The sequence below is a fragment of the Maribacter chungangensis genome, from assembly GCF_042676845.1.
GTDB lineage: Bacteria > Bacteroidota > Bacteroidia > Flavobacteriales > Flavobacteriaceae > Maribacter > Maribacter chungangensis.
This window is the reverse complement of sequence record NZ_JBHTHY010000003.1, coordinates 173,015-230,685: the sequence shown is the minus strand read 5'-3', so window position 1 is coordinate 230,685 and position 57,671 is coordinate 173,015. Positions and strand designations below refer to the sequence as shown.

41 protein-coding genes (2 of these 41 running past the window's edge) are annotated in these 57,671 nt (G+C 40.8%); 25 read left to right on the top strand and 16 right to left on the bottom strand.

The window, feature by feature from the left end; all coding sequences use genetic code 11:
• The 3 genes from ACFQZJ_RS01010 to ACFQZJ_RS01000 all read right to left on the bottom strand — a co-directional run.
• Positions 1–486 carry the beginning of a WD40/YVTN/BNR-like repeat-containing protein gene (locus ACFQZJ_RS01010; protein WP_379931694.1) on the bottom strand. Its footprint begins 2,640 nt before the window's first position, so the window shows 486 of its 3,126 coding nt (coding positions 1–486); its start codon is at positions 484–486; its stop codon lies off the left edge, out of view.
• Positions 487–709: 223 nt separating this feature from the next.
• A complete protein-coding gene (locus ACFQZJ_RS01005) occupies positions 710–1,156 on the bottom strand; it encodes an endonuclease domain-containing protein (RefSeq protein WP_379931693.1) in 447 nt (148 codons plus the stop codon).
• Between the two features lie 111 nt (positions 1,157–1,267).
• Positions 1,268–4,402, bottom strand: a complete 3,135-nt coding sequence (locus ACFQZJ_RS01000; RefSeq protein ID WP_379931692.1) for a VPS10 domain-containing protein — start codon at positions 4,400–4,402, stop codon at positions 1,268–1,270.
• Positions 4,403–4,640: 238 nt separating this feature from the next.
• On the opposite strand from ACFQZJ_RS01000, the gene ACFQZJ_RS00995 reads away from it, so the two are divergent.
• The 9 genes from ACFQZJ_RS00995 (at position 4,641) to ACFQZJ_RS00955 (ending at position 20,305) form a co-directional block, all read left to right on the top strand.
• A complete protein-coding gene (locus tag ACFQZJ_RS00995; RefSeq protein WP_379931691.1) occupies positions 4,641–5,375 on the top strand; it encodes a hypothetical protein in 735 nt (244 codons plus the stop codon).
• 20 nt (positions 5,376–5,395) lie between these two features.
• Positions 5,396–7,225: a sensor histidine kinase gene (locus tag ACFQZJ_RS00990; protein ID WP_379931690.1), complete on the top strand. Its 1,830-nt coding sequence runs from the start codon at positions 5,396–5,398 to the stop codon at positions 7,223–7,225.
• Entirely contained in the window at positions 7,222–7,845 is a 624-nt protein-coding gene (locus tag ACFQZJ_RS00985; protein ID WP_379931689.1) for a response regulator transcription factor, read from the top strand. The genes ACFQZJ_RS00990 and ACFQZJ_RS00985 overlap by 4 nt, the downstream gene beginning before the upstream one ends.
• 34 nt (positions 7,846–7,879) lie before the next feature.
• On the top strand, positions 7,880–8,677 hold the full coding sequence (locus ACFQZJ_RS00980) for a hypothetical protein (RefSeq protein ID WP_379931688.1): 798 nt from the start codon (positions 7,880–7,882) through the stop codon (positions 8,675–8,677).
• Positions 8,678–8,855: 178 nt separating this feature from the next.
• On the top strand, positions 8,856–10,256 hold the full coding sequence (locus ACFQZJ_RS00975) for a hypothetical protein (RefSeq protein WP_379931687.1): 1,401 nt from the start codon (positions 8,856–8,858) through the stop codon (positions 10,254–10,256).
• Positions 10,257–10,540: 284 nt separating this feature from the next.
• A complete protein-coding gene (locus ACFQZJ_RS00970; protein WP_379931686.1) occupies positions 10,541–11,950 on the top strand; it encodes a DUF5723 family protein in 1,410 nt (469 codons plus the stop codon).
• Positions 11,951–11,974: 24 nt separating this feature from the next.
• On the top strand, positions 11,975–18,424 hold the full coding sequence (locus ACFQZJ_RS00965) for a T9SS type A sorting domain-containing protein (RefSeq protein ID WP_379931685.1): 6,450 nt from the start codon (positions 11,975–11,977) through the stop codon (positions 18,422–18,424).
• Positions 18,421–19,161, top strand: a complete 741-nt coding sequence (locus ACFQZJ_RS00960; RefSeq protein ID WP_379931684.1) for a hypothetical protein — start codon at positions 18,421–18,423, stop codon at positions 19,159–19,161. The genes ACFQZJ_RS00965 and ACFQZJ_RS00960 overlap by 4 nt, the downstream gene beginning before the upstream one ends.
• A gap of 10 nt (positions 19,162–19,171) precedes the next feature.
• Entirely contained in the window at positions 19,172–20,305 is a 1,134-nt protein-coding gene (locus tag ACFQZJ_RS00955) for a hypothetical protein (RefSeq protein WP_379931683.1), read from the top strand.
• 6 nt (positions 20,306–20,311) lie between these two features.
• Here ACFQZJ_RS00955 and ACFQZJ_RS00950 read toward each other — a convergent pair whose 3' ends face one another.
• The 6 genes from ACFQZJ_RS00950 to ACFQZJ_RS00925 all read right to left on the bottom strand — a co-directional run bounded on the left by ACFQZJ_RS00950 (position 20,312) and on the right by ACFQZJ_RS00925 (position 26,142).
• Complete coding sequence (locus tag ACFQZJ_RS00950) at positions 20,312–21,502, bottom strand: CHASE2 domain-containing protein (RefSeq protein WP_379931682.1); 1,191 nt, start codon at positions 21,500–21,502, stop codon at positions 20,312–20,314.
• A 106-nt stretch (positions 21,503–21,608) separates the two neighbouring features.
• Positions 21,609–22,058: a hypothetical protein gene (locus ACFQZJ_RS00945; RefSeq protein ID WP_379931681.1), complete on the bottom strand. Its 450-nt coding sequence runs from the start codon at positions 22,056–22,058 to the stop codon at positions 21,609–21,611.
• Between the two features lie 97 nt (positions 22,059–22,155).
• Positions 22,156–22,950, bottom strand: coding sequence for a hypothetical protein (locus ACFQZJ_RS00940; protein WP_379931680.1), 795 nt, complete (start codon positions 22,948–22,950; stop codon positions 22,156–22,158).
• Positions 22,923–24,113 (bottom strand): CHASE2 domain-containing protein, encoded by a 1,191-nt coding sequence (locus tag ACFQZJ_RS00935; protein WP_379931679.1) that lies wholly within the window; start codon positions 24,111–24,113, stop codon positions 22,923–22,925. The genes ACFQZJ_RS00940 and ACFQZJ_RS00935 overlap by 28 nt, the downstream gene beginning before the upstream one ends.
• A gap of 104 nt (positions 24,114–24,217) precedes the next feature.
• The gene (locus tag ACFQZJ_RS00930; protein WP_379931678.1) at positions 24,218–24,661 is read right to left on the bottom strand and encodes a hypothetical protein; all 444 of its coding nucleotides are present in this window, start codon (positions 24,659–24,661) and stop codon (positions 24,218–24,220) included.
• Between the two features lie 38 nt (positions 24,662–24,699).
• Complete coding sequence (locus tag ACFQZJ_RS00925) at positions 24,700–26,142, bottom strand: C1 family peptidase (RefSeq protein WP_379931677.1); 1,443 nt, start codon at positions 26,140–26,142, stop codon at positions 24,700–24,702.
• A 925-nt stretch (positions 26,143–27,067) separates the two neighbouring features.
• Between ACFQZJ_RS00925 and ACFQZJ_RS00920 the strand changes: the two genes are divergently transcribed.
• Positions 27,068–28,402, top strand: coding sequence for a DUF5723 family protein (locus ACFQZJ_RS00920; RefSeq protein ID WP_379931676.1), 1,335 nt, complete (start codon positions 27,068–27,070; stop codon positions 28,400–28,402).
• Positions 28,403–28,599: 197 nt separating this feature from the next.
• On the opposite strand, the gene ACFQZJ_RS00915 is transcribed toward ACFQZJ_RS00920, so the two are convergent.
• Positions 28,600–29,976 (bottom strand): MATE family efflux transporter, encoded by a 1,377-nt coding sequence (locus ACFQZJ_RS00915; RefSeq protein ID WP_379931675.1) that lies wholly within the window; start codon positions 29,974–29,976, stop codon positions 28,600–28,602.
• Between the two features lie 190 nt (positions 29,977–30,166).
• Entirely contained in the window at positions 30,167–31,210 is a 1,044-nt protein-coding gene (hemH, locus tag ACFQZJ_RS00910; protein WP_379931674.1) for a ferrochelatase, read from the bottom strand.
• A 136-nt stretch (positions 31,211–31,346) separates the two neighbouring features.
• On the opposite strand from hemH, the gene ACFQZJ_RS00905 reads away from it, so the two are divergent.
• A complete protein-coding gene (locus tag ACFQZJ_RS00905) occupies positions 31,347–32,189 on the top strand; it encodes an N-acetylmuramoyl-L-alanine amidase-like domain-containing protein (RefSeq protein ID WP_379931673.1) in 843 nt (280 codons plus the stop codon).
• 19 nt (positions 32,190–32,208) lie between these two features.
• Here the strand turns inward: ACFQZJ_RS00905 and ACFQZJ_RS00900 are convergent, their stop codons facing one another.
• Positions 32,209–33,093 (bottom strand): AraC family transcriptional regulator, encoded by an 885-nt coding sequence (locus ACFQZJ_RS00900; RefSeq protein ID WP_379931672.1) that lies wholly within the window; start codon positions 33,091–33,093, stop codon positions 32,209–32,211.
• Positions 33,094–33,285: 192 nt separating this feature from the next.
• On the opposite strand from ACFQZJ_RS00900, the gene hemA reads away from it, so the two are divergent.
• The 11 genes from hemA (at position 33,286) to ACFQZJ_RS00845 (ending at position 45,282) form a co-directional block, all read left to right on the top strand.
• Positions 33,286–34,542, top strand: coding sequence for a glutamyl-tRNA reductase (gene hemA, locus ACFQZJ_RS00895; RefSeq protein WP_379931671.1), 1,257 nt, complete (start codon positions 33,286–33,288; stop codon positions 34,540–34,542).
• The gene (gene hemC / locus ACFQZJ_RS00890) at positions 34,539–36,122 is read left to right on the top strand and encodes a hydroxymethylbilane synthase (RefSeq protein ID WP_379931670.1); all 1,584 of its coding nucleotides are present in this window, start codon (positions 34,539–34,541) and stop codon (positions 36,120–36,122) included. The genes hemA and hemC overlap by 4 nt, the downstream gene beginning before the upstream one ends.
• A gap of 472 nt (positions 36,123–36,594) precedes the next feature.
• Complete coding sequence (gene hemE, locus ACFQZJ_RS00885; RefSeq protein WP_379931669.1) at positions 36,595–37,623, top strand: uroporphyrinogen decarboxylase; 1,029 nt, start codon at positions 36,595–36,597, stop codon at positions 37,621–37,623.
• Positions 37,624–37,941: 318 nt separating this feature from the next.
• Positions 37,942–38,481 carry a GNAT family N-acetyltransferase gene (locus ACFQZJ_RS00880; protein WP_379931668.1) on the top strand — a complete coding sequence of 180 codons (540 nt, stop codon included), beginning with the start codon at positions 37,942–37,944 and terminating at the stop codon, positions 38,479–38,481.
• The gene (locus ACFQZJ_RS00875) at positions 38,481–38,987 is read left to right on the top strand and encodes a DUF6973 domain-containing protein (RefSeq protein WP_379931667.1); all 507 of its coding nucleotides are present in this window, start codon (positions 38,481–38,483) and stop codon (positions 38,985–38,987) included. The genes ACFQZJ_RS00880 and ACFQZJ_RS00875 overlap by 1 nt, the downstream gene beginning before the upstream one ends.
• Before the next feature lie 82 nt (positions 38,988–39,069).
• The gene (locus tag ACFQZJ_RS00870; protein WP_379931666.1) at positions 39,070–41,781 is read left to right on the top strand and encodes a M16 family metallopeptidase; all 2,712 of its coding nucleotides are present in this window, start codon (positions 39,070–39,072) and stop codon (positions 41,779–41,781) included.
• Positions 41,782–42,040: 259 nt separating this feature from the next.
• Positions 42,041–42,610: a transposase gene (locus ACFQZJ_RS00865; RefSeq protein ID WP_379931665.1), complete on the top strand. Its 570-nt coding sequence runs from the start codon at positions 42,041–42,043 to the stop codon at positions 42,608–42,610.
• Between the two features lie 91 nt (positions 42,611–42,701).
• Positions 42,702–43,604, top strand: a complete 903-nt coding sequence (gene hemF / locus ACFQZJ_RS00860; protein WP_379931664.1) for an oxygen-dependent coproporphyrinogen oxidase — start codon at positions 42,702–42,704, stop codon at positions 43,602–43,604.
• Between the two features lie 11 nt (positions 43,605–43,615).
• Positions 43,616–43,762 carry a hypothetical protein gene (locus ACFQZJ_RS00855; protein ID WP_379931663.1) on the top strand — a complete coding sequence of 49 codons (147 nt, stop codon included), beginning with the start codon at positions 43,616–43,618 and terminating at the stop codon, positions 43,760–43,762.
• Positions 43,763–43,857: 95 nt separating this feature from the next.
• Positions 43,858–44,487, top strand: coding sequence for a hypothetical protein (locus ACFQZJ_RS00850; RefSeq protein WP_379931662.1), 630 nt, complete (start codon positions 43,858–43,860; stop codon positions 44,485–44,487).
• Positions 44,488–44,493: 6 nt separating this feature from the next.
• Positions 44,494–45,282: a PhzF family phenazine biosynthesis protein gene (locus ACFQZJ_RS00845; RefSeq protein ID WP_379931661.1), complete on the top strand. Its 789-nt coding sequence runs from the start codon at positions 44,494–44,496 to the stop codon at positions 45,280–45,282.
• Positions 45,283–45,525: 243 nt separating this feature from the next.
• On the opposite strand, the gene ACFQZJ_RS00840 is transcribed toward ACFQZJ_RS00845, so the two are convergent.
• The 4 genes from ACFQZJ_RS00840 to ACFQZJ_RS00825 all read right to left on the bottom strand — a co-directional run bounded on the left by ACFQZJ_RS00840 (position 45,526) and on the right by ACFQZJ_RS00825 (position 55,407).
• On the bottom strand, positions 45,526–48,168 hold the full coding sequence (locus ACFQZJ_RS00840) for a DEAD/DEAH box helicase family protein (RefSeq protein WP_379931660.1): 2,643 nt from the start codon (positions 48,166–48,168) through the stop codon (positions 45,526–45,528).
• 1,072 nt (positions 48,169–49,240) lie between these two features.
• Positions 49,241–52,843, bottom strand: a complete 3,603-nt coding sequence (locus ACFQZJ_RS00835; RefSeq protein ID WP_379931659.1) for an ABC transporter permease/M1 family aminopeptidase — start codon at positions 52,841–52,843, stop codon at positions 49,241–49,243.
• A gap of 2 nt (positions 52,844–52,845) precedes the next feature.
• Positions 52,846–53,721: an ABC transporter ATP-binding protein gene (locus ACFQZJ_RS00830; protein WP_379931658.1), complete on the bottom strand. Its 876-nt coding sequence runs from the start codon at positions 53,719–53,721 to the stop codon at positions 52,846–52,848.
• A 222-nt stretch (positions 53,722–53,943) separates the two neighbouring features.
• The gene (locus ACFQZJ_RS00825; RefSeq protein ID WP_379931657.1) at positions 53,944–55,407 is read right to left on the bottom strand and encodes a hypothetical protein; all 1,464 of its coding nucleotides are present in this window, start codon (positions 55,405–55,407) and stop codon (positions 53,944–53,946) included.
• Positions 55,408–55,563: 156 nt separating this feature from the next.
• Here ACFQZJ_RS00825 and yiaA point away from each other — a divergent pair, with 156 nt between their 5' ends.
• The 3 genes from yiaA to ACFQZJ_RS00810 form a co-directional block, all read left to right on the top strand.
• On the top strand, positions 55,564–56,019 hold the full coding sequence (gene yiaA / locus ACFQZJ_RS00820; protein ID WP_379931656.1) for an inner membrane protein YiaA: 456 nt from the start codon (positions 55,564–55,566) through the stop codon (positions 56,017–56,019).
• A gap of 200 nt (positions 56,020–56,219) precedes the next feature.
• A complete protein-coding gene (gene hemB, locus ACFQZJ_RS00815) occupies positions 56,220–57,209 on the top strand; it encodes a porphobilinogen synthase (protein WP_379931655.1) in 990 nt (329 codons plus the stop codon).
• A gap of 364 nt (positions 57,210–57,573) precedes the next feature.
• Positions 57,574–57,671: the beginning of a sensor histidine kinase gene (locus ACFQZJ_RS00810; protein WP_379931654.1), read on the top strand. Its footprint extends 1,318 nt past the window's final position; 98 of the gene's 1,416 nt are visible here — the first part of the coding sequence; it begins with the start codon at positions 57,574–57,576; its stop codon lies off the right edge, out of view.

Genomic DNA, 57,671 nt, shown 5'->3' with positions numbered 1-57,671 from the left:
CAAAGCACCTTGTGCGGCTACATACACAATTTCCGGATCAGTGGGATGAATGATGATGCGGGAGATGTGTTGGGTCTTTTCCAGTCCCAAGTGGGTCCAGGTCTTCCCTGCGTCGGTAGATTTGTAAACACCGTCCCCGTAGGAGGTCATGACGCCCCTTGGGGCATGCTCGCCCATCCCCACAAAAACAATATTGGGATTTGATTTGGATACGGCCACGGCCCCTACGGAGCCAAGCTCAAAATAACCATCGGAAATATTGTTCCATTGCTGACCTGCAGTTTCCGTTTTCCAGAGTCCGCCACCCGTGGTACCCATATAATAGGTCATTGGGTCGCCTATAACACCGGATGCGGATACGGAACGGCCACCTCGGTAAGGGCCGATATTCCGATATTTGACCGCGCTAAAATAATCGTTTACCGTTTGCGCGAAAGTAACGACAGTGGCAAAGACAAACAGTAGGGTGAAGATTGGTTTTTTCATTTTTTTGGATTGAATTTAGTTGCTGATTTTTGAAACGCGCTTACAAGTGATGCGTTAACTTTTGTTTGTTTTGTTGTAAGTCACTGTTTACAAAGTGTTTAAAACGTTCTTCGATTTTTGGGTTTGCTTACACCATCCATTTAGCATTATAGACGTGATACAAAGCTTAATTCAATACAAAGTACTTGCAATACTTAACTTAAAGCTCAAAATAGTACCTTAATTAAACCATTAAGGTTACTTCACCGTTACCCCTCCGCCCTGCGGGCACCTCCCCTTGAAAAAGGGGAGGACTTTTTTGTCCACTTCTTTCTTTAAACTCGGCTTTTATGGTTTCTAACACCATATCCAATTGATCAAAGACGAGGTAATTTTGGAAACGTAAAATTTTAAAGCCTAAACTTTGTAAATACTTCGTTCGATTTAGGTCATATTCTTTATTAACCGGATTGGCATGATATTCACCATCAAGCTCCACGATTAATCTTTCTCTTGTACAGTAAAAATCTACATTGTAATTTCCAATGCTGTGTTGTCTTCGAAACTTTCGCCCTTTTAAATGACTTCTTTGAAGTGCTTTCCATAACTGTGACTCTGCCTTCGTTGGATTATTTCGCAATTGCTTTCTAAAGCCCTCTAAATACTTATGGTTGTGTAACTTTTTTGGCACTAATAAATTGATATTAAGGTCGATTCCTTAGGGTCCTCCCCTTTTTTCAAGGGGAGGTGGCGACAGCCGGAGGGGTTGGGACCAAAATACGAGCATCAAACCTCAACCTATCTACTCCACAAACAAATAGTTCAATCCCCTCTTATTGAATTCGGCATTAAACTCCTTGAGTTCGCTGGACATTACAGCGTTAAAGGTCTTTAACTGAGCATCGATTTTGGCGGTGAGTTCGTTCTTCAGGGCCACATCTTGGTCCGTGGGGGGGAAATCGTCCAAGGCCACCAGACTGTTCAAGTGCCCCAGTTTGTTCGTTAACCGAATGGGGAAGTTCAAGGGATCTTGCCTACTTCTGTTCTTGGTCTGGTACAAGGCTTTTTCTACCTCGCCCAAACGCTCTTTCATGTTCTTGGCCTTGTCCAGCAAATCCTTAAGGCTAGCATCATCCTTGTACTGCGCGCTAAAGGCATCCAGTTGCTCGGTGACTTCCCTTATTTTTTTAATGGACTGATGGGCCTTGTCCACCGTGGTGTTCACATCCGTGATAAAATCGAACTGCTTTTGCATATCGGCCACGCTGGCCTCTGCCCTTGGATCGGGCAGGATGGTAAAGGTTTCGGAACGGCTATCGCCATTTACGTTCAAATGTACCTTGTAGTCTCCCGGAACGGCCTTTGCACCGCTCAAATTGGCCCACCACAAGATCATGCCGTCCAATTTTTCGGCTCCCTTGCCCCGGGTGTCCCAGACAAAGGTGTTACCCCCTTTTTTCACCTCCAGCTTATTCTTTTTGTCTTTGGCAACATTGCTATAGGTAGCCAAGGTATCGCCCGCCATGCTGGTAAAGCTTAAGTGCACACTGTCCTTCTCGGCAAGGTTTTTAAGATAAAAATGGGTGACCACGCCATTGGGGTGGTTCTGCCCTTCCAACAATGAAGGTGTTGTTCTGGCACCGCCCTTGGTCCTGTAGGAATCCTTTGGTTTGTACAGGATATTGCTACTGGCTTTTTTAGCGTCATCCAGTTGATGGAGTACGGTAAGGTCATCGATCATCCAGATGCTTCGGCCTTGGGTGGCCACCACCAGATTGTTGTCCTTGATCGTTAAATCTGTAATAGGAACAATGGGCAAATTGAGTTGAAAAGGCGACCAGTTGGCACCATCATCAAAGGAAATGTACATTCCGGTTTCCGTTCCGGCGTATAACAAACCTTTTCTTTTTGGGTCTTCGCGCACAACCCTAGTAAAATGCTCGTTATCGATACCCTTGGTTATCTTGGTCCAGGTCTTTCCGTAATCGGTGGTCTTGTACAAATAGGGTTGAAAATCGCCCAGCTTGTAACGGGTCGCGGCCACGTAACAAGTGCCTTCGTCAAACGCGGAGGGCTCAACGCTGTTGATCATGTTCCATTCCGGCATACCGGTGGGGGTCACGTTCTCCCAATTGGCACCGCCATCCTTGGAGACATGTATGAGTCCGTCATCACTTCCCACCCATAGTAGGCCTTCTTTCAGCGGACTCTCATTGGCGGCGAAAATGGTGCAATAATATTCCACGCCGGTATTGTCCTGGGTAATGGGGCCGCCGCTGCTCCCCAATTTGGTGGGGTCGTTTCGGGTAAGATCGTCACTTAACACCTCCCAACTTTGCCCTTCGTTGGTGGAAAGATGCACATGGTTGGAGAAGGTGTACAGTTTCTTGGGGTCGTGCTTGCTGAAAATTATTGGGAAATTCCATTGGAAACGATATTTCATCCCCTCGGCTCCATAGCCCATGGGGTTGTCCGGCCACACATTGATACCTCTTGTGGTACCCGTTTCGTGGTTCTTACGGGTAAGAAAACCACCGTAGCTTCCGCCGTACACAATATCATTGTTGGTAGGATCCACGGCAATGTGGGCAGATTCCCCGCCCGCGGTAGATTCCCAATCGTCCTCTCCAATACCATAACCATCACTTCTATGTGCAATGCGCACGGTAGAGTTGTCCTGTTGCGCCACATAAATACGATAGGGAAAGTGATTATCGGTCGTAACCCTATAAAACTGTGCCGTAGGCTGGTTGTGGTAGGTGCTCCAGGTTTCCCCACCATCGTAGGAGACCTGTGCACCACCATCGTCGCCAATGATCATGCGTTGCGAATTTTCGGGCGCGATCCAAAGGTCGTGATGGTCGCCATGAGGCGCATTAAAAGATTCAAAGGTCTTGCCACCATCGGTAGACTTGTGGTAGCTTACGTTTAAGACATATACTTTATCTACATCCTCGGTATCCGCATAGACACGGGTGTAGTACCAAGCACGCTGGCGCAGGCTCCTGTCACTGTTGACCAATGCCCACTTCTTGCCCCCGTCATCGGAACGGTAGAGGCCGCCTTTTTCCTTGTTCTCCACCATGGCCCATACGCGCTGGGAATTTACGGGGGAAACCGAAACGCCGATGATGCCCAAGGTATCCGTGGGAAAACCCTCGTTCTTGGAAATCTCTTGCCAGGTCTCGCCGCTGTCCGTACTCTTCCAAAGGGCGGAACCGTCTCCACCGCTGATAAGACTATAGGGCGTTCGTTTGGAATACCAGGTAGAGGCATATAGAATACGTGGATTATTGGGGTCAAAAGTAAGGTCCACCGCACCGGCCTGTTCGTTCACAAAAAGGACCTGTTTCCAGTTTTTACCGCCATCGGTGCTTTTGTAGATGCCGCGGTCTTTGGTAGGCTTGTAGATATTGCCCAAAACGGCCGCATAGACCGTGTTGTAATCGGTTGGGTGCACGCGTATTCTTGGCACGTGCCTGCTGTTGGGCAAGCCCGCCTTTGCCCAGGTTTTTCCGGCATCCTCTGTTTTCCATATCCCGTAGCCCGAGGAGACATTGCCCCGCAGTGTTTTTTCGCCTCCGCCAACGTAGATCACATTGGGGTCGCTCTGTGCCACTTCAACGGCACCGATGCTGCCGCCAAAATAGCCATCTGAAATGTTGCTCCAGGTGGCACCGCCGTCCTGGGTCTTCCATACGCCACCGCCCGTTGCACCAAAGTAAAAGAGATCGGGCTGGTTGGGCACCCCGGCCACCGCAGCGGACCGTCCCCCACGGAAGGGGCCCACCAACCGGTACTCCAGACTGGAATACAATTCCTCTGGATAGGCAATGGAAACCTGGTCCGATTTCTTTTTTCGTTGTGCATTGGCTAGGTTGGGAACGAGAAAAACGGCAAGCATTAATATACTGGCCCAAGTGTAAAAAATTTTCATTTTTTTAAGTGTTGTAATTAGTCAACCTTAAAAGTAAGTAAAATCGGGATAATTAAGAACAATGGGGTTTAGGAAGTTTTGCAGTTTTTCCAAATTATTCATAAGTTGACAGGGGGTGTAATCGCAATTATCTATTGTTCCTCTTTTTATTGCTATTTTTAGAATACCCGTTATAGGGTATTTTTTTACCTCGTTTTTTACTCCATCTTTGAAATTACTGACCAAAACACCCAATATTATGAATATTTTCAAAAAAAGTTTTCCGTTACTGTTTATCCCGTGTATGCTTTCATCAATTTTTACGATGGCCCAAGACAGACCGTCCAGCGTTGCAGAAGAAGCCAAGTTAATTGTCAAAAAGATTGGCGGTATGGAAGAGTACAGCTCTACCTTGGATTTAAATGACAACAGAAAACAACTGCTGATGGCAGGACAGAACTATCAAACCAATTATGGTATTTATGCCTCCATTGAAATTGGAGCATCATCCCTTGGATCCAATTATAGGACCTTAAAAAATGTTGAATTTGAAATCGTAAATTACAAACCCACCTATTTTATAGGAATAGATTCCATTGTCGTGGCAGGTTCCAAGATGAAGGACGGCCTAACCTTTAAAATTTATACCCGCGCCCTAAGCGATGCCAACACCTATACGTTGAATCAAGAAGAATTGAAAAACATTCATTTTGAAAAGGGAAGTTATTTGCACTCCGAACGGTATTTGAACCCTATGTTTCCAGAAAAAGACAACAATGGTAACGTTGTTTTTATGAAAGACGGACGTATTGCCTCACAACCGGACAATGGGAAAGCTTTCGATTTTGAATTTTTCTACAAAGACGGGCGCCATATAGTACGGAAAGAGGATTACGACAAGGAAAAACAAACCCCGCAGATGTATAAAAACGAAATCGCACTTTCATTGCCGGGAAGAAGATGTAAAACTAGTTTTAACAAGGTGCTATTTTGAGGTATCGAATTGTAATCTGTTTGATTTTTTTTAGTTCAAGCCTATGGTCCAATACCAAAGTGCTAGAGGAGTTCTTTAATGCGACGAAGAATCAAGATTACGATAGGGCATTTCTTATTGCATCCCAAATTGACGATGAAGTTCTAGAGAACCATTTGACTTCATTAGCAACCTTATTGGCGGTAAGACCGGATGCTTCATCGCATACAATAACTATAGAATCGAAAGCAGACGATCAACTGAATTTTATAAAATATTTAATTCTTGGATACCAACACAACTATGCCTCAAACCAAGACAATTTAGCCGCTTTTAAGTGCTTTACAAATGCACTTAAGTTAGCCCAAAAAACAAAAAATAAAGTTTATACGAAAGCGGCATTGCTAGGAATACTTGATTTGTTCGTTTCAGAAATATTCATAGGAAGTAAGCAATTTCAACCTTTTCTTGAACTTTTTATAGACCTCAAAACTGACAGAACGGATGATTTTTTGATACTGTTATACAATTTAATCTTTTTTACAAAGGCCGATGATAGTCTGGATGATATCGATGCCCAATATTATGCCTATTACAATAAATTAGATTCCATAGTTACCGAGTTTCCAAGCACTCATACCTTTTATCCTATCTATTATTTTGAGAAAGGTATCTATCATAAAATTGAACAAAACTACAACAAAGCCGTAGATTTATTTTTAAAGGCGGATAGCCTTGCCTCCAAAAATAAATATGCAAATGAGCTTAGAACAAAAATCGCTTGGCAAATAGCCTCAGTTCATACGGAAAACAACAACTTAGATGATGCCAAGCGTTATCTAAAAATGTTTAAGAATGGTTCTGGGACTTTAAAGGATTCATTTTACAATACCCGTTTGGCATCCATTATCTTCCAAAAAGAAAATAAATACGATTCCGCTTACCATTACCTTAGAAAATCAGTAGACATCGAATATCAATTAGGCTATAAAAACAACACCTTGGAATCCTCCATTCTCACGGTACAAAACCAGACCGACAAACTGAAACTGGACAAATTGGAGCTGGATGCCAAGAACAAAAAAATTACCAATTGGGCAACTGCTTTAGCTACCCTATTAATCATAGGTTCGGCTTTCGCTTTTCTAATCAATAGCAATACCAAACGCAAACAATTATTGGCCGAGCAAGGTAAAACCCTACAAGAACAAAAGGTAGCCACATTACTAAAAGAACAAGAACTGACCACCATAGATGCGATAATAGAGGGACAGGAAAAAGAACGCCAACGCATTGCAAACGAACTGCACGACGATCTTGGAGGATCCATGGCGACCATAAAACTATATTTCAACTCCTTACAGGAAAAAACGACCGGGGACAATGAAGCACTTTTTGGCAAAACGAATATCTTACTTGATGAAGCCTACACCAAAATACGACGAATAGCGCATGCCAAAAATTCGGGAGTCATTGCAAAACAAGGGCTTTTAAAGGCCGTACGTCAAATGGGCGAAAAAATATCGGCCGCGAACAGTATAACTATTACGGTAAAAGACTTTGGACTTGACAATAGACTAGAAAATAGCCTCGAACTTACCCTGTTCCGTATTATTCAGGAACTGGTGACCAATGTTATTAAACACGCACAAGCGACTACCCTAAACATTCATCTTACCAATCATGGGGATACCTTGAATATTCTTATCGAGGATAACGGAATTGGTTTTGATATTCATAAAAACATGGCCCTTAAAAAAGGGATGGGCCTCAAGAGCATAGATAAACGTATCGCCCATTTGGACGGCACCTTACATATAGAATCCGATCCTGGCAAAGGCGCCACGGTCATTATAGATATACCCTTATGATACGATTAGCCATAGCGGAGGACCACCAGTCGCTTATTGACGGACTGGAACTTCTTTTAAGATATGAAGACGGAATAAAAATAGTGGGTACCGCCAACGATGGGGAAGAATTATTGAAAGTAGTGCGAAGAAGTGAACCTAATGTTGTGATCACCGATATTAGGATGCCCAAAATGGACGGTATAGCAGCAACCAAAACCATAAAAAAAGAGTTTCCACATACCAAGGTACTCGCATTTACGATGTTTGACCAAGATGCTGCCGTATCACAAATGATGGCTGCCGGTGCCTCTGGCTATATTTTAAAAAACACATCGTTGAACGAGGTGCTAAAGGCAATTTTAACCGTAGCCGATGGGAACACTTATTTTGATGCCAATATAGATGTAGACGGTTTTGGTCAAAAAAAAGAAAATCCTAAAAAGGAACAATTGACCAAACGCCAAAAAGAAATACTATCGCTTATAGGCCAAGGCAAGACCTCTAGGGAAATTGGAGAAGAACTTTTTATAGGAATACATACGGTAGACACCCATCGTAAAAATATGATGCGTATATTAGGGATCAAAGGAAAGGGAGAGCTACTGCGGTATGCCCTTGAGAAAAAGTACAAGTTTTAACCCTAAACCAATACGATAAGAAATGTTTCCCAAAATGACCGTAAGAACCCTGTTATTGGTTGTGTTGTGTTATTTGGGAGGCGCTGTAACTATTGCCGCGCAGACCCAAACCTACTACACTATAAAAAATAACGCTGTAGTAAAAACAGAAATTTCAGATATCCAACGCCACATAACATTTGAAACTAAGGAAAAGGAAACCGAAGAAGCACTCTCATCAACCTTGGGTGTTTTAGCTACAAATTTGATTCCGCTTTTGTTCGATGGTGCTTCTAAACTGTTCTATAATCCCGATAACTTCAACAAGGAATATTTTGCGAGTTATTCCTTTTTTGATAGCGCCGGTTATTTTGAAATTCTGAATCCAGCGAGCACATTGGTTTTTGAGCAGACAGGTAAAAATGAACAGGGGAAAACAATGCGGATCAACAGGTTCGAATTTGAACTGGGAAACGTAAAAAATGTTGATGGATATCTTTACTTGGGTCTCAAAGCTTATGAACTTCAACAATCCTGGAGCAAACTCAACACACCCAACAATCAAATAAACTATGTGCTGGATATTGGTTTTTACTATTTTGATAACAATGACAAGGCACAGGAATTCCATATAAATCCGTTTTTATTAGATGCACAAACTATAGGGCTAGAACGTGTGGAGATACCGAAGGTGAACTTTCAAGTAATCCCAAAAATGAAAGTACTACAGAACATTCAAGTCCGAATACGGGAGGTAAACGCCAAAACACAAAATTGGAATCGTTATTTAGAGCTTTATCAAAGTAACCAAGGTAACCTCTCAAGGTTTTTGATAAGGGCGATAAATAAATGATCGTATTGTGCTAAGAAAATATAGCAAAGGGGGGGGGTACATTTTAGTAACTTGATGTAACAAAACATACCGTTCGGCAATGTAAAACCAAAGTATAGCCTCGAGGTAAGCATTATGAAAAATTCATTAAAAGTTTTATATTTTACATCGAAAGTTTATTTCACCTAGAATTATACGTATGAGAACTATTGTTTTTTTGGGACTGTTACTGATGCCGTTTTTGAAAATTCATGCCCAAGGATTTCGGCAAAATGTGGTGGTAGAATCCATAGATCAAGTCTGCATGGGCAACCAGAGTGAAGCCGCTGATGCCGAAGCAGAGGCCATTGTCGATGAAATGATGGGGCAAATGGGGCTAAACAGAAGTTTTACACTGCGCAAATGTGCCAACATAGGGAACGCCCTTGCCCACATAGAAGAAGATGAAAACGGTAATTTAACCCCGTATATTCTATACGACCCCCAATGGTTGGCGCAGATGAGTAAAAAATCGAACACGGACTGGGCCTCTATCGGAGTCTTGGCACATGAAGTGGGACATTTTTTACTATATCATTCCCTAAACAACCAAGGTAGCAGTCCCAGATTGGAGATAAGTGCGGACCGGTTTGCAGGAACTACCTTGGCCCGCATGGGCAGTACTTTGGAAGAAGCGCAAAGTATGTTCAAGAATTATCCGGAAAAGGCAAGTAGTTCGCATCCCGGGAAAGCAGATCGCATGGAAGCCATAAAAGTAGGATGGATGAAATTCAACAATCCCACTCAAAAGAATATCCTGTTAAACGAAAATACGGCAGAGCGGGACATAACCCATGAACTTATCATCAACAAACATTATAAAGAGGCAGGGGGGCTAAAAGCACTCAGTCAAATAAAAAAATTAAGTTTTACAGAACAGATTTCCGAGACAAGGGGCGAGAACCTTAGACAGGAACCTTTAATCTATAGTTTAGGTTACGATCAAGATCCAAACCTTCTATTGATCAAAGAAGAAGACACCGGCAAAGGCTATTATAGCGAATACATGATAAAGAACGATTCTCTTTTTAATAAATATTCCGATGAAAAAGTGTGGAAAAACGGTGCCCCAAGAATAGGTACCAGTGCCCAACACGACGACTACAAGTTCAAAAGGGACAAAAGGCCTAGTACGTATAGTTTTTTTGATGATTTTGTATTGATATCCAATCCGGAAATTAGCACATACGAAGGAAGAAAAAGAATAGGAGGAGAAGAATGTTTTGAACTGGAATTACCTAAAGAAACCATGGAAATTGGCAATCTCAACAAAAAGGGAAAGCGTATTACTACAGAAAAAAACTACTACTATAATACATCGACCGGACTATTGCACGCGATCATAGAAAGGGAGACCACCACCATATTTAAAAAAGGAAATCCCAAAGGTAACGCAACAACGGTTCAAATAGAACATATTTTTGAATCCTACACAGAAGTTAAGGATATCCTATTTCCTGCTAAGATAAGCACCTCTGTAATCCCCGTACGGTACGATGTTCTAAAAACGGATGAGGGTATATTCCAAAAACGAAAGCTTATAAACCTTACTTTTCTTTAGCGCCAAAAGCAAGTAACTAAAAATAGATTGGTAAGATTTTTCTTCATAAATGTAAAATACGATCTCCCCATTTACAAAGCATTGAAAATGAGAAGTTAACCCAAAAAATACCCGATAATGGGTATTTATTTTTAACATCCCTTGCCTATATTTGATTTGTTCGATGAAGTTGCAAAATAATTCGTTGAAAACACTAAAAGACAAACCAATAGCAAAAAATGAAATCCTATATTTACGAATCTCCAGATTTTTAAACCAACCAACACCAAACCAATACAACCATAATGCGTAGTTTCCCTTTTTACATACTCTGGCTATTTCTTAGTCTTCCCTTAGCAAATAGGGCACAAATACATCAAGGCTTCACCTACGACAATTATGGAGGTGTCCATAATGTGGTGGGCAACCCCGCAAATAGTGTAGAATCCAAATATAAATTTCACATCAACGCTATTTCCTATAACAAATGGAACCTTAGCGATTTTGGTGCGGTAGACCTCCTTAACATTGAAACAAAACCAAATGGTTTTAACGGATTGGATTTTAAGGAAAACAAAATGAATCCCACCAACCAAAACAACCTCACGGCTAATAGTGATGTCATGTTGCCCTCTGTTATATGGGGTTTTCATCCAAAGCATGCGGCAGGTTTAATTTGGCGTTCACGCTCTTTTACCGATTACCAAGGCTTTAATGGCAATCTGTGGACTCGGTTAAATGGTTCAGATCCAATTGCAGAAGGTGTTTCGGGCAATAGCAATTTCAATAATACGGTGCACCAATGGGACGAAGTGGGGTTAAACTATGCAACAGTACTTCTAAATTCCAATTATCATTTTCTAAAGTTTGGGGGTACGATAAAGTATCTTTCTGGTAGAGGAGGTGTGGAACTACGGGGAAACATTGACGTTGATGATGCGGGGGAACTATTGACTTCTCCAAATTCTACCGACCTTTTATATGTAAACACGTTTTCGGATACCGGAAATTTTCAAAATAATTCCGAAATGTCTCCTTTTTACTCAAATGCCTTTGGTTTTAAATTCAAGAACTTTGGTGTCGGAGGCGATGTTGGACTGGTTTATGAATGGCGCCCAAGAGAAACAAATCGTGTTGGTGTTCGAAATAGCAGTAGCGGTGTTAACACCTATAAATTACGCATTAGTGCAGCTATACTGGATTTAGGTACTATTGCCTATGGTACAAAAAATAATAATATTCGAAAAAAAGAATACACGGCATCCGATATTCCAATAGCGACAACTAGTTTAGAGGATTTTAATACTAGTTTATCGGCCATACCATCTGGCGAAAGTAATAGTACAGAACAGGGAAGTGTTTCTTTTGGCTTGCCCACCGCCCTGAACATTGGATTGGATTATATCCTTTTCAATGACAAAAATTACTATTTAAACCTCAACTACCTGCACGGCCTAACGAATAACGAAGACGAATATACCAACACGCGGGCCAACCTGTTAACCTTTACCCCGCGATACGAGACCCGTGATCTTAGTGTTTACCTACCTATAAGTTACGGCGTGTCCAGCTCAAGCATACATGCTGGTATTGGCCTCCGCTACAAGTATATAACCGCAGGCTGTGCCGCACTGAACACATTTATCGAGGACAAACCATTGAACCATATCTATGTTGGCATAAGTCTTCCTATTTTGGAAGAAGTGTTTCAATAAGCTACGGATTTAAAGAAAATATAGATGATGAGAACATTACTACTTTTATTTTTTTGTTTGGGAGGTGCCCTGGGAATGGCGCAAACCACGTTTATTCCAGATAATAACTTTGAACAAGCCTTGATTGACCAAAATTATGATGATGTACTGGACAACGAAGTCTTAACGGCAAACATTGAAAATATCACTTTCCTAAATTTAACAGGAGTGCTCACACTGGTAGAGAGTTTTACAGCCCCGGGACTGGGAATTACAGATCTAACAGGTATTAAGGATTTTGTTAATTTGGAAGTGTTATGGGTACAACAGAACGACCTTACCGTTCTAGATCTCGAAGGTATGACCTCCATTAGAGATGTGAGGGCATTTTTTAACGAGTTGGAACAAATCAACATTAAAGGCCTAACCAATTTGGAAATTATTGGTTTAAATGTAAACGAATTGAAAGCTATAGATGTTTCGACAAATACAAGTCTCAATACGTTTGATATTGCCCAAAACAACTTAGAATTTCTGGATGTTAGTGGACTGGGTAATTTAACGGCAATGAATGTGGAGGACAATCCTTTGTTGACTTGTATTCAGGTGGAATCCGTTGTTCGTGCCAATGCACTAAATATAAATGCTGCTTTCAGAAAAAATGGCGGAACGGCTTTTGGAGCCAGTTGCGCAACCACGTTCACACGTTTTCCTGATCGTAATTTTGAAACCTATCTGATAGATAACAATATAGACACGGAAGGAGGCATCCCAAACGGTTTAGTGCGTACAGCAGATCTCGCCAACGAATTAAGTCTTAATATTTCCAATCAGGCAATTACTGACTTAACAGGTCTTGAGGCTTTTTCTAATCTAGAAATTCTGGATGTAAGCAATAATAACCTTAATGCACTACGGTTACAAAATGTTTCTCTGGTAGAAATATACGCTAACAATACAAATGTACCAGGAGATGAAATTTTTTTTCAGAACATTACCAGCGGAAGCAATTTAACCAATGTAACCACCCTGGAACTACAAAACAATAATCTGGGCAATGCATCTTCTACCTTTAGTTTTGGGGGCGTTCCCAACGTACAAACATTGAACGTGAGCGGAAATAATTTTGGCACCATAATCCTAGGAGGGCAAACGGATAATATTTCCAATCTCATAGCTTCCAACTGCCCAAACCTAAACACCTTGACCGGTCTAGGTTCTTTATCGCAATTACAGGAACTGACCATTGACAATTCCAATTTTACAGCCTTGGATTTTTCTGGTTTAGATTTACTTAGCACCCTACGGGTTAACAATAACGACTTTGAATCATTAAACCTCAAAGACATTGACGACACACTCACAACACTTAATACCACAGGAAATCTCCGTTTAAGCTGTATTGAAGTGAACAGTGTGGCCAATGCCGAAGCCCAAGGAGGATGGCAAAAAGATACAACTACAGAATATCTTGTTGATTGCAACGCGCCCCAGCCTTTTACCGTAGCAGCCAATCTGGAAGGGACAGGCGCATCACCAAATTTTGAAATCACCGAAGGCAATTCCTTTACCCTGAACTTCAATGCCGATGCCACGGCTGTAGATGGCACGCAGTACACCCCCAACATACAATTTGCCCTCAATGGCACCCCTACCACGGCAGATTTCACCTTTAACGGAAATACGGCACTGCCCAACCAACCTTTTACCGTAGGTTCCACCGAACCGGACGGTAGCATCACGATTTTGGCTATTGAGGATAACAGTCCCGAGGCGAACGAAACCTATACGATTACAATAACCTCACCGGACAACAACCTTTTTAGTATAACCGACACCAGTACTTTTACAATTACAGTTGTTGATGCCCCTAGCTCTACTACCGAACCCTTATTCATTACAACCTCGTTAAAAGACCTAGGTGGCGGCCCTTACTATGAAGTAGAAGAAGGGGATATTGTTGATCTACAAATAGACGCTAACAATAATGCAAGTGAAGGTGCTATATATGACTTGGAAATTAGTTACGAAACCTATACTATAGGACCGTCCACTGGTGACTCATTTGGAGAACTATTCGTCCCAAACTTTAGAACATTGCAAAATACGGAAGAAGTAAGGCCTACATCGATTTCGCTAGCCGATCCGCAAAGGTTTACCGTAACGGAGAATACGTTAGACGGATTTTTAAGATTTGAAATCATAGATGACGTAATTAACGAAGAAACGGAAGAGCTTGTAATAACAGTGAAGGCAGTTCAAAATAATCATACCGTCTCCACGGAAGTATTTGTAATAAAAATAAAGGCAAGTGACCCCGTAACTGTAGCAATGACCCTGGAAGGCGCCGGAACAGCTCCCAATTACATCATTCAAGAAGGGGCTACTTTTAATTTAGTGGGCAACATTCTAGGTGATACGGATGAGACGTTTAACTTTATCCTAGACGATGCATCTGAAACCGCATTAAAAGAAAGGGATTTTACATTCTCGGAACCCTCCTTTTTTAGCCAAGGGTCCGGAAGTGATATCAACATACCCTTTACGGTCTATTTAGATAGTGTAACAGAAAACCAAGAATCCATAACACTTAAACTACCAAGACCAGGCGGGAATTTTATCTGGCAAAATGCCGACCAAAATACCGGGGAGCTAGAGTTTGAAGTAGCGATAACCGACGTTGAGTTTACCGCGACCATAGCCCTTACAGATGCCTTATTAGGCACTGATGGTATTTACGAAATAACAGAGGGGAATAGTTTTAATCTTTCCGTTACCGCTAATAATCTGCCACCGGAAATCGAATTTAAAGAAGTTCCTCTTTTCAGTACTCTAACCATTAATCCGGAAGCGGACAACGATATAGCCATTAGTGGCACTTTAGATCCATTCCTCTTCCAAAACAACCAAATAGCTACATTTGATGTGGTATCCGACGGCATTGTTGAAAATGAAGAAATTGTAACGATTACCTTGCCCAAACCAAAAGCTAACTACACATGGACCAACGCCAATGCAGATGGAAGTTTTACGTTTCGTATTCGCATTGTAGACGAAGCTTTTACAGATCCTGTTCAAGACTACACTATAAACTTGTTCGCTATCTCTTTAACCCTCGACGAATTTGAAGGAGAAGTGGAAACTCGTAGGCCCGTAGTAGTTGAAAATGGGGTTTACCGAATAAAGGACAACGAAACCTTGAGCATTTACCTTACCCCTGAGGTAACCACACCCGTCCAAAAAGGAATGTTGATCAATACCATAGACGGTACAGCTATTTTTAATACCGATTACCGCTCACTTAACGGTCTCAACGAAAACAATATTATAACAAATACGGGTAGGTTTAATGATATTACCTTCAATTTTGAAACAATGGCACCGGGTACGCCAGCGAAGACTTTTGCACTATCCTTTACCCCTACCACAAGAACATACAATTTATCAGGCCCAAACAATGAAGTCATTTCTTATCTTGAAAACTTGGTCTTGCCATTTGAAATTGAGAGCAGCGGTAATAGACCGGCACAAGAAATACTGTTAGAAGTTTCCGGTGCATCCGAGAACATAAGTGATGGTGACGCCATTACAACTACGTACCAAATGCTGGAAGGACAAATTTTTACTATGGAACTTAGCGCAAGGCGACCGAACGACAATCAAGGGGCGGTTTACAACATGCAGTTCAACATAAACACAATGAACAGCTCGTTGACGCCTAACGTGGATTACCGCCTAAGAATAGAAGATTCACAAGGGAACGATATGAATGGGAGCCTTGCGAACTACACGGTAAACAATTCTGCGGAATACGATGCAAAAATAACCATAGAACTTTTGGAAGACGGAGAAAAAGAAAGTTTGGAAGACCTAATTTTCAGCATTGTTCCTGATGTCGAATTTGACGAGTTCAATGGTGGTATTACAACGCTACGAACAACACTACAAGGGACCGTTACAGGTGACCAAAAGCAGTTTCGAATTACGGTGACCGAACCAGGAACAGATAAACGAATAGTGGCTTCTTTAAGCAATACGGGAGGCACTGAAGGTTCAAAGATACCCGATACCATCACATGTACTTTACTAGATGAAGGCAATAACGAGTATACGGACCATACCAGTACTATCGAAATTCCCTACACATTTGAATCCTACAATATTGATGGACTAAACTTGGAAGAAAACGAATTCAACCCTACTCCGTCAAGAAGAGTTTTTGTTTTCGAACCTGGTATATCCAAGGCTACTATTGATGTGTTGTATGACAACGAAGACTCTGTAAACGACATTGATTGTGATTATTATTATCTAAGACTGGCTGATTCTCCTTCGGCAGTGAGTAATGGAATTGTGGTTGACAAAAATCCCTATCTCATAAAAGTAGCGGACGCCTCTGAATGGTTGATTTTCATCGATTTGGATATTTCTAACGAAAAACTAATAAGACCTGTAATCAGAAATAGACACCCTGCAGATACGTATGATCAAAATAATTCGGGTATCGCAAATTTTCTCACGCAGGAAATTGTTCGATATGAGGTAGAAGAAGGCCCTGAAACTTTTTTGAATTTTTCTATAGATGCAGCCAAACCGGTGAAGCAGGGCAAGGCTTACATTCTTGAAACGCAGACAGGGGGCTCTTCAGCAAAATTCAATTCCGATTACAGCTTTCTAGGCGGTGATAATTTTCTACGAACACCAATTAACGTACTAAAGGACCAAATAGACAAAGAATTGATTTTTAAAATCAATGAGGATAATGACAGCGAAGAAGAATTTTTGAACTTGACCTTTAAGGAACCGGATACCGAAAAGAGTTATCGCTATTCAAAAAAAGATTCCAGAAGCTACGATAATACATATACCATAAAAATATTGGAAGCAATCCCTGTTAGCGTTCAAAAGAACGTAGCTGATATTCTTGAAAACGCAACAGAGGGAAGTATAGGTGAGTTTGTATTGACCGTAGACCGGAGCAACGAAAAGCCAAACGAGTCTAAGGCATTGGACATACGATTTTCTTTAAAAGATGGTGACGCCACTTTCTTTTCCGATAGTCCGGAGGAAACGGATTACCTTTTAGAGACTGAAAATTCAATTTTTTTCAACCCGACCGATGAATCGGGAATCATAAGAATCCTTCCTAATCAAACGGAGGCTAAAATCAAAATTATTCCCAGAAACGATGACTTTGACGAAAACGATGAATTGGTACGACTTAGAATCATCGATGATTTTGGATATCGTCCCAGTGCTACGCAAGGAGAAGACTCCATTATCATAATAGATGATGATGAAGCTGATTATACCGTTACGTTCGAAAATGAAGTAGGGTCATTATTTGAAGATCAGGATAGTACCTTTGAGGGTATCCTTACCATAGCTTTGGACAAAGTAAACGAGACTGGGCAACCGATAGCTATAGGCCTTACAGTTGATACATCTATGGATAATAGTGCGGTTTTTAATGAGGACTATGAATTATTTATAATTAACGCGGATGAAACCCGAAACCCAATTACCTCTATCACAGACCTTAGTGTTAACATTCCAGCAGGTAGTAAGGATGTTAGGATTGCAATCGTAGCTAAATCGGATAACAATTTTGATGAAAAAGACGAAATACTGAAAATCTCAATATCTGGTAGCCCTGTCTATGGTCCCGGCGCGAACACAGAACAAATAATAATTATTAAAAATTCCGCAGAGGACGGCACGTCAAACATTACGATTCTTGCCGAAGTTATAAGTTCCTCTTGCGATGAGGTAAAAAAGGGTAGAATACTGGTAACCAACATATCCACCTATACCATTAGTGCAGCGCTTTATAAATTTGGAGAGAGCGAGGCTATTGAGAAAAAAGAGATTGGGCCAACAACGAACGCAAACGACACCCCTGATCCTTTTGAAAATTTGGATGAAGGTCGTTATTTAATATATATAAGTAATTCTGGCACTAGCACGCTACCGGAAAATTATTCACCTCCCTCATTTGATCTAACGGTTAGATCACCTAACGATGCCGTACTTCTGAATTCTATTGCAGACAAAAATTTTAGAATTGCAAAATTGACTGTTTCTGGAAGTGAGCACTATAATGTCTGGAGGAACGATGAACTCTTTTCGTTTGAAACCGGAACAACCATGGCCACCACTTTAGAGGTTCCTATGGTTTTTGGCAGAAATGTATTTGAAATAAAGGGAGAAAAAGACTGTCAAGATGTTATTGCAACCACCTTATTCTTAAATTCCGTCCAATCGTATCCCAACCCAACAACCGATATGGTCTACATAGCAGGGTTTTTTAGTATGGAAACGGTAAACGCAAGGGTAACGGAACTAACGGGAAGAACGGTGATCAACACCCAAGAACTGAATATTGATAATGGCGTTTTAGGAGTAGACTTAAGCAACTTATCCCCAGGTGTGTATATATTGCATATCGAAACACCTAACCTAACAAGTATAGATCTTAAAATAGTAAAAAAATGAAAACCACCTATATACATACGATTCTCTTTTTGCTGTTATGTTCCTGTACAGGGGAGTTTAGCCCTACAGAAAATGCTTTTATAGAATTAAAAGCACCAATCAACAAATGCAAACAGGGTATAATAGATCCTTCCAATCCAAATATTTTAAACGTAGATTTTACATGGCAAATAGAAAATGGTCCTTTGTTGGATGGTGAAATTGTTCTAATAAATCGTGAGTCAGAAGAAGAAATAAGACGGGTGCCAATAGCGGACATTAACAGCATTACGGGGCAACAAGCGACTGTAGAGCGAGGCAATTGGTATAGATGGCAAGTTGAGGCAAAAGTAGAAGGAAATACTTTACCGGTAAAAAGTAATATAGCAGAATTCTATGCTGAGTTAATTTATGAAGAAGCAGCTCCATATCCCGTTATCATAAGAGAAGAATTAAATAATTCTGCAGTAGTTCAATTTAGTTGGGAAAGTCCAGATGCTGATCCGCAAAAAACATTCTTACGCTATGTTCTGTATCACACTTATGGGAAAACCCAAGCAGATATAGCCATCCCCGATCTAGAATTCAAAAAATTGGAACAAGAATTTACCCACTCGGATTTTACGAAAAGAGTAGAAATTCCAAACAGCGAATTTGAAACCGGATCAATACACTATTTTAAAGTTGAAAGCAAAGTTAATTTAAGAAATGGAAGCTCTTTATCGTCAAATACCTATTTTAAATTCACTGCCAAATAAAACAAAAGCGTTGCAATTAAATATTTTAAAAGTAGTCCTTTGCATTTCCTTTACCTTTCTTCAGATTGGTTCGTTAAATGCTCAAATTAACAAAAGTAACCTCTTCCATTCCCAATCCCCCCTCACCCTAAAACTAGAATACTCAAAAAAACAGCTCAAAAAAGAAACCGATAAAAAAACCCATATTCTCTCGGAGCTCATGTACAAAAATGGCGCGACTTGGGATACTTTGCCAATTACGCTTAGGGCACGTGGTAATTTTAGGCGTGGAAACTGCTTTTTCCCGCCCATTAAAATGTACTTTGAGAAAGGCAGTAATAAGGAATCGCTTTTTAAGGGGCATAAAAATGTTAAGCTAGTTTTGCCTTGTCTTTTAGAAGACAGAAGCAATGACGATGTACTTAAAGAATATTTAGCTTATAAGAGTTACGAAATTTTATCGGATATACACTTCAAAACACGCTTGGCCAGCATTGAATATACAGATACCCGTGGCCAAAAGGCAGAAATACATCCCCTAGCGGCATTTATGCCCCAACCTACCTTGGAAGAAATCAACGATTACGGGGGCGAAACGGCATTTGCTTCAAGAAAAGCAAAAACATATATTTTACTGGCCATTATTATAGAAGACGACAAAGTAGTAGCCAAGCGACATGACGCTAAAATACTGAAACGTGTAGTTCACCCATTAAACCAAGAAGAAAGGAATTCTATTACCAATGCCATGTTCCAATACATGATCGGCAATACCGACTTTTCTACGGCCTACCAGCACAATCAAAAATTACTTTTTAAGGAGGGGCAAATACTACCCGTGCCCTATGACTTTGATATGAGCGGGCTTGTAAACGCAAGTTACGCTGTAGTCTCTAACATTAACAACAGTCCGCTTAACATTAGCAAAGTAACTCAACGCCAGTTTAGGGGTTTTAAAAGAGACATGGTGAGTTTTGAAAAGGTTCGGCAGCACTTTTTACAAAAACAACCTGAAATTTTCAAGCTTTTTTCAGAGTACGAACCCTTTTTTAAAGACAAAGCAAGCTATAGAAAAGCAAAGGGCTTTATTGATAGTTTTTTCGACATTCTCAAAGATGACGTGCAATACAATAAAAGAATTCTACAAGCAGCCAGATTAAAATAGATTCTTCTATATATAGGACTTAAATGACCTCTTTGTCTTCAGGTAGCGCACCAGATGCTTATAGTATTTTATAAAACCTGCACTAAAAACGACGACGGCGATCATAGCAGTGGTTTTTAAAACCACACCATTTCTAAACAACAATAAGGTAATCCAAACCATTACGATCGCATAAACCAACAATACGCCCTTCCGTACCGTACGATAGCTTATTTTTAAACGTTTATCCAGCCAGATAAAGTAGATACTTGCCAACAAACTGAAAAGAAAAGTCAATAGTATCACCCAGAACATGGGAACCTTATACATAAAATCATTGGTAACCATCATATTGATTATATTGGCATGTATGACCATACCATACATATCCGGAACGCTTTTGCCCGCCGTAGTCTTATTTAAAGGGGTGAAATGTTTGTCCTCTACATCAAAGGAATTGCCCGTAGGGGTACCCAGGTAACCTATCAAAACTATGTTATCCTTGATAATCTGTTTGTGCTCTAAAGCCATAAAATCATCAATGGTAAAATGCATAAAGCTTTTTAAATCGCCTTTGTAATTTATAACCCTAGGGCCTTTTAGTTTCTTGTCTAGATCAAAATACTCCAATTCTTCTTTTGATAAATACGCTTTGGTGACCAAAGAGGCAAAGGATTCGTAATTTGTTCCATCTATTTGTTTGTGAGTTTCAAACTCCCGTATAACAACGTTCTGCGTATCAAAATTAAAGTTTACAAAGCCGGGCCTATTTTCAAACTTAAAAAATGGATGGTTGGTTAGGGCTTCCGAGGGTGTAAAGGCCAACGAACCCACAATTTTTTTGTTCTCCAATATCCTTGCCAACAAGGTGTCTTCCTTGGTCTTTCTAAAATCTTTTAAAATAACATCAAATCCTACAACTTTTGGGTCGGCCGCCAGAACTTCTTCTAGAGCCAAAGCAATATCATTTCTACTTTTATGCTCTATATTCAATAGAATGATATCCGGGCTTACCTTATTATTTTCATTCAGTTTTTCTGCATAATAAACGTCTAAAATACTAAAGTCACGGAGTGCCTTTGAAACCGGATCAAAAAAGGAAATATTAAAAAAAAACAGTGTAAGTAAATAGCATACTCCTAAAGATAATAGGGTGCTTAAGAAACCATCTCGCAACAACAAAAACCATTGAAAACTCTTTTTTTTATTAGCTGCCATTCTCTTTGTCTTCCATTTAAATAGCTAAATAGCTGCTAAACAATGTACCGTTTTAATGCCTAGAGCCTTCTAAAACCAAAACTACCGCACAATAGAAATTGTAAAACTATTGGCAGTCTTGATACGTGTAGAAAATCTGCACGGACAACAATTTTCGCTCGTATTTTATAAGTACGTTTCTATCACCATTACCTAAAATTTCTATTAATGCATCCGTTACGCATTTCTCGCTACGACAGGTTTTCTTCAATGTTTCACAGTTTTTAATATTATCACCTTCCTTGGTATTATCCTTCATCATTGGTGTTTCCTGATTTACCAAAAGATCATTGTCTTGTTTAAAAACATAAAACTCCGCAGTCTTTTGATTCTCCGGAATGTTTTTGTCGAATACTACCGAGGCAACACCTGCGGCCCAGTTCGTGGTACCTTTATTTAAATCTATCTTAGTATCGAATAAAGATTTAGGTGTACTTGTGTTTTCAGGATTTTCTTGACCACTTAGAAGGGTACAAATAGAAATCATTGTTAGCAGCAAAACCGTTCTTAAATTCATCTTTGTATGTTTCAATTAATATAATGCCGTATCTAAGGGTTTTAAGTTAACAAATATAATTTTTAAAATAAAACGGTTGATGCCAGGACAACAGGTGTTAACCTTCGCAATATTTATAGTCCATGCAAAGTGCATTGGCTATGTCTTTCGAAGAAAAGCCCAAGAATTTAAGTGCTGTTGTCAGTGCCTTCATCTTTGCTTGTAACTTAGCGTACTCCTCTTTTGTCAATATTTCAAAAGCATGGAACTTTACTTTGCCAAAGTCTGGGAATGCTTTTGTCGTTACCGCCCATTTATAGCGCTTTCCGGGCTTTAAAATAACGTTGTCCCTATATAGGATCAGACTAGAACTACTTGTACCTATTTTAGTGATATGGTTACTTTCTATATCCTGCAAATGAAAATATACCGTTGTTACATCCGTATTATTCTTCCATAAAAACTCAATTTCTGGTACATTCAACTTTATACTATCCATAGGCTGGGATAATCTTATGTTCCGATCTTCCCTGTAAACAACGCCTGGCCGCTGCCTATTTTCCTTCTGATTGCTAAACTGTTTCCACACATAGGTGAAATATAGTGCGGATAATGATTTACGGTCAAATTGTTTCTTATAATTTGATATGGAACTATAGGTGTACGAAGTTGGTTTGTTCAATTCAAATAATTCTCCCGACCTATTAATTAAGAAAACGGTATCCTTTTGTTTAAGGATATAGGTGTCCAGGTTTCCAAAAACCTCGCCCCTTTGCACCGGAACTTGTGTGCTTAACATAGGCTTCCCCGATATGTGAAACACAAAATAATTATCTTGTGCCGTTACCACTGATGACAGTAATAACACAACAACACTTATAAAACCTAATCGTGGTAAAAATAACCTTCCCATTTGTATCTTTTATATAGATAGTTTGCCAGTTTTTTATAGTATCCGATTAATCCCATGCTAAAAACTACGGTAGCCGTAATGGATGTTACTTTTAACAAGACATCGTTCTTGAACAATAATAAAGAAATCCAAATAAACAGAATTATAAAAAAAAGTTGAACCAGGTTAAGCCTTAATATATAGCTAGCCAATTGTCTTTTGTTTAAATATATAAAGTAGGCTAATGCCATAAACGTCAGTACAATTGTTAACAGAATCAACACCCATGTTGGCACAATGCTAATATAGTCGTTCGCCAATAACATTTGAATAATATTGGCATGGATTACCAAACCAAAGGTATCCGGAGGGTTTTTGCCAACAAATTTAGGGTTCATTGGGGTATAGTGTTTATCCTCTATATCGTAATCATGGTTCTTTGAGTCCCCTAAATAACCCAACAGTACTATTCTATCCTTCAAAAAAGATAGTTCTTGCCTGCCTATTACATCGGCCTGTTCCAACACCAAAAATCTATCCCTGTTGCCCCAGAACTTTATGGGACGTTCTTTTTTTAAACTATTTAAATTATCATTTAACCAGTTGTTTTCCAAATAAGCGTTTGTTACGGCTACCGGAAACGAAACAAGGGTATCATCCTCTGTTTTATATATCCCTTGAAAATTTCTAATAACCAAAGATTCCGTATCAAAATTAAAATTGGAGTAGCCCGCATATTGCTTACTGCTAAAAACCTTGGCATTAGTTTCCACTTTATTCTTGTCCTGTATGGTGTAGGTAAGAACAAGTGATTCATTCTTTAATTTTTCGGCTAAAAATTGATCCCAAACAGGATCCTGACTATCTTTAAAAATCACATCCAACCCTATTACTTTAGGTCCGTGTTTTTGAATTTCGCCAAGCAGTTCGGCTATTTCTTTTCGGTTTATCCTATTAATATTTACAAGTACTATATTTTCATTAAAGTCACCGTTTTCTTCGTGTAGGTTTTCTGCATAATATAGGTCTAGATAACTAAAGTCTTTAAAGGCGTTTTTAAACGGACTAAAAAAACTTATGTTCAACCCTATAAGCAATACGAGCCCAATGACCATAAAGGAAAAAAGCATGCAAAAAAATGCTTCCTTTACCAATAGCCTATTTATAAATCTAACTCTCCTCAAACTTCTGTTCTTTTTAAAGACACTGAAAAATAGGATGGCTTTATCCTTGGCCTAACTAAAAATAAGAATACCATAAAGCCTATTTTTACAAAAGCACCAGATGCTTAGTCACCGCCTAACAAAGTCATAACCTTGGGCTTATACCCCACTATTTCCTGTCCCAACAGGTCTATGAAACCGATGGCATTTGCCTTAGTGTCGAATAGTACGGTAAGTTGCCCGGCCTTACTTTTTAGAAGCAATTGATGTTCAGGATCAAACCTGCCTTTGTCGATCTGCACTTCCCAATCGTAACTGTTATCGTCTACTAGCGTATTTGTAATAGTAGTCGCCGCCGATGTGCTTAAGGTATCTACTACGGTTAACTTATTGTAATACTCGTTGGATGTCCCATCTATTAAGGTCTTACTAATTTTCAGTCTTACAATCGTGTCCGTTAGCCTTAAAATGGCAAACCGCTTCTCCTTGATCAGATTCTTGATTTTTAGGCTGTTGATTGGTTTAGATGTTTCTTGCTTTTCCGATTTCTGGGACATGCAATTGAACATCAATGAACAGATTAATAAAGTTAGACCTTTACGAAGCATTATGACCGTTTAATGTCCAAAATCATAAGTGCTAATGAGCCTTGGTCGAACTCGGCCGAAAAACTCATCTTATCCTTGCCCATCGTCATAGTATCCTTCGGAATTAACTCATCTTCAAATATCACATAGAGTTTATCCAATAATGTTCCTTCCATTTGGGTCAATTGCTCCCCTATCTTTCCAAGATCTAGCTTTTCCATAGAAAAAACTACAATGGTATATTCCTTGTCTACATCTTTGGATAATCTTGCATAAGCCCTTTTTCCAGGTGGTGCAGGAGGAAGAATGACCTCGGACTTGGATGAATTGATGAAGGGACTAATGGAATCCGCTAACGGAAATAAGGGAGAAAATTCATTATCGGAATCCATACCGAAAACATAGACATAGGCCGGTTGATTTACCTTGGTAACCATTCTATATCTAGTGTCTATAGGATATGATTCCTCCGTAACATAATCACCGATACTCTCTTCCTCCTCGATCACAACTTCTTGTGCACTGAACACCGAACCGGAGTATTCACCCTCTGCGTTGAATACCTTCATGGGTGAATTATTTCTTAAGACAAAGTCTACCTCTCCTGCCAGCACCTTTTTCTCCAAAGGTTTGGATTGCATTGGAATCATCTCAAAGGCATAGCGGGTCTGCTTTGCAAAATCGGCATACTTAATCCATATATATCCCTCATTTCCCCATCCTTCGCCCCAACTGTTTACAATTTCAAAAGAGCCACCATACTTATCATCGTCAAAACCTATAACACACATAGCATGCCCTCCCGTACTACCAAGCTCATCCGGAACGTATACATTTTTAGCGCTATGAAAAGAATTATCTACCATAAAACCAATCACGACCGGATTTCCGTTCAACAAAGATCTTTTTACGCCATCTACCTTAAAATCGATTTCTTCGTCCGATCCAAATATTCTGGCAAAATCCTTTATTTTAAATTGTTCCGCCTGTTCATAAAGATTTTCTGGAATCTTGGTTTCGCACATAACATTAAAATCCTTGTAATACGGCACTCCTTTTTCAACCATCGTTTCCATTGCCCTACCAATAAAAGCACCTTGCTGACAGTTGTAATCATTCTCTACATTGGAATTTAAATAGGTAAATACTGGTGAAAATGTACCCTCTGTAATAGAATTCGTATTCAGATTATTTGTCACCCGTGCCTCTAGAATAGTACGGGCGTAATAGGCGCTAGCCCACCCTACACAGGTACTATAGCCTTCTTGATCGCCCACTTTTGGGACAAATTGTTTTAGGGAGGCACTCGAAAACTCCGTAACCACATCTTGGAAAGCTACGTTCTTGGCCTTTAATGGTGTTTTTCCATAGGCGTCGTCGTCAAACAAAAGACCGGTACTTTGTTGTGCCCGGGCAAAAACAAAAGTGGAAATAAATAATAAAAGTGTAACTCGTAATTCCATAATTTAAGGTATAATATTCGGATTACAATTTAATGTATTTTATTAGACCCTAGAATACCTTGTAACAGGTATTTATAGATGAATTACGGATTATTTGAGGTTAATCTAAATGTAGGAGTAAAAACTTACCTATAAATTAGCTAAAATCGCCATTTTTTTGTAAGATAAATTAATTGAGCAAAAATTACCGGATGAACTATTATTTGAACTTAAATCTCCAGTTGATCTAGTTGAACAATAGAAATATATCAACAACATCTAATGATAGGAAGACGTGACTACAATGTGGCAACAAGATTAATTCCACGTTCCAAATCCACAAATAGTAACACTATATATTTCCGAGTATAAAGAAACCTTGTATATAAAACTTAAAATACATGGAGGTACGCAATAGTAAACAAAAAAGTCTGTACTATGATGAATTAATTCTTGAACAGTAAAATGTTCATTGAAATTAATGGAAGCCAAAATAATGGAGAACAATGAATTTTACAAAGTCTCCCGCTTTTTCTTTTCTTTCATAAAGGTGTCGTACTTACGTTTCGTTTTAACATACTCCCTTATACTATATACCAATAAAACGAACGTGACAAAAAGTAGGATAAAAATAAGTAGTTCCATAGTGCTATAAGGTTGTTATCTTTTTAGACACTAACTTTTCCCAAAAGTCACTTTTATCCCATAAACATAATTCATTGCTTTCTGAAAACCCTACTTGGAGGCCTAACTTTCTCCGATGCCTTTCCGCATTATTTTATTCACAAAACACGGCTACAACCCTAATGTGGTTTAATCTTATTTAAAAATACGCATTAACCTACAAGTAGGGCCTTTCAGTATCAAAATACCCTTTATTGGGTATTCGCAGAAACATGGCAAATCAATATTTTTGAAACCAAGGTTCACTAAATATTTTTACAATATGAAAAAAACAGCAGCACTAATCCTGTTCTTTTGTGTCAATTTTGGCTTTTCACAATCCTATATGGGATATACCATGGATAATTTTAGTGGTATACATAACACCATACACAACCCTGCAAATTTGGCCGATTCTAGAACTAAATGGGAATTCAATCTTTTTTCTGCGAGCGGAACCTTGTCCACGGACTATACCAATCTAACGCTTGGCAATATATCAAACCTCCTGGGAGACTCGGGCTTTGATGGTTTGGAACGTTTTGCTTCAGATCAAAATAATTTTTTATTGGATGCGGATGTCGTAGGACCTTCACTACAATTCTCCTTAAATGAAAAGAGTGGCCTTGCCTTGGTTACACGGGTAAGGGCAATAAGTAACTTTAACAATGTAAATGGAGCTCTTTTTGAAAGTATTTATGATGGTTTCCCTACGAGTTCCTTCGCCTTTGAACAGAATAATTTGGATTTCGCGACCCATGCATGGGGAGAGGTTGGTCTAAGCTATGGGCGGGTATTCCTTGCTAACCCAAACCATGTATTTAAAGGCGGGATTACCCTAAAATATTTACTGGGAGGGGGCGCAGTGCAGGGCGGTTCCAATACGCTTACGGGCAATTTTAACGACGCAACCGGTCAAGTACGCCTAGATGGCGATATATCCTACGCCCTTACCATAGACGACGGAACTACTTCCATTGACTATTTTGAAGAACTTGCCCCAGGCTTTGGTGCGGATATTGGTTTTGTATATGAATTCAGGAACGCAAAGTCCATTGCCCCCTCCAACAATAACAACCCACGCGCCTTTAACCAATATAAACTTAAGGTTGGGCTTTCTATTCTCGATTTGGGAAGTATCAACTATACGGGCACCGAGGTTACGGAGTATACAATTAACGCCAATGTAAACGCGCAAGAACTGGAGAATGATTTTATCGATATCATAGAGGACAATGCCACCGCAACCTCAACGCTACAGGATGTAAAATGGAGCTTGCCGACCACACTACAGCTAAATCTAGATTACAGCGTTACACCTAAATTATATATAAACCTAAATGTTGGACAAGGAATGGTAAACAAAAATGAATTCTTTAACAACAATCGTTTAAATCTAATTACCCTCACCCCTAGGTTCGAAAGCAGGGTTTTTGGCGCCTACCTTCCTATTTCACATAGTAGTCTAAGCAACACTGCTATAGGTCTTGGTCTTAGATTAGGGCCATTGACCCTTGGGTCCAGCAGTGTAGTCTCTAACCTTATGGGCAGCAAATCTCAACTAGCACATTTATTTCTGGGCCTTAAAATTCCAGTGTACCATAAACGTAGCTTATAAACGTTTATATCTATTTTCTCCTTACGGTTCTTACTCTTGAAAACGAATAGCTATAAACCGGCACCTCAGATAATTTAACTCAAGAAGAAACCCATTTAGAAAAGTATTACCATAACATGGCTCATCAACTAAAATAGGGCATTACCAGATAGCGCTAACTCAAATTCTAAAATATGGTTTATTGACCATGTGATAAGTCAACGTAACCTAGTTTTCATTTCTTTTCTCAAAAAATACGCGGTTACCAAGGTCGCCAGCACATCGGAAATCGGAAAGGAAACCCAAACCCCAAGTTCACCCATGAACCGAGGGAGAACCAGCACTAAAGGAATTAAGAAGAAACCCTGCCTGCTCAGTGCCAACAGCAGCGCGGGCACCACCTTGCCAATGGCCTGAAAATAAGCGGCGCCAATAAGTTGTAAGGCAATGATAGGCGTAGCCGCAAAGACCCAGCGCATGGCATTGGGCATGTTTTCCAACACATAGGCATTTATGGCCAGTTCCTGCACGGTTGCGTTTTCAGGAGTTCCCAAAAAAAGGGAAGCGATTTCCGTTGGAAATACAAATAGGCCAATAAACACCATAGAAGCTAATAACGACGCATATTTTATGGCAATGCTGATGGATTTCCTAACACGGTCATACTGTTTGGCACCATAATTATACCCTGCAATAGGCAGAAAGCCTTGGGTAATTCCAAAAACGGGAAAGAGGGCGAACATAAGCATGCGACCAATTATGGCATATACCGTTACCGAGGCCTCCCCGCCCAAATTGAAGAGAATATTGTTTAATAACAGATAGATAATACTAACGACCGCTTGGCGCGATAGGGTTACAAAACCAAGGGCACTTATTTCCTTTAAAATAACTTTGTCCAGACCAAAATGGGAAAAACTGATTTTGAGTTCCGAATTTTTGGACAGAAAGAAATATAGGATATAACTAAAGGAAAAAACATAAGCCAATGTGGTAGCCCATGCGGCGCCGTGCATGCCCCAATCAAACATATAGATGAACACATAATCCATGGTCAGGTTGGCCACCGATGGAATGATCATGGCCACCATGGCGAACTTGGGTTTACCTTCGGCGCGTATAACGGCATTGCCCATCATGCTGAGCGCTAAAAAAGGTACACCGTACAGGACTATGACATAATAGATTTTCGCATAATCGAAAATAGCTCCCTTACCCCCAAAAGCAGGGATAAGTGAATCCGCAAAAAACAGACCCAAAAGGACCATGGATACGGTGACCAAGATGGTAAGGGCAATCTGGTTCCCAAAAGTTTTAAGGGCTTTCTCCTTCCGTCCGGCACCAAGTGCTCTAGACAGTACACTTGCACCCCCAATACCTATGGCCATTCCCAAGGCACCTATAAAAAAAGAGACCGGTAGCACTACGTTGATGGCGGCAATGGCAACGGAACCTATCCAATTGCCCACAAAGATGGAATCGACCAAAATATTCAGCGACATCACCAAAATACCGATACTGGCAGGCACTGCCTGCTTGATCAGTAGTTTACCAATAGGCTCGGTACCTAATTGTTCCGATGAAAATCTAGCCATGTCTTAAAAAGGGATTTTTTCTGTCGCCTGGCCGTAATTATAGATTGTACCGAATACCCAGGTAACCATCCAGCAAGTTCACCCAGCTTCCAGCGTGGATGTAGTCCAAAAAAAGTACTTACATAACCAAAGCAACCCTTACCTGTCCACGATATAGACTGCGCAACTTATTTTAGGTAAGCCAAAGCCATCAATCCACCGGTACCACATCCAATTTTCCGGTATGTTCCCAGTTATTGACCCATTTGGCCATCACGCTTACCCAGGCATCGTTGTCGTTTAAGCAAGGAATATGCTTGTAATGTTCGCCACCAGCTTCCTCAAATTCTTCCTTGCCCTCCATGGCAATTTCCTCCAAGGTTTCCAAGCAATCGCTAACGAATGCCGGGGTAATCACCGCCAAACGTTTTACACCTTCCTTGGCCAAACGCTCAAATTCGTAATCGGTGTAGGGTTTTAACCAAGGATCACCCGCCAATCTGGATTGGAATGAAGAGCTTACCTGCTCGTCGGGAAGGCCTAGATATGCCTTTACAAGTTCGGTGGTGTCGTATACTTGGTGTCGGTAGCAGGTATTGTGGGCAACCGAGTTGATCTTGCAACAGGTGTCGTCCATCTTACAATGGAATCTGGTAGGATCGCTTTTACGTATGTGCCGTTCCGGAATCCCATGATAGGAAAACAGGATATGGTCGTACTCAAAATCCTGGAGTCCATCCTTAATACTCTCCGAAAGTGCCTTAATATAATCCGGATGCTTATAAAAAGCTGGCATGGTGGTCACTTTCATTTTGGGAAAGTGCTTTTGCTGGTCTTCCAATGTCTTCACCACCACAGTTTCATAAGACGACATGGCATAATGGGGATATAGTGGCACCAAAAGCACATCGTCCACGCCTTGGTCTTCCAGTTCTTTGAGCGCACCTTTTATGCTCATGCTACCGTAACGCATACCTAAGGCAACGGGCATTTTGGTGTGTTTTTTAAGCTTTTCGGTAAACCTCTCGGATAATATAATCAGCGGAGAACCTTCGTCCCACCAGATTTTGGCATAGGCCTTGGCAGATTTCTTGGGGCGGGTCTGTAAAATAATGCCACGAACCAAGATGTTACGCAACCATTTTGGGGCATCTATGACCCTTTCGTCCATTAAAAATTCATCCAAATACGGTTTTACATCCTTAGCCGTTGGGCTGTCCGGAGAACCCAGATTCACCAATAAAACTCCTTTCATAGCACTTTCAATTTAAGACAAAAATAAGCTTTGCTTCCTATTTATACTAGAGCGGAACGGCTAAGTTTTTTGATTGCGATATAAGATTCATCGATAGGTATAAAAAATCCTATCTTTATAAATTGAATTGTTTTATATGGAACGCATTTACTTTATCGTTTTCATCTTATGTTCATTTTTCCAAGGGCAAGCACAGCACATCACCTGCTCTCCAAAGGACAAAAGTCTTGTGGAAACCAAAATAGTAGAAACCCAAGGACTTCTAAATGCCGATTTTGGCAATACCATGGCAAGCGTTGGAAAAACTTTCTTAAAAGTCCCCTATGTAGCCAAAACCTTGGAAATTGGGACAACCGAAACCTTGGTCGTTAACCTTCAAGGCTTGGACTGCACGACCTTTATAGAGAATGTAATGGCCTTTAGCCTGATGCTCAAAAACGAACGAAGTTCTTTTAACGATTTTACCAACTATTTAGAGACTATTCGGTATAAGGATAGCAAACTACAAGGTTACGGCTCCAGGTTACATTACTTTACGGAATGGATACGAAATAACGAAACCAAAGGACTTTTAACGGATATAACGGCCGATATCGGTGGAATTGCGATAGAAAAGGACATCAATTTTATGGGTACGCACCGTGAACTGTATCCCTTTTTAAAGGACGATGCCAACTTTGAAAAAATAGTGGCCACGGAAAAAGAATTGGCCAAAGAACCCTTTTGCTACCTGCCCCAAGATCAAATAGAAGCGAAGGAACATTTGATAGAGACCGGGGACATCATCGCCTTGGCGACATCCATAAAGGGTTTGGACGTAACGCACACCGGTATTGCCGTGCGAGAAGCGAACGGCAGAATTCATCTTTTACATGCTTCCACAACATCCATGGAGGTCGAAATAACTAAAAAGCCCCTGGCCGAATATTTAAAAGGGGTAAAAAAGAATATTGGTATTTTGGTGGCAAGGCCACTGTAACTGCTTTAAATTGCTATTATTAAGCCAACTCCTTCATATACTTCTTTGGGGTGGTGCCATATTTCTTACGGAAAGCCGCAATAAAATGACTAGAGGTACTATACCCTATTCGCAATCCTATCTCGTTTACATTATATTGACCGGAGTCCAGCAATCTTCTGGCGTATTCCATCTTGTAATCGAACAGAAAGCTATACACAGAATCGCCATAAATTTGTTTAAACCCTTCTTTCAGGCGTTTAAGGCTTAGACCCACCTCCTTGGCCAACTCGCTCAAGGTAGGCGGCTCGGCCATATTGGCGATTACCAGCTCTTTTGCCCTACGGATGCGTTTTACGTTGTCCTCATCTACCAAAAACGGGCACTGCTCTATATCTGTGTCTGTGCTTTTATTAAAATAGAGCGATATCAATTCATAAACCTTTCCTTTGATATATAGTTTCTTAATCGTAGGGTGCAAATTATAGTTGATCATTTGACTAAGCACTACCGCTATTGCCGGCGAAACCGTTTCTTGGGCATAGTACTTTTTCTCCTTGTTCTCGCCGTCCAAAAATGGAACATAGCTGGCTTCCTCGGAAAAAAGGGAATGGAACTTACGAATGGTCATAACCACGGATACCATCCAGGAACCTGGCGATAAAGAAAGGTTGAGGGGCAAATCTTGTTGTGTATTATAAAGTAGGAGGGAATTCTCCTCGGAAACATCCAAGGCATAATTTCCGTCGTTAAACAAGAATTTACCCCTTCCCTTTAGGCAAAAGTGAAATTGGATGTACCGTTTGTTGATCTCCCGCTTTATTTGGACATCTGCCGTCCTATCGTTCTGAATTTTAAGTACATAAAATCCGTCATCGATCAAAATTTCCTCAAATGAACCTACAGCGACATTTTTTAATTTCATTTCAAAGTGATTTATCTATAATCTATTTAGATTCTTTCTAAATAAGACAGGTCTTAATCCTTGTAATTGGTATAAAAATAGGGTATTTCAACCTAAAACTGATGAATTACATCTAAAAATACGTTAATCGATATTAATTGTTCCTCTAGCGTTACTTTTATAAAATCCTTGCTCTTATTTTTGTTCCGCTCTATGAAGGACTATCATATTTCCAAACACAACTCCTTTTACACCATTGGCCTTAACTACAAAAAGGCGGATGAAGAGGTGCGTGGTATGTTTAGCCTTAGCGAAAATTCGATAACCGCATTATTACAAAACGCAAAGGAGCAAGGCTTGGACGGGCTTTTGGTAACCTCTACCTGCAACAGAACCGAACTTCATGGCTTTGCGCAACATCCATATCAACTTATAAAATTACTTTGTGATCACTCCAATGGTTCGGTAGAAGAGTTCCAAGACGTTGCTTACGTATACAAAAACAATGAAGCTATTGCACATTTGTTTCGGGTAGGCACTGGATTGGATAGTCAGATTTTGGGAGATTTTGAAATTATAAGTCAGCTCAAGCAAAGTTTTAACCGATCAAAAAAATTAGGTATTGCCAATCCGTTTTTGGAGCGCTTGTGCAATGCCATCATCCAGGCAAGCAAACGCATAAAGAACGAAACGGAAATTTCTTCTGGAGCCACTTCGGTCGCTTTTGCATCCGTTCAATATATTCTAAAAAACGTATCCGATATTGCAGACAAGAATATTCTGCTTTTTGGTACCGGGAAAATTGGGCGCAACACCTGTGAGAACCTTATTAAACACACCAAAAATCCACATATTACCCTTATTAACCGAACCAAGGAAAAGGCCGATAAGGTGGGTGGTAAATTTAACCTTACCGTTAAGGATTACGGCGATTTACAAGCCGAAATTCGAAAAACCGACATTTTGGTCGTGGCTACCGGAGCACAAAAACCAACGGTGTCCCCGGAATTGATACATACCAAAAAACCATTGTTGATACTAGACCTTTCCGTTCCTAAGAACGTAGATGAAAAAGTAGCACAATTAGAACATGTAACGGTCGTTTATCTTGATCAACTCTCACAAATGACCGATGAGACCTTGGAACGAAGAAAACAATTTATACCGAAGGCGGAAGCCATTATTGAAGAAGCAAAGTTCGATTTTACCCAATGGTTGGAAACGCGCAAGTTTGCACCGGTCATAAAAGCATTGAAAATGAAGCTCAACACCATGAAGGTCGAAGAGTTGGATTATCAATCCAAAAAAACAGCCGGTTTTGATGCAACACACGCAGAGATGATATCCAACCGTATCATTCAAAAAATTACAAAGCAATTCGCAAATCACCTAAAGGACGATAACGTGGACTCGGACTCCAGTTTAGAACTTATCCGACAAGTATTTCAAATAGAACTGGAGCGCAAATGAACAGAACCATTAGAATAGGTACCCGCGATAGTGAATTGGCACTATGGCAGGCAAACGAAGTTAAAGACCAACTCAAAGCCCTAGGGCATACCGTCCAAATCGTAAAAGTAAAATCTACCGGAGACCTTATCTTAGATAAACCCCTATACGAACTGGGTATAACGGGAATCTTTACTAAAACCCTGGATGTTGCCATGTTAAACGGTGACGTAGACATTGCCGTACACTCCATGAAAGATGTTCCTACTGCGCTACCACAAGGAATTGTACAAGCGGCCGTCTTAAAACGCGCCAACTATTTGGATATCCTGGCCTACCATGACAACGAGGAATTTTTGGGTCAGCGCGAAGGTATCATTGCTACCGGAAGTTTAAGAAGAAAGGCCCAATGGCTCAACCGATATCCTACACATACGGTCGTAGACCTAAGGGGAAACATCAATAGCCGACTGGAAAAACTGAACAACAGCGATTGGAACGCGGCCATTTTTGCGGCAGCCGGATTGGAACGCATAGGTTTGGAACCCAAAAATACGATCGGTCTCACATGGATGCTTCCTGCGCCCGCACAAGGCGCCATAATGGTGGTGGCCATGGAAAACGATGAGGAAGTACGTGACATTTGTGCGCAACTGAACCATGAGGAAACAGATATCTGTACCCGATTGGAGCGTGAGTTCCTTAGGGAATTGGAAGGTGGATGTTCTGCACCCATCGGCGCTCTGGCCTATATAGATAAAGATAATGTGGTGAACCTGAAAGGCGTACTCTTGACCGTAGACGGTTCTAAAAAACTGGAAGCCGCGTTGACAGCACCGTTGGGCAAACACCAGAATCTGGGTATAGATTGTGCGAAAAGTATTTTGAGCCGTGGTGGAAAGCGTCTCATGAACGAATTGTCCAACAGCATCCTAAAAACCCAGATATTCTCTACCAAAAAACTGACCAACGCACAATTGCAGCGTTTTGATAGTACTATTCGCGTAGATTCAGAGGATTTCATAAAAATTAGTCCGAACAGGGTATCGCCCATCGTACTTAAAAAGAAGGTCAGAAATGCCATATTCACAAGTAAGAATGCGGTAGAAGGCCTCTTGACAAATATAAGTGCCGATGAGCTCCACTTTGAGAATATCTATTGCGTAGGCCGTAAAACAAGACGACTTATCCAGAAAAAGATAGGTAAGGTAACGCACTTTGAAAACTATGCCGCAGACCTAGCGAACCATTTAGTGGAATATATAGAAGGTACAGAAGCCACGCACTTCTGCGGAAACCTAAGCTTGGACGAGATTCCTAAAACTTTGGGAGAAGCGCACATTACGGTGCATAGTGTTGAGACCTATAAGACAAAGTTATCCGGACAAAAAATGGACGATGCCGTCGAAGGGGTGTTGTTTTTTAGTCCGTCTGGTATTGATAGTTACTTACAAAACAATAGACCGAATAAAATTGCCTATTGTATCGGGGAAACTACCGCTACCGAGGCAAGAAAACATTTTACGAATGTTAAAGTTGCAAAGATACCAGATGTAGAAAGTGTAATTGATTTGGTGAACGAGGATTACGAAGCCCCCTAACCCCCAAAGGGGGAACTCTCATGATGTTGGGTAAAAGTTCTTTTTATATATTGCTTGAAACGATTTTACAATGCCAACATTTCTAATCCGTTATAGACATGTGATTTTGATGCCTTCTATAAAGATTATAAAAAAACAAAATTAAGGTTGAATAAAATCTAGGATGCGGCTCCTCCCCTTTTTTCAAGGGGAGGTGGATTCCGACCCATTTCGGGAGGAAGACGGAGGGGTATTTTCGGAATGCGGGAAGTTTGTTTAATTTCAAATTTTAAATCGCAAAAATTAAGAGTTGAAAGTGATATTTGATGGTGGCTTTACAATATTAAATACACTCCAATAGTGCGTCAAAAATAGGCAGCTTAGAAAACAGACCGACATAAATTTGGTTCAATTAAATGCCATAAAAGCGATACTGTAATTTAAATAGACACTTCATTAGAGATAAAAAAATACCAATAGCTAACAGTTGATTATGATCAAGAACGATTTATTTTTAAGGGCTCTAAAGGGCGAAACCGTTGAAAGGCCTCCGGTTTGGATGATGCGCCAAGCAGGGCGTTACTTGCCGGAATTTATGGAAATAAAGGCAAAATATGATTTCTTCACCCGCTGCCAAACACCGGAACTGGCCTCGGAAATTACCGTACAGCCGATCAGAAGATATGGTATGGACGCCGCTATACTCTTCTCCGATATTTTAGTGATTCCACAAGCGATGAATATTGAAGTGGAAATGAAACCGAATTTTGGACCTTATTTACCAAATCCCGTTCGCTCTCAAAAAGATTTGGATTCCGTTATTGTTCCCGATGTGGATGATGCCTTAGGTTATGTGATGGAGGCTATAAAAGCGACCAAGGAAAAACTGAATGATGAAATTCCGCTTATTGGTTTTGCAGGTTCGCCATGGACCATTTTATGCTATTGTGTACAAGGGCAAGGCAGTAAGAATTTTGATAAGGCCAAGGAACTTTGCTTTACACAACCCATGGTTGCACATGAGCTTTTGCAAAAAATAACCGACACTACCATAGCGTATTTAAAGGCCAAGGTAAAAGCAGGTGTCAATGCCGTACAGGTATTCGATTCTTGGGGAGGCATGCTTTCCCCAACCGATTATCAGGAATTTTCCTTCCAATACATACAGCAGATTATTGATGCCTTAAAGGATGAAACCCCTGTGATTGTTTTCGGAAAGGGCTGTTGGTTCGCTTTGGGCGATATGGCGAAATCCGGGGCTAGCGCCTTAGGAGTAGACTGGACCTGCTCCCCGCGGAACGCTCGATATCTTTCAGGAGGCAACATAACACTACAAGGGAATTTTGACCCATCACGTTTGTTATCGCCCCCGGCGGAAATCAAAAAAATGGTGACCCAAATGATCCATGAGTTTGGAAAAGATCAGTATGTGGTAAATCTTGGTCATGGTATTTTGCCCAATATTCCTTTGGACAATGCGAAGGCTTTTGTGGATGCGGTAAAGGAGTATAGGCCTTTGTGAGATATTAGAAGTTAGACGTAAGATTTAGGATTTCAGACGAAAATGTGCTTGATGTATAGAACCCTCTAAGAACATCCCTTTAGCCAGAGCAAGATTCACGCTAGGGGCATTACTGCTAACGCTTTCCAATCGCGCTTGTTTGCAACGAGTGCCCACAGCGGTAGGCCCTTAACGAATGGTAAAAACATAATTGTGCCGCTGTGGATTTCTTTTGTTTTATATTTATGCTGTTGGCTTACTTGCTCCCGGCAGGGAGGCTCGGAAAGTCCTTGGGTATAAACTCCCCACGGTAAAACAATTAATACTCCATTAGCTCCAGTGAACTTAAAGGTAAAAGGTTTCGAAATCGCTCCCATCCAAGAAAAAGATGCTTGGCGACTTTGTGATTTTATGGTCGCCAATAGCGAGCGTTTTAAAAATGATTTTCCCGGAACGCTAAAGCAAAACTTAAACCCTACGCTATCGGCATTATTTGTTCAAGAAAAAGCACGACAATTTACTGCCGGTCAAGAATTCCTATTTACTGTAAAAGAGCAGGAACATAGAACCATTATCGGGTTGATCTATGTCAAAGAACTGCAAAAAAAGGAAGGGCAGGGTGAACTGGCGTATTGCATTGGCTACGAACATGAGGGTAAAGGACTCATGACACGTTTTCTAAATCAAATTATTCCTTGGGCCTTTACTAAACTTGGGCTAGGCACACTACAGATTATTGCGCATAAAGACAATAAAGGAAGTACCCGAATTGCCGAGAAATTGGGTTTTTCATGGCAGGAAACCCTTCCAGAAGCGCACAAAAGATATAATGGGGATGTGGTAGACATGGAACGCTACGAAAAATACCGAAAAGTATAATGAAGGTTTGGAATACGTTAAAGCGTATTAACATTAAAAGCTTATGGCAGCTGATCGGCCTTAGTGTCAGGAACCCGCTCTTTCTATATCCTACTTTTTTGGCTACCAAAGAGTGCATGCGCATTTCAACATTACACTACGGCAGGGAACATTACCGCAATACTCCGGCAAACGCTTTTAGGCATGCCTTTTGGAATTACCTGATTGCACGCTCTTGTGCGAAATGGAGCAACAACCCTTCTAAAGTGCTTCAATGGACTAAAGCAATAACCGACTGGCATGAAAACGCCTTTGTAAATAGGGAACTGCCCAGACTAATGGATCTGCACAATAACGAAATCGGCAGAACGATATATGTATACCATAGCGCCGAACATTTCGAAACGATCATTGAACTCCTTAGGACAAAGACCCGCAATGCCCTTCAGGTTAAAAATGCAGAGGCAATCACTTTGGCTCCCGATAAGCTCGTTTATCTTTATCCAGCATCGAATACTATCGAGTAACGGATGGATATCCGGTGTACTCAAATTTTATGATAATCTTACAAACATAATTTCATATCTTGGGATACACTAAAATCACACCATGAAAAGAAAACACTATTTCACAAGTCTCCTCTTTTTAGTCTGTATGGGACTTGCTTCCGCACAGCTTACAAAAGTAGCCTCCGTAGAGGGTATCACGGAATACCAAATGGATAACGGTTTAAAAGTTTTATTGTTCCCAGACAATTCTGCTCAGACCATTACCGTAAACATTACCTATTTAGTAGGTTCTCGCCATGAGGGCTATGGTGAAAAAGGGATGGCACACCTTTTGGAACACATGGTTTTTAAAGGAACACCCAATCACCCGGATATTCCAAAGGAACTGAGCACACGCGGGGCCAGACCAAACGGTACCACTTGGTACGACCGTACGAATTACTTTGAAACCTTTAATGCCACTGAAGATAATCTAGACTGGGCTTTGGATTTGGAGGCCGATCGCATGGTAAACTCCTACATTGCAAAAAAAGATTTGGAATCCGAATTCTCGGTGGTTAGAAACGAATTTGAAAGCGGGGAGAACGACCCGACTGGTGTACTGATGGAAAAAGTAATCAACAGTGCTTATCTCTGGCACAACTATGGAAATTCAACTATCGGAAACCGTTCGGATATAGAGCGGGTACCCATAGAAAACCTGAAGGCCTTCTATAAAAAATTCTACCGTCCGGACAATGCTGTATTGATGGTTACCGGAAAGTTCGAAGAAGAAAAAACCCTTGCGCTCATAGAAGAAAAATTTGGAAAACTAGTAAAGCCTACGACGCCTTTACGGGATTCCCATACCGAAGAACCTCCACAAGACGGTGAAAAATCGGTTTCCGTGAGTCGCGTTGGCGATTTACAGATCGTTAGTGCACTGTACCATACTCCGGCAGGTTCGGATCCGGATTACGCTGCCATGGCCATTGTTGAGGACGTATTGACCAACGAACCCTCTGGCCGACTCTATAAAGACCTTGTAGAGGCTAAAAAAGCGTCTTCCCTCTGGTCTTTTTCTCCGTTTACCAAAGAACCGGGCTTTTTCTACATCAATGTAGATGTGCCATCGGATAAAAATGCCGATGAAGTGGAAAGCATTTTAAAGGGTACATTGGATAATGTGAAGGACAACCCCATCACCCAAGAAGAATTGGAGAGGGCAAAATCAAATTTGTTAAAACAAATTGACCAAGTAAACAGAAATTCGGCCTATCTGGGCACTTATATGAGTGAATTTATAGGTGCCGGGGATTGGAGACTGGCTTTTATTCACCGAGACCGTATTGAAGCCATGACCCTAGAGCAGGCCAACGCGGCAATGACCAAGTACCTTATCCCCACGAACAGGACCACAGGCCGTTTTTATCCTACTAAGGAACCTGTTAGGGTAGCCATTCCGCATACCGAGGATATTGCTGCACTTGTAAAGGATTACAAGGGAAGGGAGGCCCTGAGCACAGGAGAAGCCTTTGACGTTGGCTACGATGCCATCGAAAGCAGAACGAAAAAAGGAACCTTGGCCAATGGCGTAAAATATGGATTTATTGAAAAAAAGAACCGTGGTAATACCGTAACCTTAAGCTTTAGCGGGAGAAACGGAGACGTAAAATCCTTAATGAACAAAGGCGTAATTCCTAGATTTACAGCCCAAATGTTAGATAAGGGTACAACTACCAAAACCCGCCAACAAATAGAGGACGAATTAAGTAGAATAAAATCCTCTATAAGTTTTAGGGGTACCAACGGTAATATCTATGCTAATATTTCCTCTACCGAGGAATACCTAATGCCAGCCCTTGAGCTCATGGCGGAGCTTCTTAAAAACCCTTCTTTTGATGCTGCCGAATTGGAGAAATTAAAGACCGAGGAATTGGCGTATCTAGAAAGCAACAAAACTGAACCTCAGTTTTTGGCTTCGCAACGCCTGTCGGAAATCAATAATTCCTACCCAAAAGGTCATCCCCTATATAGTATGAGCATTGCGGAACAGGAAGAAGCCATCAAAAACTTGACCGTGGAAGACTTGAAAGCTTTTTATAATGAGTTTTATGGTTTAGGAAATTCAATTTTAGTAAGTATTGGCAACCTAGATTCTGAAAAAGTATCCAAGTTCATAGAATCCGAGTTTGCTAATTTTAATAGCAAGAACAGCTACACAAAAATCAGTGACCCGCACAAACCTGTTAAAGCGATTAATGAGAATATCATTACACCGGACAAACAAAATGCGATGACCCTAGGTTTTATGGACGTAAAAATCAGTGAAAACCATAAAGACTACGCAGCATTGAACGTTGCGAGCTCTATTCTTGGCGGCGGCTTCCTAAATTCACGTATTGCAGACCGTTTACGTCAAAAAGATGGTGTTAGTTACGGAGCAGGAGCAGGATTTCAGGCCGATGGCGATACCGAGGACCAAAACTCACAGTTCTATATCTATGCAATCTATGCACCTGCGAACTACGATAAGGTACAACTAGGGTTTAAAGAAGAAATCGCTCGGTTTATTGAGAACGGTATCACACAAGAGGAACTGGAAAACGCCGTAAACGGATGGACACAGGCACAGAACGTTTCCAGAGCGAAGGACAACGAACTGTCCAGTCTTATCAATAATAACATCTTTTACAGCCGGGATATGAGCTTTCATAAGGAGCTTGAGGCTAAAGTTGCCCAACTTACGGTAGCTGATGTCAACGCAGCTATTAAAAAATATATTCGAACATACGATAAGTGGTCAGTCGTTAACGCCGGGGACTTTAAATAATGGTATACTTTTAATAAAAAAAGCAGCATCCTATATGATGTTGCTTTTTTTTTGCCCGATACCCAGTCTAAAAAACTCTTTTTAAAAGCTTAATTTTGCAGTAGTTTATAGCGAGGCACTCAGCCAATCGGATTCTGTTGAACTTGTTTGGTTTAAGTTTATAATCGTTAGGAATATAAATTGGTATCAGATGTGCCGGTTCTTGCAAACCTGATAGATCTCTCGAGAACCGGAAATTCCTGACTTCAAAAAATAACAAATGAAAATTCGCCCTCTTGAAAAGGATAAGCACTACCACATATACAATAGGGAAATTAACGGTATTACTATTTTTAAAAATGATGAAAACAAGCGTTATTTTTTAAGATTAATGCAGAAACATATAGCTGAAAACGTTGGGGTTTTAGCTTACTGCTTAATGAACAATCACTTTCACTTTGTTATACAGGTAAAAGAAGATGAAAAACTGGTTTCCCAGTCCTTTTCGAATCTTTTTAATGCCTACGCCAAAGCGTTTAATAAACAAGAAGATAGAACCGGAACCCTGTTCGAAAGACCTTTTAAACGTAAGTTGATAGAAGATGAAAATTATTTAAGAAATGTCATCGTTTATGCGCATACAAATCCTGAACGTCATGACGCTATTGGTGATTTTCGGAATTTTGAATGCTCGTCCTATGCCATCTTTTTATCAAAAAATAAAAAATACCCTCTTAAAATCGAAATTAATGAAGTCTTGTTGCTTTTTGATAATCTAGAAAATATGGATTATGTACATGGCGATAGTCTTGGCAAACAACAAACGAACTTAGACCTGTCAGGTTTTTAAAACCTGACAGGTCTATCCAATGAAACGAAACAGACAGGTCTTTCCAGCAACGAAAGTCTTGAAGGTTTAACCAAACCCCAAAAACAATCAAATGAAAGACACATTTTTCTCCTATATCCAGCAACTACAGGACACCATTACCTCAAAACTGGAAGAAGTTGACGGCAAAGCCAGGTTTAAGGAAGATCTGTGGGAACGATCGGAAGGCGGTGGCGGAAGAACACGGGTGATTGAAAATGGAAACGTATTCGAAAAAGGGGGCGTAAATATCTCCGGGGTACACGGTGAACTGCCTAAAAGTATGCAAGCCTATTTTGGTGTTGAAGATGCCGATTTTTATGCCTGCGGATTGAGCTTGGTGCTCCATCCAAAGAATCCTATGGTACCCACTGTACACGCTAACTGGCGGTATTTTGAAATGTATGATAAGAAAGGGAACATCGTAGACCAATGGTTTGGTGGCGGACAAGACCTTACCCCATATTATCTGTTCGATGAAGATGCATTACATTTCCATACCGTATGCAAGGAAGCCTGCGATAAACACCATCCCGACTTCTATACTACATATAAAGCACGGTGCGATGAGTACTTCTGGAACACCCACCGAAACGAAGCTAGGGGTGTAGGCGGACTCTTTTTTGATTATTGCAAGGCCAATGAGGAAATGAAAATGACCGACTGGTATAATTTCGTTACCGAGGTCGGCAACAGTTTTTTAAATAGCTATGTTCCGATTGCTGAAAAAAGGAAAGACCTACCGTACAATAAAGCGCAACGTGATTGGCAGGAAATTAGGCGAGGGCGTTATGTGGAGTTTAATTTGGTACATGACAAGGGAACCTTGTTCGGTTTAAAAACAAACGGGCGGATAGAAAGCATTTTAATGAGCCTACCGCCACATGTGCAATGGCGCTATGACCATCAGCCTGAAAAAGGAAGTAAAGAAGAGCGATTGCTCAAGGTTTTAAAAGCCCCTAAAACCTGGGTGTAATCGTATACGATATGCCGAAGAAAGGAAAAGCAAAGAATACGGTCAATAAAGCCAAGCATTCCAAGCTTATGGACCGAAAGAAAAATAAGCTGAAAAAAGAAGCTACATTACGTAAAGAACGGTTGAAGGCAATTCTGGATAAATCGAAAGAAAAGTAGTGGCACTATTCGTATATATGCGCAAACAATGATAGAAAAAAGACTACAATTACAAAATACACCAAAAAGTATATTAACCCAATAATTTCTTGACCATGCCATTTTCAAAAGAGTTCAAAGAGGCGTTATCGGAACTCCCTTCCAAAGAAAAGGACAAGTTGCTCTTACGTTTATTAAAAAAAGATCTGAAATTGGCGGACAGGCTATTTTTTGAACTGGTTGACAACAGAACCGTAGATGAACGAAGGGCAATCATGGAGCAGCGGGTACTAGAACAGACAGCATATTTTACGAGTCGCTATTACAGTCCTGGCTATCTCATGATGGATTTAAGATACCTTAGTGGAGAAATTACGGAGCATGTAACCATAACCAAGGATAAGTTTGGTGAGGTAACTTTAAACTTGACCATGTTAACTACTGTACTGGATAAAACCAATGCTAAAATAGCTGGGGCAGGCCTCCAAAAAAGTCAAAAATTTTGTATCTACGTTATCGCTCGCACTTTTAAACTACTCCTGCTTATAGCTAAAATGCATGAGGACTATCAACTGGACTTTAAACCTGAAATAGAACAATTAGGCCGTTTGATAGGACAAAACGACCTATTGATGAGAATGGCGATACACCACGGACTTGATGTAAACTGGCTTACACAATTTAATATACCCAAAGATATTGTGGAAATCCACAAAGACCTCAGAAGCCGGGGATATCTAAAATAAACTGGCATGAAACAAAAGATATATCAAATTGATGCGTTTGCGGATACGGTTTTTGGTGGAAATCCCGCCGCAGTCTGCATCCTAAAAGAATGGCTCTCGGATGAATTGATGCAAAATATAGCAGCTGAAAACAACCTTGCTGAAACCGCCTTTGCCGTTGCCAATAAAGATTCCTACGAATTAAGATGGTTTACTCCGGAATTGGAAGTAGACCTTTGCGGCCACGCGACCTTGGCAAGCGCATTTACGTTGTTTGAATACTACGGGCATACAAATCATACCATTCGGTTTGTATCACCCAGAAGTGGAGAACTATTAGTAGTCAGGAACCCGGACGGTAGCATGACCATGGACTTCCCAACGGATGAACTGTTGGCCGTGGAAAATCAAGAAAACATCAACAAAGCCATTGGAAAGACACCTTCAAAGACCATTAAAGGCAAAACGGATTTCCTTCTTATTTATGAGTCCCAAAAAGTAATCGAAACCATAACGCCCAACTTTCATTTATTGGACCAGTTGGACTGCCGTGGGGTCATTGTTAGCGCACAGGGAAAAGAAGTGGATTTTGTATCCCGCTTTTTTGCGCCCCAATGTGGCATTCCAGAGGACCCTGTTACGGGCTCCGCGCATACCACCCTTACACCCTATTGGTCCGCTCAACTGGGCAAAACCAGACTGACAGCAAAACAATTATCCCAACGGGGTGGCCATTTAAGTTGCGAATACTTAGGTAACCGAGTGAAGATATCCGGAAAGGCGGTTTGTTATTTGGTAGGGGAAATAGAGATATAGCAAACAGTTGCGAAGATTTTTATTTGAACTTTTTGGAACAAACCCTAAAAAGCTCCTCCCTTCAGACGAAGGGAGGTGTGCGCCTCTGACGTACGGAGGGTTTGACCACGCAATAGATTACCTTAACATAAACAACTTATATCGTGAACCAGTTGACCAAAATCAACCCCCCCTTTTCTTCCTTAAAGCGAAATTCATTCTCCCCTTTATCCAAAGAGGAGAGCTCTTTTATCGACAGACTCATCACTTCCAAATAACAGTCTTCTCCGAAACTTCCTCAAACTGGTAGCGCATGTGCGCAAAACGTGCTTTCAATAGGTGTTTTCTACCTTCCAGATTTCGGGTAAACAGAATTTTGGAACCATCTACATGGGTGTTCCAGTGCTTTTTAAACTGTACGGCATCTTCCTTTCTTCTTGCAAATTGGGTTGGCACCACATAATAGCTGCGAAAGCCCAATTTTCTTTTTATCCAACTCTGGCCTACCAATAGGTATCTTGGATTTTCTATTGGCGCTATGATTTCATCCAAAAGGCTAACGAACAGATTACAGTCATGCTGATTGGCACCTTCTAGATATATCATAAAAGTCCCGTTCACGTTTTGCTCGGAAATGATACGTAATGCATCGGATTTTGTAGTCAGTAGGTTTTTACTCTTTAATTGAGCCAATACTGCGGTGGCAATCTTTTTCGTCTTTTTAAACTGGTTCCCAAAAAGAAAATACACTTTTAAAGCCTTAAGGGTCTTTGGACCAAAACCTACCATAATAGCGCTTCCCAACAGATACACAAACGAGAGCCATCCTTTGTTGAGTAGGGCACCAAAATTCTTCAGCATAAATTCCGGCAGAAACAAGGTTATCCCTGTTATCACTTGAACTGACAAATATTTAACCGCGTTCAAGCCCGCCAAACGTTTGGTTTTCCTAAACGGAACTTCTTTTTCGTAAGGTACCTTTAATGCCCGTATCAATACATTGCCACTTGCGATGGCGGTATCCCAACGATTTTTTAATACCGAACGGTTTTGAGCCTCCTGTAACATACCCGTATTCAAGGCATCTATATCTAAGTCGGCATTCAATTTTTCCGGTAATCCCAAACGTGCCAAGCCGTTTTCAATATAAGGTTCGTCGTTTAGGGATACACCGTTAAAAGCCTGAAACCGTTGTTTCAATTTCTCCATGTCCTTACCACCATCTTCCGTGGTAGGATCAAGACAGGCCAAATGCCATATCGCTCCCGTTTTATTTTCCACATCGGCATCGACCCGTATGGCCCTTCCTCGCATTTGATTGGAAGAAACAAAGGAGCCCACGTACGATGCCAAAACCAAGGTGTTTATGCTGGGTGCGTCCCAACCTTCGCCCAATAAAGCCTTCGTACCAATAAGTATATTTATAGTTCCATTTTCAAATAATTTGGTCACAGCAGCCACTATTTTGTTTTTGCCACTTTCAGGAACGTTTATGAAATAGTAGTCTTTTACAAAATCAAGGGCCTCAGTTCTAAGATTACTTTCCGGCATTACTGATCTTAACTCTTCCAATGCTGTCCTATGCAAAATGATGAGTGAACCGGTTAGCACACCTACCTGAGTATCAAATCCATCTTGCGCCATTAAGAAATGAAAGATAGAAACGACACCAAGTTTGTTCAGTTTACTGAGTTCTTTCCCCTTAAAATCTAGAAATTCCTTCCGAATATAGTCGGTCAAGACTACTGCCCTGGTTTCCGTTTTTAAGTATTTTGATGTATCCTTAAGTATCTCGTAGATACTCTTTAATTTACTGGGACTGTTGGCCAAATTGCGGTACAAATCTTGGTTTCCGATAAAATCGACCTTCTTCCTTTCCAAAACTCCAATGGTCCGCAAGGCTTTTTCAATAGGCATTAAGATAGACTCGTGCGCAACAAAATTATCCCGTTCATTGACCAAAACCTCTTGCAACAAACATTGTGACCATTCGTAGGTAAAGGAAGGAAAGTCAACATCCTTGGTTTTAAATCCCAGTATGTTGAGCTTGGCCGGTTCAATTTCGTGTCCGGTAGCTCTCAAGTAGATGAGTATGGAGGAGAAAAAACTTGGGTTTTCATAAATATGTTCCAAAGACGTTTCCGAATTCTGGTAGATTTCCAAACTCATTAAAAAAGACTGAAAGGTATCGTTTTCTAATAAGTCATTTGTAAAATCGATGATCTGCTCCCTGTAGCTCACAATATATTTGATCTGGGCATCGTCCGGTCTGGAGAAATAAATAAAATCCTGATGCGGGCATAAATCTTCGTTTTTAATCAAATCGGGCACTGCGATTTCGTCATCTATGGGCCCACATAATTCAAAATACCGATTGATTTCCAAGGCCGAACTATCATAAGGAGGGGTGGCCGTTAAGGAAACTATGGTTAAACCTTCTATCCCTTTTAACTGAAATAGGCAGTTCCACCATTCATTTTTTAAGTGATGTGCCTCATCCAGCACCAAGGTTTCAATGTTGTGTTTCTTAATGAACTGGACTAGTTGCTCGTTAGCGTTTTCGCCAAACGACCTATGTAGCGCAAATAAGGACTGATATGAGGAAAAGGTAAGGAGCGCGGGGTCTTTTATCGAGAGGGAAAGGACATCGTTTGCAGGAGCGGGTTCAAAGAAATCTACCAATCGGTCTCGCCATTGGTTCCGAATCGTAAGAGTCGGCGCCAATACCAAGGTTGGCTTACCAATGCGCAGTAGCATCTCCAAGCCTAATATCGTTTTACCCGAACCCGGAGGGGCGATTACATGCAGATGGTTGTCCGTAATGTGCTCCTGAAAACCGTCCAGAAATTTTCCTTGGTAATCTCGCCAAGGAAATTTGAATGTTAACGGGGTGTTGAATAAAGACAAATGCTTTGGGTTTTAGGCTTGTTGCTACAGGATAGTGGAATGGAAACGGTCTGATGGAACCTATTATTGCTATTTAAGCTGATTTGTTTGAGTTACTGCCTACGCGTTACCAACATAGTTTGTCATCCCGAGGTACGAGGAATCTCTTCGCAACAGTGTGTGGGATTCCAAGATGGGTTAGTCTATGGATGCTTGGCTTGCGTTCCACCCCTTCCGTCAGCTGTCCTCCTACGGGGATCGCTGCCACCTTCCCCTGCTAAGGGAAGGAGCTTTTTTTCTGAACGGAACTCTGTCATTTCGAGGCACGAGGAATCCCTACTCAACAGTGTGTGGAATTCCTCCTTAGGTCGGAATGACAAACTGCTTGATGAAACACTTACCCAGAATTTTCCCATTCTAAGCGATTATCAGAACATTCCGGAGAGTACAAAATATACTACCATCAGTTGTGTATGGATTACCACCCCCGTTTGTCATTCCGAGGCACGAGGAATCTCCGAGCAACGGTGTGAATGATTCCTACATGGTTAGTCTATGATGCTTGGCTTGTGTTCCACCCCTTCAGTCAGCTATCCTCCTACGGGGATCGCTGCCACCTTCCCCTGCTAGGGGAAGGAGCTTTTTTCTTAACGGAACTCTGTCATTCCGAGGTACGAGGAATCCCTACTCAACAGTGTGTGGAATTCCTACTTAGGTCGGAATGACAAACTGCTTGATGAAACACTTCCCCTGAATTTTCCCATTCCAAGGGATTATCAGAGCATTCCGAAGGGTACAAATAAACTACCATCAACTGCCTATGCGTTACCTCCCCCGTTTGTCATCCCGAGGCACGAGGGATCTCCGAGCAACGGTGTGAATGATTCTTACATGGTTAATCTATGATGCTTGGCTTGCGTTCCACCCCCTTCCGTCAGCTGTCCTCTTACGGGGATCGCTGCCACCTTCCCCTGCTAGGGGAAGGAGCTTTTTTCTTAACGGAACTCTGTCATTCCGAGGTACGAGGAATCCCTACTCAACAGTGTGTGGGATTCCTCCTTAGGTCGGAATGATAATTCTTGTTTTTTAGCCCTTACTCCTCCACGGACTTTAAATTGTCGTCCGAGTTACGGTCTATTAACTTATTGTAGGGATCTATTCCGGCTTTTAAGGGCTTTTTATCCGTTATAACGGTAAACGTATTGTCTCCCGGAGATAGCCACTTTAATTCAAAGTAAAATGGTTTCTTTACGGTAATACCATCGGCATTGGTTTCATCTTCTCCAAAGAGCCCTACATCTACCAGGTTCTTTTTCTCGTCTACCGACTTCTCCTTTCCCGTATCGTCATAATAGATCTTCTTGGAGTTTACGGTGAACGCAGTTTCCCATTTGCCATTATCCAAGGCCTTTGTCTTGGCCTGCATGACCCTATTTTCATATAGCACGATTTCTTTAAAACCATCATTTACTTTATATTTTAGGGAATCGGGAGTGACCGCATACAAGGCATTGTATAAATCTTCGGAGCTTGCGTAACGTCCTTTTTCAAAATACTTAAATTCATCCATAAAGTTTCTAAGCCCGGCATTTACAACATCTTCACCCATAACATCCTGTAAATCATACATCACCATGGAGCCTTTCTCATACCAAATATACTGACCGGTTTCTACATCCATTAACGAACGTTCGGGCTTAAAACTAAACTGCCTACTAGAAAGATAGGTATCCAAGGAATTCTTTAAAAAATCCTTGATGCCATTTTCGCCGTATTCTTGTTTCATCGTCATTAGCGAAACATATTCCGCCAAAGTTTCCGAGATTATATTTGCACCGGAAGTCTTGCTTGGCGTTACAATATGGCCCCACCACTGGTGTGCGACCTCGTGCGACGTTACCCTAAAAGCATAATTAAAATCCTCCGCTTTTGTAAAATCCGCTACAAAACCAAAATCTTCGGAATAGGGAATGGTTGTTGCAAAGGATTGCGCAAAATTGGAATGTGCCGGGAATTCTATAACCCTAATTACCGAATAGGGGTATTCCAGATAATTCTTGGAGTTATAGTCCAAGGAAATCTTGATTCCTTTTATAAAATACGCCAGATTATTCTTATGCTTTGGGGAATGGTAAATTTCTATTGCCACTTTTTTCCCGCTTGGGGCTGTCCATTCATCCGTTTCCACATCATAGGCGGCAGAGACAAAATTGAAGAAATAATCGGATTTCTCCTCTAACTTATAATTGAAATACGAACGCTCCCCTTCATCCCATTTTTTGGTCAAGCTGCCGGGCGCGATCGCTATCTGCCCTTTCACCGTACTCAAGGTTGCCTCAAAATTCATGTAATTGGCATCTTCGTTAAACAAATTTTTCTTCAGCGCCATGGTATCCGTTCTTGGCGGGAACAGAAAGTCCAGCTCTTCCAATCCATATTTCTTGCGCACGCCGTTATCGGACAGGGCACGGTCGTAATGAAAGGATGGAAAAACAGCATCCCTAAAGAATGTCCCATTACCCAAAACCGCTGTTTCCGTATCCATGGCAAACCCATGGGTGCGTACCTTAGTTTCTATAATCAAATTCGCTGTGTCCTTTGGTTGCAAGGGTTTTGGCAGTTTATAGATAAACAATCGGTATAAACTATCACTTAAAAAAGGTTTAATTTCGGTTCCATTGTATACAACTTTGGTAATTTTGGTATCTGAAATGGGAAACTTAATTTCCATAAGAACTGTGTCTATGGGTTGTTCCGATGGATTTACCACTTTAAACACCCCTTGTGCATCGACCTTTCTTTCTTTTGGATAGATATCGATATTCGCTTTTAGGTCGATAACCTGTATATGTGGTTTGTTGATATACCTCCCATAAGCCTTTTCGGCATCGGCCGATAACTTTTCGCTAAAATCCCCGTCCTCCAATTGGTTCAATACCTTCAAATTGTAAAAGCTATAGGCACCTACGGAAACAAAAGCCAACATAAAAAACAGGGTATAAGCTATCGTTTTGCCATTTAAGCGCTGTTTCGCCAACTTCAATCGTTCTTTAGCCGAGGAAAAGAAACCCCTGTTCCAAAATATCTTACCTAATGCCGCTAGAATACAAGTAAACAGAATCCAATAGAGATTCAACCAAAACTCACCGTATAGGTAATGTCCAAACCCGTTCAAATCACTTAAAAAACTACCTGGAACACCGCCGAACACGACTAAGGGATTACTGGTCTTAAAGGCTAAGGTCATCAATAAAGGAAGTCCAACATATATGGCAACGACTATAAAGTGACCTAAGAACTTATTATTGACCAAAACATGAATAAAGAAAGCAAGTAATAATGTGGTGACATAACTCGGGAATATTTTGGTAAAATTATAGGTAAAGTACATCCCTAGCTCATAATTGAAATAGCCGTTAAACGTCTGGTACAATATACCAACTAGTATGCCTAACAAAGTCAATACTCCGGCCACCCCGACCAAGGCTATGATCTTTGAGAGATATAAAGTACTATTGCTAACGGGCAAGGCATCGTAAAACTCAAAAGTCTTGTTTTTACGGGTTCTATGAACGGCCTCTCCAGCATAGATAATCAAAATAATAACGGAAAACAATGAAATACCACCAGCAATCTGCACCACCATGTACCTTGTTAAGGGCAGCGACGGCGTACCATAGATTTGGTTGGATTGATAGGCTACAAAACCGGCAATCAAAATTCCGATAACTATCAGCACTAAAAAGACCGATTCCCTGACGATGGACAAAAACTCGATTTTACTTAAGGACCACAAGTTTTCGCGCTGCGCTTTTTTAGAAAACGACTGCTCAATAGCGGTTAGCCCACTAGGTGTAAATACCGTATCATCTTCCTTGGTAGATGTCTTCTTTTTGGATGCTAAAAATCCTTTATAGGAAAACTTAAAGAGGGTAACCAAGAAAATAGCGATACCAATACCTAACCATAAGAGTCGATTGATCATAAATTTCCCGGTAAGCGATAATTGCATGGTATTCAATTCACTGATACTGGAATACTTTGTTAAATAGCCATGCGCGCTTTCTCCAAAAGGGTCTACATAAATGCTGAGCCATTCCGTATCCAGTTTAGATACCAATTGACCGGAGACAATGGTGGTAATTAAAATAACAATACCGCCCAAATATAGAATGGGCATCCGTTTGAAAAAGGTCATCAAGCTAAAAAACAGGCTTCCTATAAAAAATGCATTGAAGGTCAGCAGGTATATGAAGGGTAGAAAATAAGACCAAAAATTGAAATCGGTGTAGGTGCCATAATCCGGTCGGTCCAAAAAACCTCCTAACTGATAGCCAATAATAGCGCCTAAAACAGCACCAAGGTTCATAATCGTCACCAAGGTAAAACTACCCCAAAATCGACCTAAAATATAACTCTTTTCCGAAATCGGATAGGTAAAATAAGTCTGTGCCGTTCCGTGCTCCTGATCCCTAAATACCGGAACGCCCATGACCGCGGCGTAAAAAAACAGCGATAAGATGCTCATGCCTCCTAAAACACCAACAATGGCATTTGGACTATTGGTAAACTGCGCGGTGATCGACTTGTCAAAAACGGCCAGCAGTAAGGGTATCAAAAACATCAGGAAAATATAGATGTAGGTTGCGGGTCTACGCAACCGGTATTTCAGCTCAAACAAGAATAATTCCTTCATAATTATACGGTTTGAGGTTGATTAATACTGTAGAAATAAAAATCTTCCAAATCATTGGCAACGGGCTCAAAACCCTCACCCGGATGGTCATCACTGTACACGTTTATATTGAAATTACCACTTCTTAGATAGGTTGACAAGACTGTGTATTCCGATTGGTATTTTTCTGTTTCTTCCTTGCTTATATTTTTTCGATATACCTTGCCGTTCAAGGTATTGGAAAGTTCTTGCGGATGTCCTTGTACCACTACACTCCCTTCATTAAAAACAGCCATGTTCGTGCAAAGATTAACCACATCATCTACAATATGCGTGGATAAGATCACCACGGCGTCCTCTCCCAGTTCACTTAACAAATTATGAAAACGATTCCGCTCCAAGGGGTCCAAACCGGCTGTGGGTTCGTCTACAATGATCAGTTTTGGATTGCCTATTAGCGCTTGTGCAATCCCAAACCGCTGGCGCATCCCGCCAGAGTAATCGCCCAAATTGCGCTTTCTGAATTTATAAAGGTTAACCTTGTTCAATAAGTCGGCCACATAGGCGGCACGATCGCCCTTGTGCTGTATCCCTTTTATTTTGGCAATGTGGTTGAGCATCATTTCTGCGGAAACTTTAGGATAGACCCCAAAATCCTGCGGTAAATACCCCAATACTTTCCGGAGTTCGTCCGGCGCATCAAAAACATCGATGCCATCAAAAACAATATGTCCATTGTCTGCGTTCTGTAAGGTGGCAATCGTACGCATTAAAGTAGATTTTCCAGCGCCATTGGGGCCCAATAACCCAAACATCCCTTTACCAATTTCCAGGTTCACGTTGTTTAAGGCCTGTGTTCCGTTGGGATAGGTCTTGTTCAATTCTGTAATGGATAGCATATCGTTTGGTATTTGTTGGTTTATGAACTGTATGATTGGTAAGTAAGATATGCATTTTGTTACATTTTTAGTTATTATTTTGTTTTAAGTAAAACCAGATTCCCACAGCACCCTGATAATTGCTAACACACAGCCTATCGGTTTCCGATCGGACACCTGAATGTAGCGGGTATACATAAATGACATTCCTACTAGAATCAAAGTAGGTGTTCTTAACCATGATTAACGCTTGGTAGCTACCAATTCCAACGTTACCTGATACAGGTCTTCGCCTAACATTTTAGCTTTTAGCCATGCATAGAAACTCAACACAAAAATATCTTCCTGTTCCCTACCCAGCCAATCAAAAGAATTTTCTACACTTTTCTGGAACTGCTCAGAGGTCACCTCCTTGGGGTTTTCATAGTAGCGCTCCACAAAACCTGTAAAGACCAACACTCTTTTTTCGCCTATATCCTTTAGTTTCTTTGAAAAATGCCTTTTAAATCGTTGCAATCTCAATAGGACCATATCTAGTTTATCTAGCTCGATCAGTACCAAAATTTCAATCATATTCTTTTTCAACACCCATACCCAGCCCATCTTCTTGGTATACCAATCATCGCTATGTTTAAATTTTCGCAAGGTGCAATACGCATCGGCAAATCGACTTTGATGAAAAAGACATACGACCAATAGCAAGGAAATATCCAAGGAGCGGCCTTTATAGCCGTTCAATAGCTCAAACGCCACATCGGGACTACCCGTGTAATACGTGTTCAAAGCCTTTAAAAGGGTCAATTTTTCTAAAAACCTATTGGTATATTTTTGGTTGTCCTCGTACATTTGAACTTCCATGGTGGCCGTAAACTGAGCGGACGCCTCAAATTCCTTGTTTCGGAATGCGGTAATGGCCATTAGGTTCAACATTAAAATATGATAATACCGATGCTTGCCGGACAAGTGGGATTTTTTGTTTACGACATGATAGATTTCCATCATAAAAGGCGAGACCGACTTAAAATCGCGCTGCATGGTGGCCGTAGCGGCGGTAAGTTCCATTAACTGGTACAGGGATTTGTAGGTCAGCGTCTCATCTATTTCGATATCAAATTTCGTAAAGGTTTTTAAAATCACTTTTTTGGAGGCGGCACCCTCCTTTCTAAGCTCACTTTTGATTACTGCATAGGCCTGGTTCAGTTGAAACTCCCGTTGAAAGCGTTTTAGATTTTCATCTGCACTTGTAATAATATCTTCCACAACCAGCGTTTTACTAAGATGGGCGTATTGTATTTTGGTATGATAGATTTCGTTGAGTATGGAATATAGATCGGATTGCTTTGCCAGTTTCTCTGATTTGGCCAGCGTTTTAAACCCTATTTTAGGCTGTTTTTGCTCAAAAAATATACGGCTGGCCAATAAGAGTTTTAACACGGATAGCTCTTCGGAGGTCTCGGCACTAAAACTCTTGCTTGCAACAAAATCGATAAGGCTGTCCTGCAGCCGCTTACAAAGGGCATGGTAGGCGTTTTTCGATGGTTTCCCGTACAGTTTCACATCTAGACCACTCTTTTTCCCAGCGGCTATCAATTGAAACAGTTCACGGTTTTTTACATCGGTTCTGCGGTTCTTTCGTTTTGTCCTCAATAGAAATTCTTTGCGTTCCTCTTCAGATAATGTATCGATAATGGCCAAAATTCCTTTCATTTAATCGTAAGTATTACTATTGCATTATAATTACAATATAATATTAATTGGCATTATTATCATTTTTTTAATCGTAAGTATATTGAAAATTTAAATTTTCCTATATCTCCAAGCCATCGCATCTTTGCCCCGTAAGAATTTCTAAATCAATTCGTTATGGATAATTCAATTTTAAAGGAAAAGAAAGACGTCAAGAGAAAAGTGGAGTTTACGGGCCGGCCAACGGCAGCCTTTGTGTCCGCATCATGGGCGGCCGTATTGTTGGGTATGACATCCTACTGCATAGGGCTTTGGAACGTAGCCATGGAACTTAATGAAAAAGGGTATTATTTCACCATTCTACTATTCGGGTTATTCTCTGTGGTATCGGTCCAAAAAAGTGTTCGCGACCGGCAAGAGGGCATTCCCGTAAGCGATATGTATTACGGTATCAGCTGGTTCACGACCATCGCCTCTATCACGCTTTTGGTCATTGGCTTGTGGAATGCGGACATAGAACTTAGCGAAAAAGGCTTTTACGCCATGTCATTTGCCCTAAGTCTTTTTGCAGCGATAGCCGTTCAAAAAAACACGAGGGACATTCAATTTTTAGATGCTAAAGAGGATCAATAAAAGTAGTTTCATTGAGTTTCGCAAAGCGACTTCCCAATAAGGAGGTCGCTTTTCAATTCAAAAAATACCTGTGCCGGTTCCTTAAAATATATCCAAGTACGGTAAGAAATGAATCGTAATTAAAAAGAAATAGTAATCGTACTCCCTATATTTGTAATGACTTACGTAAAGCAACAGTATAGCAATTAAAAATACACACTATGTACCCACTTATAAGAAACCGTAGACTTAGAAATTCAGAGGCGATACGACACCTAGTACGCGAGACCGTGCTTACGCCGAGCGATTTTCTCGTGCCGCTTTTTGTGGTGGAGGGAAAAGGTATAAAAGAAGAGATTGCCTCTATGCCCAACTACTACCGGTTAAGCTTGGATAACATGGAAAAAGAAGTGAGAGAACTTTGGAACATGGGCTTGTGTGCCGTATTACTGTTTGTAAAAGTGCCCGATAATTTAAAGGACAATGCCGGTTCCGAGGCACTAAACGACCATGGCTTGATGCAACTAGCCATTAAAACAGTGAAAAATGCGTGTCCGGATATGTTGGTCATGACCGATGTTGCCATGGACCCCTACTCCTCGTACGGGCATGACGGTATTGTGGCAGACGGACAAATACTGAACGATGAAACCGTAGAGGTACTTGCCGAAATGAGTGTATCCCACGCCAAGGCAGGGGCCGATTTTGTTGCTCCAAGCGATATGATGGACGGCCGTATCCTAAGTATTAGGGAGGCGTTAGAAGATGAAGGTTATTTGAACACGGGCATCATGAGCTACAGTGCCAAATATGCCAGTGCGTTTTATGGCCCCTTTAGAGATGCCTTGGATTCGGCCCCTGTAGACCTTAAAAATGTACCTAAGGATAAAAAAAGTTATCAAATGGATTCTGCCAACCGGTTCGAGGCCATTCGTGAAACCCAGCAAGACATCGATGAAGGGGCGGACATTGTTATGGTTAAACCGGGACTTTGTTATTTGGACATTGTCCGGGAAATCAAAAACGAAGTTGATGTTCCCGTTGCCGTGTACCAGGTTTCCGGAGAATACGCCATGCTGAAAGCAGCGGCCGAAAAAGGGTGGTTGGACCATGATTCGGTGATGATGGAACAATTGATCTCTATAAAAAGGGCAGGTGCCAATATCATCGCAAGTTACTTTGCCAAGGATGCCGTTAAGTTGATGGGGTAAGTTCGTCACCATCCCGAAAAGGCAAAAAATTATAGATTAGCCTTGAGACCTTGTACCTACTAACCACTTCATGGGCTTATTTGGTTTTGGCACTCTCGCTGTAGACCTATGTTTGAATGAAAAGGCTAGGCGAATCTTAATCGAATGTAAAAAGTCCAGCTTAGGATAATAAAGGGGCATAAAGCATTTAAATCCCAATGTTGCCATGTACTACGACACCTAATTGGCTCCTAATTATTGTTAAAAGTCCAATCATTATCCTTATACAAACACCAACTACTTTGGTGCGATATTTGCTAACTTTGAACGAAACACCAAAGCCTTGTTAAAGAAATTGTCCTTACGGTCCCGGATTTTTATTTCAATGATCTTATTGGTATTGATTGCTTCTGTCTTGATTTTGGGCATTACGATCTATCAATTTCGAGAAATAAATGAGGATTACCATCAAAATAGAATGGA

Bases quoted from the DNA above. Each gene is read 5' to 3' on its own strand.
- hemE (WP_379931669.1), top strand. From the start codon at position 36,595: ATGATCAAGAACGATTTATTTTTAAGGGCTCTAAAGGGCGAAACCGTT.
- hemB (WP_379931655.1), top strand. From the start codon at position 56,220: ATGTACCCACTTATAAGAAACCGTAGACTTAGAAATTCAGAGGCGATA.
- ACFQZJ_RS00850 (WP_379931662.1), top strand. From the start codon at position 43,858: ATGCCATTTTCAAAAGAGTTCAAAGAGGCGTTATCGGAACTCCCTTCC.
- ACFQZJ_RS00905 (WP_379931673.1), top strand. From the start codon at position 31,347: ATGGAACGCATTTACTTTATCGTTTTCATCTTATGTTCATTTTTCCAA.
- hemC (WP_379931670.1), top strand. From the start codon at position 34,539: ATGAACAGAACCATTAGAATAGGTACCCGCGATAGTGAATTGGCACTA.
- ACFQZJ_RS00930 (WP_379931678.1), bottom strand. From the start codon at position 24,661: ATGTTCAATTGCATGTCCCAGAAATCGGAAAAGCAAGAAACATCTAAA.
- yiaA (WP_379931656.1), top strand. From the start codon at position 55,564: ATGGATAATTCAATTTTAAAGGAAAAGAAAGACGTCAAGAGAAAAGTG.
- ACFQZJ_RS00940 (WP_379931680.1), bottom strand. From the start codon at position 22,950: ATGGGAAGGTTATTTTTACCACGATTAGGTTTTATAAGTGTTGTTGTG.
- ACFQZJ_RS00865 (WP_379931665.1), top strand. From the start codon at position 42,041: ATGAAAATTCGCCCTCTTGAAAAGGATAAGCACTACCACATATACAAT.
- ACFQZJ_RS00925 (WP_379931677.1), bottom strand. From the start codon at position 26,142: ATGGAATTACGAGTTACACTTTTATTATTTATTTCCACTTTTGTTTTT.
- ACFQZJ_RS00845 (WP_379931661.1), top strand. From the start codon at position 44,494: ATGAAACAAAAGATATATCAAATTGATGCGTTTGCGGATACGGTTTTT.
- ACFQZJ_RS00960 (WP_379931684.1), top strand. From the start codon at position 18,421: ATGAAAACCACCTATATACATACGATTCTCTTTTTGCTGTTATGTTCC.
- ACFQZJ_RS00980 (WP_379931688.1), top strand. From the start codon at position 7,880: ATGACCGTAAGAACCCTGTTATTGGTTGTGTTGTGTTATTTGGGAGGC.
- hemF (WP_379931664.1), top strand. From the start codon at position 42,702: ATGAAAGACACATTTTTCTCCTATATCCAGCAACTACAGGACACCATT.
- ACFQZJ_RS00985 (WP_379931689.1), top strand. From the start codon at position 7,222: ATGATACGATTAGCCATAGCGGAGGACCACCAGTCGCTTATTGACGGA.
- ACFQZJ_RS00855 (WP_379931663.1), top strand. From the start codon at position 43,616: ATGCCGAAGAAAGGAAAAGCAAAGAATACGGTCAATAAAGCCAAGCAT.
- ACFQZJ_RS00875 (WP_379931667.1), top strand. From the start codon at position 38,481: ATGAAGGTTTGGAATACGTTAAAGCGTATTAACATTAAAAGCTTATGG.
- ACFQZJ_RS00900 (WP_379931672.1), bottom strand. From the start codon at position 33,093: ATGAAATTAAAAAATGTCGCTGTAGGTTCATTTGAGGAAATTTTGATC.
- ACFQZJ_RS01000 (WP_379931692.1), bottom strand. From the start codon at position 4,402: ATGAAAATTTTTTACACTTGGGCCAGTATATTAATGCTTGCCGTTTTT.
- ACFQZJ_RS00870 (WP_379931666.1), top strand. From the start codon at position 39,070: ATGAAAAGAAAACACTATTTCACAAGTCTCCTCTTTTTAGTCTGTATG.
- ACFQZJ_RS00825 (WP_379931657.1), bottom strand. From the start codon at position 55,407: ATGAAAGGAATTTTGGCCATTATCGATACATTATCTGAAGAGGAACGC.
- ACFQZJ_RS00995 (WP_379931691.1), top strand. From the start codon at position 4,641: ATGAATATTTTCAAAAAAAGTTTTCCGTTACTGTTTATCCCGTGTATG.
- ACFQZJ_RS00915 (WP_379931675.1), bottom strand. From the start codon at position 29,976: ATGGCTAGATTTTCATCGGAACAATTAGGTACCGAGCCTATTGGTAAA.
- ACFQZJ_RS00970 (WP_379931686.1), top strand. From the start codon at position 10,541: ATGCGTAGTTTCCCTTTTTACATACTCTGGCTATTTCTTAGTCTTCCC.
- hemH (WP_379931674.1), bottom strand. From the start codon at position 31,210: ATGAAAGGAGTTTTATTGGTGAATCTGGGTTCTCCGGACAGCCCAACG.
- ACFQZJ_RS00830 (WP_379931658.1), bottom strand. From the start codon at position 53,721: ATGCTATCCATTACAGAATTGAACAAGACCTATCCCAACGGAACACAG.
- ACFQZJ_RS00950 (WP_379931682.1), bottom strand. From the start codon at position 21,502: ATGGCAGCTAATAAAAAAAAGAGTTTTCAATGGTTTTTGTTGTTGCGA.
- ACFQZJ_RS00835 (WP_379931659.1), bottom strand. From the start codon at position 52,843: ATGAAGGAATTATTCTTGTTTGAGCTGAAATACCGGTTGCGTAGACCC.
- ACFQZJ_RS00945 (WP_379931681.1), bottom strand. From the start codon at position 22,058: ATGAATTTAAGAACGGTTTTGCTGCTAACAATGATTTCTATTTGTACC.
- ACFQZJ_RS00920 (WP_379931676.1), top strand. From the start codon at position 27,068: ATGAAAAAAACAGCAGCACTAATCCTGTTCTTTTGTGTCAATTTTGGC.
- ACFQZJ_RS00975 (WP_379931687.1), top strand. From the start codon at position 8,856: ATGAGAACTATTGTTTTTTTGGGACTGTTACTGATGCCGTTTTTGAAA.
- hemA (WP_379931671.1), top strand. From the start codon at position 33,286: ATGAAGGACTATCATATTTCCAAACACAACTCCTTTTACACCATTGGC.
- ACFQZJ_RS00965 (WP_379931685.1), top strand. From the start codon at position 11,975: ATGATGAGAACATTACTACTTTTATTTTTTTGTTTGGGAGGTGCCCTG.